Origin of the sequence: Brevundimonas sp. VNH65 (genome assembly GCF_049445955.1) — a bacterium.
Taxonomy (GTDB): Bacteria; Pseudomonadota; Alphaproteobacteria; order Caulobacterales; family Caulobacteraceae; genus Brevundimonas.
This window is the reverse complement of record NZ_JBMSDX010000008.1, coordinates 54,829-110,132: the sequence shown is the minus strand read 5'-3', so window position 1 is coordinate 110,132 and position 55,304 is coordinate 54,829. Positions and strand designations below refer to the sequence as shown.

Annotated in this window: 56 protein-coding genes (2 of these 56 only partly in view); 21 read left to right on the top strand and 35 right to left on the bottom strand. The window is 68.0% G+C overall.

Features of this window, described 5'->3' with window-relative positions; genetic code table 11:
• Together ACO2Q1_RS13070 and ACO2Q1_RS13065 are read left to right on the top strand one after the other, a co-directional pair.
• Window positions 1-568 carry the 3' end of a vWA domain-containing protein gene (locus ACO2Q1_RS13070; protein ID WP_423329911.1) on the top strand. Its footprint begins 611 nt before the window's first position, so 568 of the gene's 1,179 nt are visible here — the last part of the coding sequence; its start codon lies beyond the left edge, outside the window; the stop codon is at window positions 566-568.
• A gap of 40 nt (window positions 569-608) precedes the next feature.
• Entirely contained in the window at window positions 609-1,136 is a 528-nt protein-coding gene (locus ACO2Q1_RS13065) for a hypothetical protein (RefSeq protein ID WP_423329910.1), read from the top strand.
• Between the two features lie 75 nt (window positions 1,137-1,211).
• Here ACO2Q1_RS13065 and ACO2Q1_RS13060 read toward each other — a convergent pair whose 3' ends face one another.
• Genes ACO2Q1_RS13060 through ACO2Q1_RS13040 form a run of 5 tightly spaced genes read right to left on the bottom strand, consistent with a single transcriptional unit; the run spans window position 1,212 to window position 4,973 of the window.
• Window positions 1,212-1,400, bottom strand: coding sequence for a CsbD family protein (locus ACO2Q1_RS13060; RefSeq protein WP_423329909.1), 189 nt, complete (start codon window positions 1,398-1,400; stop codon window positions 1,212-1,214).
• A 57-nt stretch (window positions 1,401-1,457) separates the two neighbouring features.
• Window positions 1,458-1,937 carry an NUDIX domain-containing protein gene (locus tag ACO2Q1_RS13055; protein ID WP_423329908.1) on the bottom strand — a complete coding sequence of 160 codons (480 nt, stop codon included), beginning with the start codon at window positions 1,935-1,937 and terminating at the stop codon, window positions 1,458-1,460.
• Between the two features lie 14 nt (window positions 1,938-1,951).
• A complete protein-coding gene (locus ACO2Q1_RS13050; RefSeq protein ID WP_423329907.1) occupies window positions 1,952-2,971 on the bottom strand; it encodes a sensor histidine kinase in 1,020 nt (339 codons plus the stop codon).
• 29 nt (window positions 2,972-3,000) lie between these two features.
• Window positions 3,001-3,426: a response regulator gene (locus ACO2Q1_RS13045; protein ID WP_423329906.1), complete on the bottom strand. Its 426-nt coding sequence runs from the start codon at window positions 3,424-3,426 to the stop codon at window positions 3,001-3,003.
• On the bottom strand, window positions 3,423-4,973 hold the full coding sequence (locus ACO2Q1_RS13040) for a sensor histidine kinase (RefSeq protein WP_423329905.1): 1,551 nt from the start codon (window positions 4,971-4,973) through the stop codon (window positions 3,423-3,425). The genes ACO2Q1_RS13045 and ACO2Q1_RS13040 overlap by 4 nt, the downstream gene beginning before the upstream one ends.
• An 82-nt stretch (window positions 4,974-5,055) precedes the next feature.
• On the opposite strand from ACO2Q1_RS13040, the gene ACO2Q1_RS13035 reads away from it, so the two are divergent.
• Window positions 5,056-5,772, top strand: coding sequence for a hypothetical protein (locus ACO2Q1_RS13035; RefSeq protein WP_423329904.1), 717 nt, complete (start codon window positions 5,056-5,058; stop codon window positions 5,770-5,772).
• Between the two features lie 32 nt (window positions 5,773-5,804).
• On the opposite strand, the gene ACO2Q1_RS13030 is transcribed toward ACO2Q1_RS13035, so the two are convergent.
• Window positions 5,805-8,210 carry a TonB-dependent receptor plug domain-containing protein gene (locus ACO2Q1_RS13030; RefSeq protein WP_423329903.1) on the bottom strand — a complete coding sequence of 802 codons (2,406 nt, stop codon included), beginning with the start codon at window positions 8,208-8,210 and terminating at the stop codon, window positions 5,805-5,807.
• A gap of 351 nt (window positions 8,211-8,561) precedes the next feature.
• Here ACO2Q1_RS13030 and ACO2Q1_RS13025 point away from each other — a divergent pair, with 351 nt between their 5' ends.
• Complete coding sequence (locus ACO2Q1_RS13025; RefSeq protein ID WP_423329902.1) at window positions 8,562-10,181, top strand: family 43 glycosylhydrolase; 1,620 nt, start codon at window positions 8,562-8,564, stop codon at window positions 10,179-10,181.
• Window positions 10,182-10,193: 12 nt separating this feature from the next.
• Here ACO2Q1_RS13025 and ACO2Q1_RS13020 read toward each other — a convergent pair whose 3' ends face one another.
• The 10 genes from ACO2Q1_RS13020 to ACO2Q1_RS12975 form a co-directional block, all read right to left on the bottom strand.
• On the bottom strand, window positions 10,194-10,847 hold the full coding sequence (locus ACO2Q1_RS13020) for an energy transducer TonB (RefSeq protein WP_423329901.1): 654 nt from the start codon (window positions 10,845-10,847) through the stop codon (window positions 10,194-10,196).
• Between the two features lie 142 nt (window positions 10,848-10,989).
• Window positions 10,990-13,074, bottom strand: a complete 2,085-nt coding sequence (gene flhA, locus ACO2Q1_RS13015) for a flagellar biosynthesis protein FlhA (RefSeq protein WP_423329982.1) — start codon at window positions 13,072-13,074, stop codon at window positions 10,990-10,992.
• A 14-nt stretch (window positions 13,075-13,088) separates the two neighbouring features.
• Complete coding sequence (gene bla, locus ACO2Q1_RS13010; protein ID WP_423329900.1) at window positions 13,089-14,003, bottom strand: class A beta-lactamase; 915 nt, start codon at window positions 14,001-14,003, stop codon at window positions 13,089-13,091.
• Window positions 14,004-14,005: 2 nt separating this feature from the next.
• The gene (locus ACO2Q1_RS13005) at window positions 14,006-15,400 is read right to left on the bottom strand and encodes a sigma-54 interaction domain-containing protein (RefSeq protein ID WP_423329899.1); all 1,395 of its coding nucleotides are present in this window, start codon (window positions 15,398-15,400) and stop codon (window positions 14,006-14,008) included.
• A gap of 39 nt (window positions 15,401-15,439) precedes the next feature.
• Window positions 15,440-15,769 carry a flagellar motor switch protein FliN gene (fliN, locus tag ACO2Q1_RS13000; protein ID WP_423329898.1) on the bottom strand — a complete coding sequence of 110 codons (330 nt, stop codon included), beginning with the start codon at window positions 15,767-15,769 and terminating at the stop codon, window positions 15,440-15,442.
• On the bottom strand, window positions 15,769-16,455 hold the full coding sequence (locus tag ACO2Q1_RS12995) for a flagellar assembly protein FlbE (protein WP_423329897.1): 687 nt from the start codon (window positions 16,453-16,455) through the stop codon (window positions 15,769-15,771). Before ACO2Q1_RS12995 ends, fliN begins: the two co-directional genes overlap by 1 nt.
• A complete protein-coding gene (fliG, locus tag ACO2Q1_RS12990) occupies window positions 16,455-17,492 on the bottom strand; it encodes a flagellar motor switch protein FliG (protein ID WP_423329896.1) in 1,038 nt (345 codons plus the stop codon). The genes ACO2Q1_RS12995 and fliG overlap by 1 nt, the downstream gene beginning before the upstream one ends.
• Window positions 17,492-19,117, bottom strand: a complete 1,626-nt coding sequence (gene fliF / locus ACO2Q1_RS12985; protein WP_423329895.1) for a flagellar basal-body MS-ring/collar protein FliF — start codon at window positions 19,115-19,117, stop codon at window positions 17,492-17,494. The genes fliG and fliF overlap by 1 nt, the downstream gene beginning before the upstream one ends.
• Before the next feature lie 102 nt (window positions 19,118-19,219).
• On the bottom strand, window positions 19,220-20,281 hold the full coding sequence (locus tag ACO2Q1_RS12980; protein ID WP_423329894.1) for an alpha/beta fold hydrolase: 1,062 nt from the start codon (window positions 20,279-20,281) through the stop codon (window positions 19,220-19,222).
• 41 nt (window positions 20,282-20,322) lie between these two features.
• Entirely contained in the window at window positions 20,323-20,625 is a 303-nt protein-coding gene (locus ACO2Q1_RS12975) for a DUF3253 domain-containing protein (RefSeq protein WP_423329893.1), read from the bottom strand.
• Between the two features lie 86 nt (window positions 20,626-20,711).
• Here ACO2Q1_RS12975 and ACO2Q1_RS12970 point away from each other — a divergent pair, with 86 nt between their 5' ends.
• Window positions 20,712-21,146, top strand: coding sequence for a PaaI family thioesterase (locus ACO2Q1_RS12970; protein WP_423329892.1), 435 nt, complete (start codon window positions 20,712-20,714; stop codon window positions 21,144-21,146).
• Here the strand turns inward: ACO2Q1_RS12970 and ACO2Q1_RS12965 are convergent, their stop codons facing one another.
• Together ACO2Q1_RS12965 and ACO2Q1_RS12960 are read right to left on the bottom strand one after the other, a co-directional pair.
• A complete protein-coding gene (locus ACO2Q1_RS12965; RefSeq protein ID WP_423329891.1) occupies window positions 21,147-21,767 on the bottom strand; it encodes a glutathione S-transferase family protein in 621 nt (206 codons plus the stop codon).
• A gap of 25 nt (window positions 21,768-21,792) precedes the next feature.
• A complete protein-coding gene (locus tag ACO2Q1_RS12960; protein WP_423329890.1) occupies window positions 21,793-23,064 on the bottom strand; it encodes a NupC/NupG family nucleoside CNT transporter in 1,272 nt (423 codons plus the stop codon).
• Between the two features lie 242 nt (window positions 23,065-23,306).
• Between ACO2Q1_RS12960 and ACO2Q1_RS12955 the strand changes: the two genes are divergently transcribed.
• The 3 genes from ACO2Q1_RS12955 (at window position 23,307) to ACO2Q1_RS12945 (ending at window position 26,027) form a co-directional block, all read left to right on the top strand.
• A complete protein-coding gene (locus ACO2Q1_RS12955) occupies window positions 23,307-24,035 on the top strand; it encodes a response regulator (RefSeq protein ID WP_423329889.1) in 729 nt (242 codons plus the stop codon).
• A 6-nt stretch (window positions 24,036-24,041) separates the two neighbouring features.
• Window positions 24,042-25,385 (top strand): ATP-binding protein, encoded by a 1,344-nt coding sequence (locus ACO2Q1_RS12950; protein WP_423329888.1) that lies wholly within the window; start codon window positions 24,042-24,044, stop codon window positions 25,383-25,385.
• Between the two features lie 99 nt (window positions 25,386-25,484).
• Window positions 25,485-26,027 carry a hypothetical protein gene (locus ACO2Q1_RS12945; RefSeq protein WP_423329887.1) on the top strand — a complete coding sequence of 181 codons (543 nt, stop codon included), beginning with the start codon at window positions 25,485-25,487 and terminating at the stop codon, window positions 26,025-26,027.
• Window positions 26,028-26,043: 16 nt separating this feature from the next.
• Here ACO2Q1_RS12945 and ACO2Q1_RS12940 read toward each other — a convergent pair whose 3' ends face one another.
• Complete coding sequence (locus ACO2Q1_RS12940; protein WP_423329886.1) at window positions 26,044-26,844, bottom strand: pyrroline-5-carboxylate reductase family protein; 801 nt, start codon at window positions 26,842-26,844, stop codon at window positions 26,044-26,046.
• Window positions 26,845-26,900: 56 nt separating this feature from the next.
• Here ACO2Q1_RS12940 and ACO2Q1_RS12935 point away from each other — a divergent pair, with 56 nt between their 5' ends.
• Window positions 26,901-27,596: an MgtC/SapB family protein gene (locus ACO2Q1_RS12935; protein ID WP_423329885.1), complete on the top strand. Its 696-nt coding sequence runs from the start codon at window positions 26,901-26,903 to the stop codon at window positions 27,594-27,596.
• Window positions 27,597-27,609: 13 nt separating this feature from the next.
• Here the strand turns inward: ACO2Q1_RS12935 and ACO2Q1_RS12930 are convergent, their stop codons facing one another.
• Complete coding sequence (locus ACO2Q1_RS12930) at window positions 27,610-28,113, bottom strand: YbjN domain-containing protein (protein ID WP_423329884.1); 504 nt, start codon at window positions 28,111-28,113, stop codon at window positions 27,610-27,612.
• Window positions 28,114-28,208: 95 nt separating this feature from the next.
• Entirely contained in the window at window positions 28,209-28,499 is a 291-nt protein-coding gene (locus ACO2Q1_RS12925; protein WP_423329883.1) for an accessory factor UbiK family protein, read from the bottom strand.
• A 199-nt stretch (window positions 28,500-28,698) separates the two neighbouring features.
• On the opposite strand from ACO2Q1_RS12925, the gene lgt reads away from it, so the two are divergent.
• The 5 genes from lgt (at window position 28,699) to ACO2Q1_RS12900 (ending at window position 32,865) form a co-directional block, all read left to right on the top strand.
• The gene (gene lgt, locus ACO2Q1_RS12920) at window positions 28,699-29,604 is read left to right on the top strand and encodes a prolipoprotein diacylglyceryl transferase (RefSeq protein ID WP_423329882.1); all 906 of its coding nucleotides are present in this window, start codon (window positions 28,699-28,701) and stop codon (window positions 29,602-29,604) included.
• A 1-nt stretch (window position 29,605) separates the two neighbouring features.
• Window positions 29,606-30,709: a class I SAM-dependent methyltransferase gene (locus tag ACO2Q1_RS12915; RefSeq protein ID WP_423329881.1), complete on the top strand. Its 1,104-nt coding sequence runs from the start codon at window positions 29,606-29,608 to the stop codon at window positions 30,707-30,709.
• Window positions 30,706-31,479 carry a peptidoglycan editing factor PgeF gene (pgeF, locus tag ACO2Q1_RS12910; RefSeq protein WP_423329880.1) on the top strand — a complete coding sequence of 258 codons (774 nt, stop codon included), beginning with the start codon at window positions 30,706-30,708 and terminating at the stop codon, window positions 31,477-31,479. The genes ACO2Q1_RS12915 and pgeF overlap by 4 nt, the downstream gene beginning before the upstream one ends.
• A gap of 117 nt (window positions 31,480-31,596) precedes the next feature.
• Entirely contained in the window at window positions 31,597-32,286 is a 690-nt protein-coding gene (locus tag ACO2Q1_RS12905; RefSeq protein ID WP_423329879.1) for a helix-turn-helix domain-containing protein, read from the top strand.
• Between the two features lie 69 nt (window positions 32,287-32,355).
• Window positions 32,356-32,865 (top strand): SgcJ/EcaC family oxidoreductase, encoded by a 510-nt coding sequence (locus tag ACO2Q1_RS12900; protein WP_423329878.1) that lies wholly within the window; start codon window positions 32,356-32,358, stop codon window positions 32,863-32,865.
• On the opposite strand, the gene lpxC is transcribed toward ACO2Q1_RS12900, so the two are convergent.
• The 11 genes from lpxC to murC all read right to left on the bottom strand — a co-directional run bounded on the left by lpxC (window position 32,866) and on the right by murC (window position 46,265).
• The gene (gene lpxC, locus ACO2Q1_RS12895) at window positions 32,866-33,765 is read right to left on the bottom strand and encodes a UDP-3-O-acyl-N-acetylglucosamine deacetylase (protein ID WP_423329877.1); all 900 of its coding nucleotides are present in this window, start codon (window positions 33,763-33,765) and stop codon (window positions 32,866-32,868) included.
• A 184-nt stretch (window positions 33,766-33,949) separates the two neighbouring features.
• A complete protein-coding gene (ftsZ, locus tag ACO2Q1_RS12890; protein ID WP_423329876.1) occupies window positions 33,950-35,509 on the bottom strand; it encodes a cell division protein FtsZ in 1,560 nt (519 codons plus the stop codon).
• A gap of 319 nt (window positions 35,510-35,828) precedes the next feature.
• Complete coding sequence (locus tag ACO2Q1_RS12885; protein WP_423329875.1) at window positions 35,829-39,119, bottom strand: TonB-dependent receptor domain-containing protein; 3,291 nt, start codon at window positions 39,117-39,119, stop codon at window positions 35,829-35,831.
• A 354-nt stretch (window positions 39,120-39,473) separates the two neighbouring features.
• Window positions 39,474-40,793, bottom strand: coding sequence for a cell division protein FtsA (gene ftsA / locus ACO2Q1_RS12880; protein WP_423329874.1), 1,320 nt, complete (start codon window positions 40,791-40,793; stop codon window positions 39,474-39,476).
• A gap of 14 nt (window positions 40,794-40,807) precedes the next feature.
• Window positions 40,808-41,710, bottom strand: a complete 903-nt coding sequence (locus tag ACO2Q1_RS12875; protein WP_423329873.1) for a cell division protein FtsQ/DivIB — start codon at window positions 41,708-41,710, stop codon at window positions 40,808-40,810.
• The gene (locus ACO2Q1_RS12870; protein WP_423329872.1) at window positions 41,698-42,636 is read right to left on the bottom strand and encodes a D-alanine--D-alanine ligase; all 939 of its coding nucleotides are present in this window, start codon (window positions 42,634-42,636) and stop codon (window positions 41,698-41,700) included. The genes ACO2Q1_RS12875 and ACO2Q1_RS12870 overlap by 13 nt, the downstream gene beginning before the upstream one ends.
• A gap of 92 nt (window positions 42,637-42,728) precedes the next feature.
• On the bottom strand, window positions 42,729-43,637 hold the full coding sequence (murB, locus tag ACO2Q1_RS12865; RefSeq protein ID WP_423329871.1) for a UDP-N-acetylmuramate dehydrogenase: 909 nt from the start codon (window positions 43,635-43,637) through the stop codon (window positions 42,729-42,731).
• On the bottom strand, window positions 43,634-44,029 hold the full coding sequence (locus ACO2Q1_RS12860; RefSeq protein WP_423329870.1) for a type II toxin-antitoxin system VapC family toxin: 396 nt from the start codon (window positions 44,027-44,029) through the stop codon (window positions 43,634-43,636). Before ACO2Q1_RS12860 ends, murB begins: the two co-directional genes overlap by 4 nt.
• Window positions 44,029-44,274 carry a type II toxin-antitoxin system VapB family antitoxin gene (locus tag ACO2Q1_RS12855; protein ID WP_423329869.1) on the bottom strand — a complete coding sequence of 82 codons (246 nt, stop codon included), beginning with the start codon at window positions 44,272-44,274 and terminating at the stop codon, window positions 44,029-44,031. Before ACO2Q1_RS12855 ends, ACO2Q1_RS12860 begins: the two co-directional genes overlap by 1 nt.
• Before the next feature lie 117 nt (window positions 44,275-44,391).
• On the bottom strand, window positions 44,392-44,841 hold the full coding sequence (locus ACO2Q1_RS12850; protein ID WP_423329868.1) for a hypothetical protein: 450 nt from the start codon (window positions 44,839-44,841) through the stop codon (window positions 44,392-44,394).
• Window positions 44,838-46,265: a UDP-N-acetylmuramate--L-alanine ligase gene (gene murC / locus ACO2Q1_RS12845; protein WP_423329867.1), complete on the bottom strand. Its 1,428-nt coding sequence runs from the start codon at window positions 46,263-46,265 to the stop codon at window positions 44,838-44,840. The genes ACO2Q1_RS12850 and murC overlap by 4 nt, the downstream gene beginning before the upstream one ends.
• A 134-nt stretch (window positions 46,266-46,399) precedes the next feature.
• On the opposite strand from murC, the gene ACO2Q1_RS12840 reads away from it, so the two are divergent.
• From ACO2Q1_RS12840 to ACO2Q1_RS12820, 5 genes are all read left to right on the top strand, one after another.
• Window positions 46,400-46,897: a hypothetical protein gene (locus ACO2Q1_RS12840; protein ID WP_423329866.1), complete on the top strand. Its 498-nt coding sequence runs from the start codon at window positions 46,400-46,402 to the stop codon at window positions 46,895-46,897.
• Window positions 46,897-47,391: a hypothetical protein gene (locus tag ACO2Q1_RS12835; protein WP_423329865.1), complete on the top strand. Its 495-nt coding sequence runs from the start codon at window positions 46,897-46,899 to the stop codon at window positions 47,389-47,391. Before ACO2Q1_RS12840 ends, ACO2Q1_RS12835 begins: the two co-directional genes overlap by 1 nt.
• A 90-nt stretch (window positions 47,392-47,481) precedes the next feature.
• Entirely contained in the window at window positions 47,482-48,561 is a 1,080-nt protein-coding gene (locus ACO2Q1_RS12830; RefSeq protein WP_423329864.1) for a site-specific DNA-methyltransferase, read from the top strand.
• A 127-nt stretch (window positions 48,562-48,688) separates the two neighbouring features.
• The gene (locus ACO2Q1_RS12825) at window positions 48,689-49,804 is read left to right on the top strand and encodes a glycosyltransferase family 4 protein (protein WP_423329863.1); all 1,116 of its coding nucleotides are present in this window, start codon (window positions 48,689-48,691) and stop codon (window positions 49,802-49,804) included.
• A gap of 99 nt (window positions 49,805-49,903) precedes the next feature.
• On the top strand, window positions 49,904-52,051 hold the full coding sequence (locus tag ACO2Q1_RS12820) for a glycogen debranching N-terminal domain-containing protein (RefSeq protein WP_423329862.1): 2,148 nt from the start codon (window positions 49,904-49,906) through the stop codon (window positions 52,049-52,051).
• On the opposite strand, the gene mutY is transcribed toward ACO2Q1_RS12820, so the two are convergent.
• The 3 genes from mutY to ACO2Q1_RS12805 form a co-directional block, all read right to left on the bottom strand.
• Window positions 52,029-53,060 (bottom strand): A/G-specific adenine glycosylase, encoded by a 1,032-nt coding sequence (gene mutY / locus ACO2Q1_RS12815; protein ID WP_423329981.1) that lies wholly within the window; start codon window positions 53,058-53,060, stop codon window positions 52,029-52,031. The two genes, ACO2Q1_RS12820 and mutY, sit on opposite strands and share 23 nt — an antisense overlap.
• A gap of 44 nt (window positions 53,061-53,104) precedes the next feature.
• On the bottom strand, window positions 53,105-54,004 hold the full coding sequence (locus ACO2Q1_RS12810) for a hypothetical protein (protein WP_423329861.1): 900 nt from the start codon (window positions 54,002-54,004) through the stop codon (window positions 53,105-53,107).
• Between the two features lie 71 nt (window positions 54,005-54,075).
• Window positions 54,076-54,432, bottom strand: coding sequence for a hypothetical protein (locus ACO2Q1_RS12805; protein ID WP_423329860.1), 357 nt, complete (start codon window positions 54,430-54,432; stop codon window positions 54,076-54,078).
• A gap of 171 nt (window positions 54,433-54,603) precedes the next feature.
• On the opposite strand from ACO2Q1_RS12805, the gene ACO2Q1_RS12800 reads away from it, so the two are divergent.
• Complete coding sequence (locus tag ACO2Q1_RS12800; RefSeq protein WP_423329859.1) at window positions 54,604-55,167, top strand: DUF721 domain-containing protein; 564 nt, start codon at window positions 54,604-54,606, stop codon at window positions 55,165-55,167.
• Window positions 55,168-55,251: 84 nt separating this feature from the next.
• Window positions 55,252-55,304, top strand: the 5' end (the start) of a protein-coding gene (locus ACO2Q1_RS12795) for a thioredoxin domain-containing protein (RefSeq protein WP_423329858.1). The gene runs 589 nt beyond the window's last position; the window shows 53 of its 642 coding nt (coding positions 1-53); the start codon lies at window positions 55,252-55,254; its stop codon lies off the right edge, out of view.

The following is a 55,304-nucleotide window of genomic DNA, read 5'->3' as shown; positions in this document are numbered from 1 at the left end:
GCTGGACATCGACGGCACCATCGACGGCACGGCGCGCCAAGGCTGGCTGGACATCCAGATGCGACCGGAGCGGCGCAACACGATCAAGGTGATCCTGTTCCTGGATGTCGGCGGCTCGATGGACGGCCACATCAAGCTGGTGGAGGAGCTGTTTTCGGCGGCCCGCACCGAGTTCAAGAATCTGGAATTCTACTATTTCCACAACTGCCTTTACGAAGGGGTCTGGAAGGACAACCGGCGCCGGCACACCGAGAAAACCCCGACCTGGGAGGTGTTGAACAGGTTCGGCGGCGACTGGCGGGCGATCTTCGTCGGCGACGCGACCATGAGTCCCTATGAGGTCACCATGCCGGGAGGGTCGGTCGAGCACTGGAACGAGGAGGCCGGCGCGGTCTGGCTGAAACGGGCCGTCGATCACTGGGAGCGGTCGATCTGGCTGAATCCGGTGGCCGAGCGATACTGGGAATACACCGCGTCGGTGAAACTGATCGGCGAGGTCATGGAGGAGCGGATGTTCCCCCTGACCCTGGACGGTCTGGACCGGGCGATGCGGACGCTGAGCCGATAGTGGGAGCCGTCTCAGGCGGCGTGTGGAGTGGAGACTGACGATGCTGGCGACGACCTTGGCGCTTCTGTTGCTCTCCACCCAGGCGGCGGCCGGCACCATCGCCTGGACGTCACCCGCCCCGCCCACCGAGGCGAGCGAACCGGTCGCGGCCACGGAACCTGCGATCGCGACGGCCCCTGCCCTGCCCGACTGGGCCATGGCCGATCCCTATGCCTGGGAGCGATCGCAGTGCCATCCCAGCCTGCGCGGCGACGAGGCGATGGATGCGTGTCAGGCCCGCGTACGATTGCAGCTGAAGGCGGCGCTGGGCGATCGGCTGCCCGCCGGCCTGCAGCCCTCGGCCATTTCCAACTGTCGTCAGGTGTCGAACACGGCGGGCGGATATGACCTGACCTGCGCGCCGGAGGAGCGCGCCATGGTCGGCCGCGATGGCCCCGCCCCCGAGGTGTGCGATGAGCGGCCGCGGGCCGTTCCCGGCGGCGGCGTGACCTTCGAGCGCACCTGCCGCCCCGCCAACGCCCCCGCGCGCGAGGGGCTGTCGATCCGGCTGTTCGGCGGCGGCGACTGATCACGGAACACGACGCCGGACGCGACAAGGGCCGCTCCCGGCGGGAGCGGCCCTTCGACAACAATCGAAAGCGTGTCAGTGGCGACGGTCGGCGTCGCGCAGGCTGTCCTTGACGCCGCCGACGGTGTTCTGGACCTTGCCGGCGACCTGATCGGCCTTGCCTTCGGCCTTCAGTTTTTCATCGCCGGTGACCTTGCCGACGCCTTCCTTGATCTTGCCGCCGATGTTCTTGGCGGCGCCTTCGATGCGATCCTGATCGGGCATGGGAAACTCCTGAACCTCCGCCCGCCGGGATGACGGGCGGCTCGGTTCATCAACCGGTCAGCCGCCGGTTTCGTTCCCCGCCTCGACCCATCGCAGCCACGCCGTCACCGCCCAGGCGTGAGCTTGGTGGCGCAGGGAGACGAGCGCCGCCTCGGGGTCGAGCCAGACCAGTTCATGGTCGTTCTCGATCTTTACGGCCGGGTCCTGGCCGATCAGCTCCAGGGTCCAGAAGCCGCCGATATTGTTGACCGCGGCGCCGTCGGACTTGAGAAAATACTGCCCCGCCCGGGCGATGCAGGTCAGAGGTCGGACGATCAGGCCGGTCTCCTCGGCGACCTCTCTGACGACCGCCTGCGCCTCGTCCTCGCCCGGCTCGATCGCGCCGCCGGGGAGATCGAGATAGGGCGCCTCGCCGGGCCTGGTGACGCGGACGGTCCCAAGCCGCCCCTCGCTGATCAGCAGGCCGAAGGCGGCGGGGCGGTCCATGGAAGGGCGACCGGGTTCGGGACGGCCGAACTGGGGCCGAGGGTCGGACATGGCGGCGGGCCGAGTCAGAGCGCGAAGCCGATGACGGCGCGCACGCCCCGGTGCGCCGGATCATACTCCAGCGTCGAACCCAGGCCCGAGGCCATGGCGGAGATGATCTTGCCGCCCAGGCCCGTGCCCTTGACCGAGCCGTCGCCCAGGCCGGGCCCGTCGTCCTCGACCGTCAGACGGGCGCGTCCGGCGTCGTCCAGCACGAGTTGAACCCGGATTTCGCCGTCCGGCCGTTCGGGGCCGTAGGCGTATTTGACGGCGTTGGTGACCAGTTCGGTCACAACGACCCCCAGGCTGACGGCCTGATCGACGCTGGCCCGCAGGGGTTGAGCCTCGAACACGATGCGCGGCGCCGCGGCGCCGGCCGCCAGAGAGGCGCCCAGTTCGGCGAGCAGCCCCCCCAGATACTCGTCCAAGGCGACGCCGGTGACGTCATCGGAGGTGTAGAGACGCCGGTGAACCTGGGCCACGGCGTCGATGCGGGCCTGGGCTTCCTTCAGGGCGATCCGGGCGTCGTCGCCGACCTGGCGGGACTGAAGCGCGATGAAGGTCGAGACCAGCTGCAGCGAATTGCCGACGCGGTGGTTGACCTCCTTCAGCAGGGCTTCGGCGCGGTCGCGCGCACGGGCCACCTGTTCCTGCGCCGCCGCGTTCTCGCGTTCCAGACGACGCCGCAGCAGGGCGTCCTCGAGCGCCGACCGCAGCAGGGAGGTGAAGTCCTCCGACACGTCCTTGATGACATAGTCGGCCGCCCCGGCGCGCAGGGCCGCGACCGCGAGACGTCCTTCCTGAGCGCCCGTGACATAGACCACCGGCGGCGGCGCCTCGCGGGCCAGGATGTCGGGCAGGACGTCGATGCCGTCGCGGCCGGGCATGTAGTGGTCGAGGGCGATCACGTCGAACGTCTGGGCGTCGAGCGCGGAGAGACCCTCGTCGCCGTCGTGGGCGCAAACGACGTCATAGCCGTGGCGCGACAGCTCTTTCTGGACCAGGCGGGCGAGGCCGCGGTCGTCGTCGATGTAGAGCAGTCTCACACCGGCCCCCACAGCGGCTGAAACGGACGTCACTCGATCTCCGGCGCCTGCATGACCGACAGGAACAGGCCCAGTTGCCGGATGGCGCCGGCGAAGGATTCATAGTCGACCGGCTTGGTGATGTAGACGTTGCAGCCGAGGTCATAGCACCGCTGAATCTCGGTCTTGTCGTCGGTCGTGGTCAGAACCACCACCGGCGCGCGGCGCAGACGCTCGTCCTTCTTCACCTCGGCCAGGATGTCCGTGCCCTGCATGTCCGGCAGGTTGAGGTCCAAGAGGATCAGCAGCGGGCCGTTGGCCCGCACCTCGTCGGAGAACAGATGGTCCAGGGCCGGCTGGCCGGCGTCGAAGTGCAGGATATCGTTGGCGATATTGGCGCGACGGATGTTTTTTTCGATCAGTTTGGCGTGGCCATGGTCGTCCTCGACCATGACGATCTTCACCGGGTTGCTCACAGATCGTCTCCCACGTCCGACAGGACGAGTCGTTTGGGGAATTTCAGGCGGAAAGTCGAGCCCTCGCCCAGCTGTGAGTCCAGGTCAATGACGCCGTTCAGGCGCCGAACGCTGTTGCGCACAAAGGCCAGACCCAGCCCCTCGCCCGGACGGTCCTGACGCCCGGCGCGGCGGAACAGTTCGAACACCCGTTCGCGGTCGCGATCGGCGATGCCGCGCCCATTGTCCTGCACCGCATATTCGACCCAGCCTCCCGGAAGCTCCCGCCCCGAGACGACGATGCGGCCGGGTCGGCCGGGGTCGAGATATTTCACGGCGTTGTCGATCAGATTGCCCATGATCTGCTCGATCGACAGGCGATCGTTCTCGAACTCCGGCAGGGGTTCGACCACGATCTCGGCCCCGGCTTCGGCCACCTGATGACTGACGCTATCGGCGATGCGGCCGACCATGGCGTCCATATCGAGGGCTTCGGGAACGAGGTTGCGCCGCCCTTCGCGCGAGAGCTTGAGGATGGCGTTGATCAGACGATCCATCTTCTCGGTCGAGGCCCGGATGAAACCGACGGCCTCCGGGATATCCTCGCGCACCGCCTGGCGCGCGTCCTCCGACACCAGCTCCGGCGCCTGGGCCTCGACCACATCGACCTGTGCGGTCAGGGCCTTTCCGGCCTGCTCCAGCTCGGAAGTGTAGCCCATGACATTGACCAGGGGCGAACGCAGGTCGTGACTGACGATATAGGCGAAGCGCTGGACCTCCTCATTGGCGCGGGACAGCGCCGCCGTGCGGGCGCGGACCGTCTCTTCCAGTCCGGCGTTGGCGCGGTCCAGTGCATCACGGGCCGAACGCACGTCGATCAGATAGCGCCGGACCAGGACGGCAATCACACCGCCCAGCAGGAGGATCAGCAGGCCGGCGGCCGCATTGACCGCGACGGTCCAGCCGGCGGAGGCCCGCGCCTGGGTGGTCAGGTCCGCCACCCGGTCGCCCTGTCGCCTGTCAATGCGATCGACGGCGTCGCGGAGGCTCTGCATCATCTGCTGGCCCTGTCCGGTGCGGACGATGCTGACCGCCTCGCCGATCCGGCCCTGGCGGACGGCGACGAAGGTCCGGGCCATCTCCTCGAACTTGGCCTCGGTGATCGCCGTCAGACGCTTCACGGCGTCCTGTGTGGGGCGGTCCGTTACCGTCGTTGCGTGGAGCTCGACCAGGGCCTGACGCGCCTCGGCGCGTGCATCGTCATGCTGGGCGGCGAGATCCGGCTGACCGGTGAGCAGAAAGCCGCGCTGGGCGGTCTCCGCCTCCTCGACCTTGAGCAGCACCGAGCGGTTCAGTCGACGGATTTGCCAGGTCTGATCGACCTCGGCGTTGATGGCGGCCGTGTGCCGGATCAACATCAGGCCGCTGGCGTTCACGACCAGAAGGAGAAGGAACACCCCCGTCAGCAGGATTCCCAGCGATCGACCGAACGAGGAACCGCGCACGGACTCTAGAGTCGCTCTCAGGCGCCCCAATATGGGGAAGCGGCTGGCGTCGGTGTCGATCATGGTTCAAGCAATAACGTCGCATGGCGACCTGTCCAGCGCCGTGGGGGCCGCCGGACCGCAGCGATGCGACGAGGAGTTGTGAATGGTCAACTGGTGGTGGATTCCGCCCGCGATCGTCGGGTTCCTGGGCGTCGTGCTGGCGCTCAACGGACTGGCGTCATTTTTCGCCGGGCGCTGGGTCTCCGGGCCGCTGAAACTGATCGGCGGGGCGACGGCCGCCTGGGCGGCGACGGCGGCGGCCCTGCTGGGTCTGAACGCCCAGACCTATGCGCGCCTGACGCATGAACGACCCGTGGCGGAGATCAGCCTGAGGCAGCTGGGGCCGCAATATTTCGAAGCCACTGTGACCAAGCCCGGTCGGGGCGGCGGCGAGCCGGACGTGCGGGTCTATCCGGTCAACGGCGATGACTGGCGGATCGAGGCGCGCGTGCTGAAGTGGAAGCCCTGGGCCAATGTCCTGGGCCTGGATTCCCAGTACCGGCTGGAGCGGCTGGCCGGCCGTTATGAGGACATCGAACAGGAGCGCCACGGCGCCCGCAGCGTCCACGACATTTCGGGCGACGACCAGCCGGTTCAGGTGCTGGGTCAGGACGTGCCCTGGAAGCCGAGCGTGTGGGAGACCGGACGCCGCATCCGTCCGCACTGGGACGCCGTGGACACCCTGTACGGCGGCGCGGCCTATATGCCCATGGCCGACGGGGCGAAATACGAGGTCTGGATCACCCAGTCCGGCCTGATCGCCCGCGCCGTCAATCCGGAGGCCATGGCCGCCTCGTCCGGCGGATGGGCCCGGCGCTGAACCGGGCCCGCTCGTCGGAATTCAGGACGCCCTCACCATTTCACGCTGAGACGCGCATAGCCGTAGCGGCCGTTGAAGCCGAAGGGCGAGTAGAAGGGGAAGGCCACCACCCCGTTCGAGTTCAGGTTGGCCGGGACGAAGTCCGGGTATTCGTCGAACACATTGTCCACCCCCACAGCCAGCCCGATGCGATCGGTGACCTGAAAGCGGCCTTCGAGGTCGATCACCGTCTTGTCGCCGGTCGAGAAGTCGCTGGCCGCCGTCGAGCCCGGCTGGACCACGCTGGCGTAATAGGTGGCGCGGGCGGTGGCGCCGAACCGGCCATAGGACCAGTCTGCGGCCCCGGAGACCTTGGTGTCGGGCGTGCCCTGCTGGAGGGTCTCGATGCGGCTGCGGGCGAACAGGGTCGGGACCGGGTTCAGCACGGAGGACGAAGTCGGGGTCTTGAGCACCTCGACCTCATTGACGTTGCCCGCAACGGTGAAGTCGAAGTCGCCGACCGTCTCGGTGTTCAGGCGATAGCGCCCGACCACATCGACGCCCCGGGTGCGCGTCTCGACGCCGTTCAGGAAGAAACGCGCGGCCTGGATGCCGAGTGGATCGAGCAGGCCGGCGACCTGGGGCGAGAAGCTGCGGTTGATCAGCTCCGACAGGACGATCTGGTTCTCAATGTCGATGCTGTAGGCGTCGACGGTCAGGTCGAAGCCGCCGAAGCGGATCACCGTCCCGAGGGAATAGTTGGTCGAGGTCTCCGGCTTGAGCGGCCGGGCGCCGAGCGTCGAGGCGATCAGGCTGGTGGCCGGGAAGGTGCCGGTCTCCACCACCGCCCCGTTCTGGATCACGGACGAGGTCGAGGTGAAGAAGCTCTGCTGCAGCGACGGCGCCCGGAAGCCCGTCGAGACCGAGCCGCGCAGGGCGAAGTTGGGCGTGAAATCATAGCGTGCCGAAAGCTTGCCCGTCTGGGCGTCGCCGAAGTCGGAATAGTCTTCGAACCGCACGGCCCCGGCGACGGTGAAGCTGTCCGTCAGCGGGATTTCGATGTCGGCGTAGACGCCGACGGCGTCGCGGCTTTCATCGACGACGTTGGACGGCTGGAAGCCGGGAAAGCCTTGAGCGCCGCCGGCCAGTGAGGTGTTTCCGCCCAGCGGGCCGCGATTGTAGCTGGCGGGCTCGCCGGCCTCGATCTCATAGCCCTCGCGACGCGCCTCCACGCCCAGGGCCAGATTGACTGGCGCGGAGAGGCCCCAATCCAGTTGGCGCGTGAAGTCGGCGCCGAAGACCAACTGGTCATAGATCAGGCCGCCGGAATCGAAGCTGGTCGGGGATTGCGCGCCATAGGTGGCGTTCAGGCTGTTCTCGGTGCGGAACTCCAGGGCGTTGCGGCCCCAGGACAGGTTGAAGTCCGCGTCCCAGCCGGCGATCTGGCCGCGCAGGCCGCCCGCCGCCGAGGCGTCCTTGGAGGTGATGGCGATCAGAGGCAGGAAGCCGTTCGGATAGATCGAGGCGACATTGTTGACGTTGTCCGACAGGCGCGGGAAGGCGGCGCTTTCGCTGTCGCGGTTCTGATAGCCGCCCCAGCCGTACAGGTCCCAGCCGCCCGCCAGCGGCTTGCCGGCGTTGGCGAAGACGGTCCACTGATCCACCTCGGGGTCGCCCAGCCGCGCCGTGACCCGGCCGCCCGCCGCCGCGCGCGGATCGACGCCCGAGCGGTTGGTCGGATCGCGCTGGAGGTATTCGGCCGACAGGGTCAGATAGCCGTCCGAACCAAGGCCGAAGCCCTGCCAGGCGGAGACGGTGACGGTCTGGCCGTCGGTCTCGTCGCGTTCGCCGCGCGCCTCTTCCACGGTGGTGAGATACTGGCCGTAGGTGACGCCCGCGCCGCCGCCCGAGGCGGCCTGCTTCAGACGCAGATTGACCACGCCGGCGATGGCGTCCGAGCCGTACTGGGCCGAGGCGCCGTCGCGCAGCACCTCCACGCGGTCCAGAGCCCCGGTCGGGATGGCGTTCAGATCGACGGCCGCCGAGCCGCGCCCGACGGAGCCGTTGACATTGACCAGGGCCGAGGCGTGGCGGCGCGTGCTGTTGACCAGAACCAGGGTCTGGTCCGGCGACAGGCCGCGCAGGGTGGCGGGACGGATCGAGTCCGTGCCGTCCGTCACCGACGGGCGCTGGAAGGTCAGGGACGGCACGGACTGGGCGAGCGCGGCCGCGAACTCGGTCGTGCCCCGGTTCTGGAGCGTCTCGGCGGTGACGACATCGACGGGCGCCAGGGTGTCGAGGCGCGAGCGGCTGGGCGTGCGGGTGCCGGTGACGACGACATCGTCGACGGCGGCGGGCTCGTCCTGGGCCGCCGACTGGGCGGAGGCGGGCAAGGCGGCGAACAGGGCGATCGAGGAAGCGGCCAGAGACAGGCCGAAGCGGAAGGAGGCGGTGCGCATACGTGGGTATCCAGGGAACGAGAAGGACATGAGCCGTCGTCCGGCGGCGCGAGGCGCCGTCCGTCGAGAGCTTCGGTGTTGAGAGACGTGGAAGACGGGCCGGAGCCCGTCAGGCGGACCAGCGGCGACAGAGTCGCATTCGGATCGGGCGTCGAACAGCGGCGCTCATGCGGAAGGTCCCCGTCGGCGGGCGGGAGAGAGGACGGCCCGACGACCGTCCCGATATCGCGATCGAAGGTCGGGCGGTCAACGCGAGGCGCGTCGAGGATTTCTGCAGGTCCCGACAGGAAAACTGACGGCGCGGAGATTTGTTTGCGCTAACATCGACCCTTCCTTTCCCGGAGAGCCCGAATGAGCCTGCCGCGTCGCGCCTTCGTGTCGTCCCTGCTGGGAGGCGCCGCCGTCGCCGCCACGCCGGGGCTCGCCGCCCGCGCCCAGACCTGGGCGGAGGCCGCGCCGTTCGGACGGGAATGGGCGGACATGAAATGGCGGCGCGGTGTCGAGAACCAGCGCATCGCCGATCTGGGCGACGGGACGTTCCTCAATCCCATCGTCTCGGGCGATCGGCCCGATCCGTCGATCCTCAAGGACGGCGACGATTACTATATGACGTTCTCGTCCTTCGAGTCCGTGCCCGGACTGCACATCTGGCGCTCGCGCGACCTGGTGAACTGGCGGCCGCTGACCGCCGCCCTGACGAAGAACATCGGCTCGGTCTGGGCGCCGGAGCTGTGCAAGCACGACGGCCGCTACTTCATCTACATCCCGGCGCGGTTCCCGGAGTATCGCTCCAACTACGTCATCTGGGCCGACCGGATCGAAGGGCCGTGGAGCGAGCCGATCGATCTGAAGCTGCCGGTCCATATCGACCCCGGCCACATCGTCGGCGAGGACGGCAAGCGGTATCTGTTCCTGCACCGCGGCGACCGGGTGCGGCTGTCGGATGACGGCCTGTCGACCGATGGCGATGTCGAGCACGTCTATACGCCCAGGCGTTTCCCCTCCGAATGGGTGGTCGAGGGGTTCGGTCAGGAAGGGCCGAAGCTGCTGCGGCGGGGCGAGTATTTCTACATGATCACCGCTTTGGGCGGCACGGCCGGACCGCCCACCGGCCATATGGTGATCGCGGCGCGGTCAAGGTCGATCCATGGTCCGTGGGAGGACTGTCCGCACAATCCCATCGTGCGAACCACCTCGGCGGCCGAGAAATGGTGGTCGCGCGGCCATGCGACCCTGGTCGAAGGTCCGGACGGATCCTGGTGGATGGTCTACCACGGCTATGAGAACGCCTACTGGACCCTGGGCCGCCAGACTTTGCTGGACCCGATCGAATGGACGGACGACGGCTGGTTCCGCGCCAGGGGCGGCGACCTGAGCAAGCCGATCGCCAAGCCGTCGGGCGGAGAGGCGTTGACGCCGGGCATGGCCCTGTCCGACGACTTCTCGACCGACAAATACGGCATCCAGTGGAGCTTCTACAGCGCCGGGCCGGACGAGGCGGCGCGGCTGGAGCGGCGTGAAGGCGCCCTGATCATGCAGGGCAAGGGCGCGGCGCCGTCGGACTGTTCGCCCCTGACCTTCGTCTGCGGCGACCTGGCCTATGAGATGGAGGTGGAGATCGAGATCGATCCGGGCGTCACGGCCGGACTGATCCTGTTCTACGACAAGGCGCTGTACGCCGGGCTGGGCTTCGACGCCGCGCGGTTCGTGACCCACCAGTACGGCATAGAGCGCGGCCGTCCCGGTCATTCGCACGGCCGCAAAGTCCATCTGCGCCTGACCAACGCCTACAACATCGTCACCCTGCACACGAGCGGCGACGGCCGGACCTGGACCAAGTTCGACCGCCAGATGGAGGTGTCGGGCTACAACAACAACGTCCGGGGCGGCTTCATGATGCTGAGGCCCGGCCTCTACGCCGCCGGACAGGGCGCGGCGCGGTTCCGGAACTTCCGGTATCGGGCGTTGTAAGTGTGGCCTCGGTCATCCGCAGTCGTATTGGCGACAGTACGCCTTCCTGAGCAGGGAGCCGATATCGACATCCCACAGTATGTAATCACCGAGCGATAAAATCTCTTCGGTCACCACTGGCATGGAGTCCAACTGCCCGCCCGCCAGTAGGGTACGCATCTGTCGGTCGCTAAACATCGCAGCGGTCATTTGAACGGCCGCGTCCTTCAGCTCCGCTGACCCGTCGATTTCGCCTCGGTCGATCCACCGGTTTATCACGGCGCGTCGTTCCAGCGGCAGTCCTCCCATCTCGAGAGGAAAGGCGGACGTAACGCCATATCGTTCGACTAGCTGCTTCGCCAGAGCCAGCGACGAAGGAGTTGCCTGAGCGACATTTGGCCGGGGCGGTCGGGGCCCTGATACAAACGGCTCGTCATCCAAACTGAAGGGTATGCGGAAGCGGAAGCGGCTGAGCACCGGCTCGCCTCGGACACCATGGGCTGGTTCAATGACGCCTCTCAAAGCAATCTCAAGTGCCGCCTGTTCGAATCCCAGCGACTCAGGACGGGCCGATACGATCTGACAGTCGCGCACACGGCCGTCGATGGAAGCCAGGCAATCTAGGACGACCCTGCCATCAACGCCGATCGTCGCTGCGAATTCCGGGAAGTCTTCCTCTGTGGCCACGGGTGGTGTCCGCCACCTGGCGGCGGCCTCCTGGGACCATGCAGGCGCAGACAGACCGACTAAGGCGAATGTCCAGACAAGAAATCTCAGAGCGGCCATCGCGGTATTATTGCAGATGAGCACCCAAGGCGGGAGCCGCTTGCTACACCGCCCCGACCGTTCTCAGCTTCGCGCGGGGATGGACCTCGTTCTGGCTCATCACCACGGTCTGGCCGCGGAAGCGTTCGATAATGGACCGGACATAGGGCCGGGTCTGGGGCCCGGTCAGAAGGACGGCGTTCTCCCCGGTCATGGCCGTGCGCTCGAAGGCGTCGCGGACGGCGCGGATGAAGTCCTGCAGGCGGCTGGGCGCCATGGCGAGCTGCTTCTCTTCGCCCGGCCCGACCAGGCTCTCCGCGAAGGCGTTCTCCCATTCCGGCGACAGGGTGACGATCGGCAGGGCGCCGTCGTGGCCGCGATACTGCCAGCACAGCTGACGCGCCAGGCGGCTGCGGACATGTTCGACCAGGGTGGTGACGGAGGACGAGTGCGGCGCCGCCTCCGCCAGTCCTTCCAGAATGGCGCCCAGGTCGCGGATCGAGACCTTCTCGCGCAGCAGGGCCTGGAGCACCCGTTGCAGGGTGGTGACGGTGACCACCGAGGGGATCAGGTCGTCGACCAGCTTCTTCTCCTCGGCCGGAAGCTCTTTCAGCAGCTTCTGCACCTCGGCGTAGGAGAGCAGGTCGGCCATGTTCTCCTTGAGGATCTCGGTCAGATGGGTGGTCAGCACCGTCGAGGGGTCGACGATGGTGTAGCCGCGGAAGGTGGCCTCCTCCTTCAGCCCGTCCTCGATCCAGGTGGCGGGCAGGCCGAAGGCGGGCTCCTTGGTGTGTTCGCCGGGAAGTTCGACCTGACGGCCGGCCGGGTCCATGGCCATCAGGTGGCCGAGCCGGACCTCGCCTGACCCCGCCTCCATCTCCTTGATCCGGATGGCGTAGCCCTGGGCCGGGAGGCGCATGTTGTCGAGGATGCGCACCGACGGCATGACGAAGCCGAACTCCTGGGCCAGCGCCCGGCGCAGGGCGCGGATCTGGTCGGTCAGGCGGCGGCCCTCCAGTTCGTTGATCAGGGTCAGCAGCGAATAGCCGAGCTCGATCTTGACTTCGTCGATGGTCAGGGCGGTGGAGATGGGCTCCTCGACGTCCTCGGCCGGTTTTGCGGCGGCGGGATCGACCTCGGGCGCCTTCGGCCGCAGCCGGTCCCGGCCCAGCCGCCAGGCCATGAAGCCGGCGCCGAGCGCCAGGGCGGCAAAGGGCAGGATCGGCATGCCGGGCACCAGGCCGATCAGGCCGGCCGCGCCGGAGACGACGCCGAGGCTGACGGGGTTGGTGGCCAGTTGCTGGACCAGAGCCTTGTCGGCCGAACCCTCGACGCCCGCCTTGGACACCAGGAAGCCGGCGGCGATCGAGATGATGATGGCGGGCACCTGGGTGACCAGACCGTCGCCGATCGTCAGCTGGATATAGGTGGTCGCCGCCTCGCCGGCCGGAAGACCGTGCTGGACCACCCCGATCAGCAGGCCGCCGATGACGTTGATGAAGACGATGACCAGACCGGCGACGGCGTCGCCGCGCACGAATTTGGAGGCGCCGTCCATGGCGCCGAAGAAGGTCGATTCCTGCTCCAGCTCCTTGCGACGACGCTTGGCCTCGTCCTCGGAGATCAGGCCCGCCGACAGGTCGGCGTCGATCGCCATCTGCTTGCCCGGCATGGAGTCCAGGGTGAAACGGGCCGAGACCTCGGCGATGCGGGTCGCGCCCTTGGTGATGACCACGAAGTTCACCACCAGAATGATGGCGAAGATGATCATGCCGATGATGAAGCTGCCGCCCATCATCAGCTGGCCGAAGGCGTTGATCACCTGGCCGGCGGCATCGTGACCCTCGTGCCCGTGGGACAGGATCAGGCGCGTCGAGGCGAGGTTCAGGCCCAGACGGAACAGGGTCGAGACCAGCAGCACCGTCGGGAAGATGGCGAAGTCCAGCGGCTTCTTCATCATCAGGGCGGTCATCAGTATCAGGACCGACGACACCAGCGAGATCGCCAGCAGCAGATCCATCAGGAAGGCCGGCACCGGCAGGATCAGCAGCAGGATGACCCCGATCACCCCGGTGGCCATCCCGACCTCGCCGCGCATCAGCCAGCCGCGCACGTCCGCGCCGGTCGGCCGCGCCAGCCCGTCCTTCATCAGCGGCTGGTCGGTCATGCGGCGGCGGGCTCCTGGGGCGCATGACCGAGGGCGGCGACGGCGCGCCGGGTCGCCTCGGCCACGACGGCGTCGCGGCGTTCGGCCGACAGGCTTTCGGGCGCCTCATAATAGACGGCGATGCGAAGGGGCTCGCCCGAGGCTGGATAGGCGTAGCCGATGTCGTTGGCGTGGCCCACGCCGCTGGTTCCGGTCTTGTGGGCCACTGTCCAGCCGGCGGGAACGCCCGCGCGGATCCGGCCCGGACCGGTCGGAGACGCGATCAGCCAGTCGAACAGGGGGCGATGGGCCGCGAAAAGCCCGAACGGCTGATAGGTCTTGATGATCCAGTCGAGATTGGCCGTGGTCTGGATCGGCTGGGACGTGTCCTTGTCGCCGTCCGGGATGTTGAGTTCGGTCTCCATCCGGTCGAGGCGGGTGGTGTGGTCGCCGGCGCTGGCGTACCAGGCGTTGAGGACGGCGAGACCGCCCATTTCGCGGATCAGGATGTTGGTCGCGGCGTTGTCGCTGACCTCGACGGCGGCCTGGGCGAGCCGCTTCAGCGACAGCTTCGCCCCGACGGCGGGGGCGACCACAGGCGCGTGCGGCACGAGGTCGGCGGCGGTGATCGCCACCTCGCGGTCCAGCACTTCGATCCGCCTCTGGACCCGCTCCAGCAGGCAGGCGGCTACGAATAACTTGAACGTGGAACAGTGCAGGAAACGCTCGCGACCGCGCCAGGACACGCGTTCGTGCAACTGGGCCGACAGGCCGATGCGGCCGCCATGGTCTCTCTCGAGGTCGGACAGATCGAGCGTGCGCTCCGGCATGGCCGGCGCCTTGGCCGCGACCGAGGTCTTGTCGTTGGACGCGCGGCGGCACCCGGACAGGGCCAGGGCGCCGACGCCGACGATCAGACCGCGACGATCCATGTTCAGGCCGCGTGACCCGTGGCGACGCCGGACTGGGGCGCCGGGATGGCCGTGCCCTCGTCGGCGTATTCGTTCAGCTTGTTGCGCAGGGTGCGGATCGAGATGCCGAGGATATTGGCCGCATGGGTGCGGTTGCCGAGACAGTGGCTGAGGGTGTCGAGGATCAGGGTCTTCTCCATCGCCGCGACCGTCTGGCCGACGAAGGCGCGGCTGACGGCGTCGGCGGCCTGGGCGGCGCGGGCGGCGGGACCGGCGTCGCCCACAGCCGCGCCGGCGCTCGCCGAGGCGTCGAGCGGCTGGCCGTCCGGCAGACGGATGGCGTCGACGTCGATCTCCGACCCGACCGCCAGCAGCACGGCGCGGTGCATGGCGTTTTCCAGCTCGCGCACATTGCCGGCCCAGCGATGCGAGACCAGGGCGCGGCGCGCCTCGGTCGAGATCGGCCGCACGGGCACGCCGTTGGCGGCGGCGTATTTCTTGACGAAGTGATCGGCCAGAACGGCGATATCGCCCGGCCGCTCGCGCAGGGACGGCAGGCGCAGGTTCACGACGTTGAGGCGATACAGCAGGTCCTCGCGGAACGCCCCCTCCGCCACCGACTTGGCCAGGTCGCGGTTCGAGGTGGCGATGATGCGGATGTTGACCGGCACCGGCCTGGAGCCGCCGACGCGGTCGATGACCCGCTCCTGGATCGCGCGCAGCAGCTTGGCCTGGAGCCGGACGTCCATCTCGGAGATTTCGTCCAGCAGCAGGGTGCCGCCGTCGGCCTCCTCAAATTTGCCGATGCGGCGGGCCAGGGCGCCGGTGAAGGCCCCCTTCTCGTGGCCGAACAGTTCGGATTCCAGAAGGTTGTCGGGAATGGCGGCGCAGTTGACGCTGATGAACGGCTTGTCCGCGCGGCGCGAATGGCCGTGCAGATAGCGGGCCATCACCTCCTTGCCGACGCCGCTTTCGCCGGTGATCAGGATGGAGGCTTCCGACCGCGCCACCTGATCGGCCAGCTGGATCACGCCCTTCATCGACGGGTCGGCCGAGATCATCGGCCGTTCGTCGTCCGAGACCGCCGACAGGACGGCGGCGATCAGGTCGGCCTCGGGCGGCAGGGGGATGAATTCCTTGGCCCCGGCGCGGATGGCCGCGGCGGCCTTGTCGGCGTCGTTGTCCACACCGCAGGCGACCACCGGCACGAAGATCCGCTCGGCCTCGTTCGCCGCGATCAGTCCCGCGATGTCGAGGTTGTAGTCGACCATCAGCAGGTCGGCCCCCTGACCCCGCCGCAGCTGTTCGGTCGCCTGGTCGGCGCGCTCGACGTGCTGGACCTTGGCGCCGTGGGCCATGGCCATCTTCACGGCCGAGGCCAGTTGCCCGTTGATCTTTCCAACCACCAGAAGCCGCATGGGTCTTCTCCTTTAAATCTCTACGCGCGCGGCGGCCGATCAGGCGCCGCTGTCCTCGGTCTTGATGATTTCCGTCATCGTCACGCCCAGCCGGTCCTCGACGACGACGACCTCGCCGCGCGCCACCAGGCGATTGTTGACGAAGATGTCGATGGCCTCGCCGACCTTGCGGTCCAGCTCCAGCACGCTGCCGCGATTGAGCTTGAGCAGCTGGGCCACCGTCATGTGCGCCTTGCCCAGCACCGCCGAGATGTTGACCGGCACGTCGAACACCGGCGCCAGATCCACGGCGTTCTTGTCGCCGGCCTCATCGGCGGGGACCAGAGCGTTGGCGGAGTTGAACTCTTCCAGGGCGAAGTCATCGGCCATCAGAACGATCTCCTGTCAGCGTGGGCGACGGCCGCTGCCTCGCCATGACCGGCCTCTGCGGCGAGAGCGGCCTCAAGGGCGGCGCGGATGCGCGTCGCCGCGTTTTCGGGGTCGAAGTCTGCGCGGCCGTCCGCCCATTCCAGCTGGAAGGCGGCGACGGCCATTCCGGGGTCCGGGCGAAAGGCGATCAGACCGGTGAAGCCGGCGTCCGCCGCCGCCGACTGCAGCCGCGCCTGGGTCTCCTCGTCCAGTCCGCCGGCGCGAACCACCAGACGCGGGCTGGCGTCAATCTCGGCGCCGAGACTTTCCAGGGCTTCCTGCAGGGGGCCGGTCGGCAGACGGTCCAGCGCCGCTCCGGCGATGACCCGTCCTGCGGCCAGGGCGAGCTGGGCCGACTGTTCGCGGTGGGCCTGGATCGCCGACGCGATGGCCGGCGCCGTCGCGGCCAGCGCCTGGGCGATCTCCACCTTGGCCATGGCGCGCAGGGACTCCACCTCGGCCAGGGCGGCCTCGCGGCCTTCCAGCCGGGCCTGGGCGGTCAGGGCCTCGACCTCGGCGGGAAGGTAGGCGCGCTTGACCGGGCGGAAGGGCGTGGCGGCGCGCACGCCGCCGGCGTCGTCGAACTCGGTGTCGAATCCGAAGGGGCGGCTGGCGGCCGACTGGCCGATGTCGGGACGGACGCTCATCAGTAGATCAACTCGTCATCGGCGCCGCCGGCGCCCGCCAGCATGATCTCGCCCTTGGCCGCCAGATCCTTGGCGGCCTGAACCATCGCCATCTGTGCGGCGTCGACGTCCTTCAGACGCACCGGCCCCATGGCCTCCATGTCTTCGCGCATGATCTTGGAGGCGCGCTCGGACATGTTGGAGAAGAACATCTCCCGCAGAGCCTCCGAGGCGCCTTTCAGCGCCAGACCCAGCTGATCCTTCTCGACCGCCCGCAGCAGGGTCTGGACCCCGCCGGGATCCAGTTTCGACAGGTCCTCGAACACGAACATCAGGGCGCGGATGCGTTCGGCCGACTCGCGGTTGCGTTCCTCCAGCGCGCCGATGAAGCGGGCCTCGGTCTGGCGATCGAAGCTGTTGAAGATGTCCGCCATCATCTCGTGGCTGTCGCGTTTTGAGGTGCGCGCCAGGTTGGACATGAATTCGGTGCGCAGGGTCTGCTCGATCTTGTCGAGAATTTCGCGCTGCACTGGCTCCATGCGCAGCATCCGCTGGACGCATTCCAGGGCGAAGTCCTCCGGCAGGGCCGTCATCACCCGCGCGGCGTGCTCGGGCTTCACCTTGGACAGGATCACCGCGACGGTCTGGGGGTATTCGTTCTTCAGATAGTTGGCGAGCACGGCCTCGTTCACATTGCCGAGCTTGTCCCACATGGTGCGGCCGGCCGGACCGCGGATCTCCTCCATCAGGCCCTCGACGCGGTCGGCGGGCATGAAGGCGGCGAGCAGCTTCTGGGTCTGTTCGAACGAGCCCATGACCGAGCCGGAGCCGCTCATCCCGGCCACGAACTCGACCAGCACATCCTCGACGACCTGGGCGGTGACCGTGCCCAGCCCGGCCATGGCCTGGGAGATCTCCTTGATCTCGTCCTCGTCGAGCTGTTTCCAGAGGCCGGAGTGATCCTCGCCCAGCGCGAGCAGAAGCACGGCGGCCTTTTCAGGTCCGGTGAGCTTCTTGACGTCCTCGACCTGGGTCTTTTTTCCGATCAGCCGGGCCATCAGCCTTCATGCACCCAGTTGCGGACGATGGAGGCCGATTCGTCGGGATGAGAGCCGACGAAGTCGGCGACCTTCTTGATCGAGGAGGCCTTCACCTGACCCTGGACCCGGGCGATGTCGAGACGCTCGTCGATGGCGCCCGGCCCCGCCAGATGACCGGCGACGCCGCCGACCTCGGTGGTCTGGAGCATGGTCACCGGGACGCCGCCCGGCCCGACCGCAGCCGCGCCGCCGCCCTGGCCCTGAGCGGCCTTCAACAGAGGCCTCAGGACAAAGAAGATCAGCAGCAGGCCGGTGACCAGCAGGACCAGCAGTTCGACCCCGCGCATGATGTCGTTCTTGCCGAAGTCGAACATCGAGGCCTTGGCCTCCGTCCCGCCCATGGCGGAGGCGTCACGGCTGAAGCGCGCCTGCTCGACCGTGACCAGATCACCGCGTTCGGCGTTGAAGCCTATGGCCGCCTTGACCAGAGCGTCGATCTTCTGGATGTCGGCCGCCGGACGCGCCGCATAGGTGGGCTCGCCCTCGCCGTTGGCGGGCGGGGTCCAGACGCCGTCGACCGCCACCGCGACGGCCAGCTTCCTGACGTCGCCCGCCTCCTTCACCGTGGTGGTGGTGGTGTTGGAGATTTCATAGTTGGTGGTTTCGGTGTTGGCCTTTTCCGACGCGCCGGCCGGGGCCGCGACCGGCGGAACGCCGCCGGGGATGTTGTTCGTGGCCGTCGCCCCGCCCGCTGGATCGCCGGTGGTGTCGCTGGATTCCGAACCATTGCTCGACGTCGAGCGGACGACCTGACCGTCGGGATCGAACCGTTGCTCCTGGGTGGTCGAGCGCGCGCGGTCGATCTCGGCGGTGACTTGGACACGGGCGTTGCCGGCGCCGACGACGCCCTCGACGATGTCCTTGATGCGGGCCTGAAGCTGGCTTTCGGTCTGGGCCTGGGCGTCACGGGCGGTGGCGGCCGAGAAACCCGTCTCGTCCGACCCGGAGGCCAGGGTGCGGTTGGAGGTGTCGGAAACGGTCACCCGCGTCGGCTTCAGTCCCGGCACGGCGGAAGCGACGACGCTGCGGATGGCCTCGACCTGGTCGCCGGTCAAGCCGCGCGCGCCCACACCCACGACGACGGCGGCGGTCGGTTCGCCGGCGGCCGTCGCGAACATCTCGCGGCGCGGCAGGGCGATCAGCACCTTGGCGGTCGAAATGCCCTGATAACCCAGGATGGTGCGAGCCAGCTCGCCCTCGAGGGCGCGTTTTTCGTTGAGGTTCTGCTGGAACTCGGTCTGGCCCAGCACCGACTGGTTATCGAACAGCTCGTAGCCGACCGACCCCGAGGTCACGAGACCCTTGGAGGCGAGGCTCATCCTCGCCGTGCCGACGTCGTCGCGATTGACCATGATGGTCGAACCGTCGCCGCGCGTGGCGTATTTGATGCCGGCCTGATCCAGGGCGGCCGTGACCTCGCCGGCCTCTTTCAGATCGAGGCCCGAATAGAGGAGCGCGTCCGGCGACTGGCCGACACGCAGCATCAGGGCGACCAGAACGGCCGTAACGCCGGCGGCCACGCCGAGGACCGCGGCCAGACGACCGATCCCGAACCTTTGCAACGCCGCCGTAAAGCCGCCCACCCGACCCGCCTGGAATACCGACGGGAGACCGAACGCGCCCGCTAGGCAGAAACTGCCGCCCGCATGGTAAACGTGGCGTTAAAGGTCAGGCAGGAAAGAGGGTTAGCGGGACGTTCGGGACGCCTCAGGGCTGCGAAGTCCCAGGTGCGGCCCTACCGACCCGGCCCCGGAGGGCAAGGGCGCCGACGGGTCCAGAACGAAGCTCAGCACGTCGCGATAGACGACCTCGGCGCCCAGATCGCGGTTCAGCAGGTGGCGACCTTCGGGGTACCAGGCGGTGGTCAGATCAGGCGGGTCGCCCGCCTTCGCCAGGGCGCGGCGCATCGGCCCCTTCTCGACCACCTGGTCGTGCGCGCCGTACATCAGCAGGGTCGGCCGGTTCAGCCTTCCAAGGGACTCTGACGCGGTCTGCATGAGGCTGACCAAGCCGTACAGGGTGTCGAAGCGGGTGGACAGGATGCTGTCGGGGTCGCGGCCGTTGCGGACCAGCTCCACGATATTGTCCGACGCCAGGATGTGGCGGACGACGAACTCCGGCGGCTCCACCGACACGTCGCCCAGGGCATGGGCCGCGACCCACAGGCTGGTGCGGTTGAAGAGGTTCTGACTGGACCAGCCCCAGACCCCCGGCGCCAGCAGCACCACGCGATCGGCGTCAGGCGGGGTTTCGGAGGCGAAGGCGGCCGCGGCGACCGATCCGCCCATGCTTTCACCCACCACCACGATCGGCACGCCCGGCCGCCGCGCGCGAATCAGGGCCGCCGTCTCACGCAGGTCCTGAACCATGCGTTCGGTCCCCGCCCACTCCCCCCGCCCCGGGGCCCGGCCGAACCCGCGCTGATCATAGGCCCAGGTCTCGACCCCGTGCGCGGCCCACCAGGGACCGGCCAGGCGGAAGGAGGCGTCGTGATCGTTCATGCCGTGCAGGGCGACGATCACGGCCTCGGGCGCACGGCCTTGCGGGGTCCAACGCAGAAACGGCAGACGCGCGCCGTCCGCCATCACCAGGACACCCGGCGCGCCCGGCCGGGTCTGCTCGACCACCTCCGGACCGGTAAAGCCGGCCGACGGCGTCATTGGCGGCTGGACATGGGGCGTGGCGCAGGCCGCCAGAGACAGGCCAGCGATGAGACCGAGAAAGTGGACGGGACGCACCGGCGACATGGCGTCAACCTGCTCCCGTCAGTCCGGCGAAATCGAGGCGATCAGCCGTCATCCTCGTCGTCCGCCGGCGGACGCGCGGCCAGGGCCGCCGCCGTTTCCTCCGGCGTCGGCAGCCGCAACCGGGTGACGCCCTTGAAGGCCGAGGGGTCGACCGGCTTGCCCTTCTTGGTGATGGTCAGGCGGCCCTGACGCATCATGCCCAGGGCGGCGGCGCGCACCTTGGGCAGCATGCGCTGCCACTGTTCGGGCTGCAGCGCCTTGGCCACTTCGGCGGGCTCGATGCTCTTGCCGGGGCCGAGGGCGGAAAGTTTTTGCAGGATCGCGTCTTCGATGGGGTCGCTCATCGGCGCATTATGCTGCATTGCGAGAGCAATAAGAAGGCGGTCTCCGCCTCATGCAGCGCAAAGCGCGTCAGGCAAGGAAAAATGCGATGGTCGCAAAGATCACGGTGACCGAGGGCGAGTTCGCCGGCTGGCAGACCTATGACCTGCACGGCACCTTCGACCAGACGGTCGGCCCGTTCTACTTCAAGCCCGACCCCGACGGCCGCATGCGCTGCGCCTTCCGCGCCGAGCCCAAACACATGAACGCCGGCGACCGCATGCACGGCGGCTGCCTGATGACCTTCGCCGACATCTCCCTGTTCCAGACCGCCTATCAGGAGATGGAGGGCAAGAACGGGGTGACGGTCCAGCTCGATTCGACCTTTATCGACGGGGCGCGGGTCGGCGAGCTGGTGGAATCGACCGGCGAGGTGGTGCGTGCCGGCGGCAGCCTGATCTTCGTGCGCGGCCAGATCACGACCGGCGGCCGTTCGCTGATGACCTATTCCGGCATCATCAAGAAGTTCACGCCGAGGGGCTGATCACGCCCCCGCGCTCGCCGCCGGACGGGCGCGGCAGTCGGCCAGCCAGCGCGCGAGGTGGGCGTATTCCTCGGGCGGGCGGTATTTGACCAGGCGCGCGAAATCGAGGCCCACGGTGGCGACGATGTCGGCGATGGTGAAGCGGTCGCCCGCGATGAACGGATGGTCGGCCAGGCGGCGATCCAGCGTCCGCATGAACCGCTCGGCCCCGACGCGGTTGTAGTCCGCCACCTGGGGCACCTGGGTGGCTTCCAGCGCCGCCAGGGCCGGATGGGAATGGCGCACGTTCAGCATCAGCGGATTGGCCAGATAGAATTCGCAGCGCCGGGTCCACATCTCGACGATCGCCTGTTCGCGCGGATCGCGGCCGAACAGGTTGGGCTCGGGATAGAGGGCCTCCAGATAGCGGCAGATGGCGACCGATTCCGAGATGGTCTCGCCGTCGTCCAGCTCCAGGGCGGGAACATGGGCGACCCCGACCCTGGCGCGGTAGTCGGCGGTGCGATGTTCACCGGTCATGATGTCAATCTCGACCAGTTCGACGTCGGTCACGCCCTTCTCGGCCAGGGCCCAGCGGACGCGGCGGGGATTGGGCGCGCGGTTCGAGGTGTAGAGTTTCATCGGACGGCCTCTGTCGTGCGGAACGTCAGCTGAATATGGCGGCCGGCATGGCGCCGACAACCGCCGCCGTCATCAGAGTGGTGACGAAGCCGCCGAACAGGGCCTTCCAGATCATCCCCAGCACCTCGTCGCGCCGTTCCGGCATCAGCACCGACAGGCCGGTGACGGTGATGCCGACCGAGCCGATGTTGGCGAATCCGCACAGGGCATAGGTCATCAGCATGCGGGTGCGCTCGTTCATCGCCTCCAGCGGCACCTTACCCAGTTCGATGAAGGCGACGAATTCGGTCAGGGTCAGCTTCGTGCCCAGCAGCCAGCCGGCCTTGCCCGCCTGGGACCATTCCACCCCCGTCAGCCAGGCGACCGGCATGAACAGCCAGCCCAAGAACCGCTCAAGGGTCAGGGGCGCGTCGGCGATCACGATTCCTCCGATCATCAGGTTCACCAGGGCGACCAGGGCGACGAAGACGATCAGCACGGCCGAGATGTTCATCACCACCATCAGACCGTCCGACGTGCCCTTGACGATGGCGTCGATGGCGGAGTCGTACTTCAGCGCCGAGCCGTAGTCGGCGACCGCGCCGCCCTGGCCCGGCTGCTCAGGGATCATGATCCGCGCCACCAGGATGCCGGCCGGGGCGGACACGATCGAGGCGACCAAGACGTGCCCGGCGGCGTTGGACAGGACCGGGGCGAGGATGGCGGCGTAGGCGACCATGGTGGAGCCCGCGACCGTGCCGAGGCCGACCACCATCATCAGGAAGACCTCGGACCGGGTCAGCTTGTCCAGATAGGCGCGGATAACGATCGGGCTCTCGATCATGCCCAGGAAGATGTTGGCCGCCACCGCCAGGGCCGAGGCGCCGCCGAGGCCCATGGTCCGCTGGAACAGAAAGCCGAAGCCGAGGGTGATCCACTTCAGGATCTTCCAGTGCCACAGCAGCGCCGACAGGGCCGAAATGACCAGGATCAGCGGCAGGACATTGAAGGCGAAGGTGAACAGGGCGCCCTGGTTGCCCACCACATAGGGCTGATCTCCGCCCGCCAGATAGCCGAACACGAACTGGGTGCCCTTCGCCGTGGCCGCCGCCACGCCGTCCACCGCCCCGGTGATGGCCGACAACACCACCTGCGAGCCGGGAATGGCGAACAGGGCCAGCACCAGCAGGGCCTGGACCCCGATGGCCCCGGCCGCCAGCCGCCACGGAAAGCTGCGCCGGTTTTCCGACAGGCCCCAGCAAAGGGCCACGATCACCGCCAGGCCGAACAGGCTCTGAAGATTGAGCAGGCTGAACATCAATTCGATCCCCGACCCGGCGCCGCCGGTCTCCCCTCCCCTTGAACGCCGTTGCAGGGCTGGCCGCAAGGGGACGAGCCGACAGAATGTCGCGGCAGGATCGCGCGGCTCGAAACGCCGGCGAGGGCTGCTGGTCACCGGTTACGCTTTCCGCTGCAATTTCGCGCAAATGCCCCTATTCTGCAAAGACATCGCGAGACGACGGGTGAGGGAATGCGCCGCAACGCGCAAACAAGAACAAGATGACGGACGCCCGAGGGAGCCGATCCGGGCCTGTCGCGGGGCCGGGCGTCGGACGACACCTGCTGATCGTCGATGACGACGACCGGATCCGCGAACTGCTGAAAGAGTATCTGGCGCGCGAGGGCTATCGCACGACCGGCGCCGCCCATGCGCCCGCCGCCCGGCGGTTGATGGAGCTGATCGAGTTCGATCTGGTCGTCATGGACGTGATGATGCCGGGCGAGAGCGGGCTGGAGCTGGTGTCCTGGGTGCGCAACAAGGCTGCCCTGTCCAGGACGCCGGTCTTGCTGCTGACCGCGCGCGGCGAGGCGTCCGACCGGATCGAGGGTCTGTCGCGCGGCGCGGACGACTATATGTCCAAGCCGTTCGAGCCGAAGGAGCTGGCGCTGCGCATCGACGCCATCCTGCGACGGACCGGGGTGAAGCCGATCATGCCGCGCGAGATCCGCCTGGGGCCGGCGACCTTCGATCTGGAACGGCTGGAGCTGACGCGCGACGGCAAGCCGCAACGCCTGACCGAGGCCGAGGCGCAACTGCTGAAGACCCTGGCCCTGCACGCCCACGCCCCGGTCGAGCGCATGGACCTGTCGCCGGACACCGCCGACATCACCGGTCGCGCCGTGGACGTCCAGGTGACCCGCCTGCGCCGCAAGCTGGAGCTGGACCCAAAGAACCCTCGCTACCTGCAGACCGTGCGGGGCGTCGGCTACATGCTGGCGCCGGACTAGGCGCTCGTGAGATTCGTGCCCTTCCCGGTGCTGGGCCGTTTCCTGAAGCGGAGACTGCCGACGACCCTTTGGGGTCGGTCGCTGCTGATCATCGTTCTGCCGGTGCTGATCATGCAGGGGGCGGTGACCTGGGCCTTTTTCGACGCCCACTGGCAGCGCGTGACCGCGCGCCTGTCGGAAGGCCTGGCCGGCGACATCGCCTGGGCCGCCGAAAGCTATCGCGAGGAGCCAACCCCGGAGAACCTGGAGAAGATCATCGCCCGCGCCCAACGCTCGATGCAGCTGTCGATCGCGCTGGATGAAGGCGAGGTCCTGCCGAAGGACACCCGGCGGGGCGCGGTCGGCATCGTCGATCGCACGCTGGAGAAGGCGCTGGCCTCGCGGCTGGACCAACCGTTCTGGTTCGACACCACCCGCTATCCCGCCGTCATCGACATTCAAGTGCAGGAGGCGGACGGCGTCCTGCGCATCATCGCGCCGCGCGAGCGGGCGGTGGCCACCCAGGCCCATATCTTCGTCATCTGGCTGATGCTGGCGACCGTCCTTCTGATGTCGGTGGCGATCCTGTTCATCCGCAATCAGGTGCGGGCGATCGAACGCCTGGCCGACGCCGCCGAGGCGTTCGGGCGTGGCGAGATCCTGCCCCGGTTCAAGCCTCACGGCGCGCGGGAAGTGCGCCAGGCGGCGACGGCCTTTCTGGGCATGCGCGACCGCATACAGAGACATATCGACCAGCGGACCGCGCTGCTGGCGTCGGTCAGCCATGACCTGCGAACGCCCCTGACACGCCTGCGGCTCGAGCTCGCCCTCGCCCCTCCCTTCAAGCGCCAGACCGCCATGAAGGCCGATCTGGACGAGATGGAGCATATGATCGACGAATATCTGGCCTTCGCGCGCGGCGAGGCCGGCGAGGCCGCGCAGACGGTCAGCCTTCATGATCTGCTCAGCCAGGCCGCCGAGGACGCCCGGCGCATCGGGGCCGAGGTCGAGGTCGAGGCGGCGAGCGATCTCAAGGCGCTGTTGCGGCCGATCGCCTTTCGGCGGGCCCTGAACAACCTTGCGGGCAACGCCGCAGCCCACGGCGAGCATGTGCGTCTGAGCGCCAGACCCCTGGAAGCCGGCGGGCTCGAGATCACGGTCGAGGACGACGGCCCCGGCATTCCGGAAGAGATGCACGAAGAGGCCTTCACACCCTTCTCCCGCCTAGACGCGTCTCGCAATCAGAACGTGAAGGGCGTCGGCCTGGGGCTTGCGATCGCGCGCGACGTGGCGCGCGGGCATGGTGGAGACATCACCCTGGGGCGCAGCGACCTGGGGGGGCTGAAGGCCCTGATCCGGCTTCCGGGATAGGCGGCCCGCCGATCACATTGCGGAGCGCGCCACTGGCGCGACGACGGATCGGACCCCATCATCACGTTCAAGTGTCAGCGTTCAGATGTGGAGACCGTCATGCGTATGAAGCCGTCCCTTTTCGCCGCCCCGGCGCTCGCCGCGATGATGCTGGCGGGCGCCGCCGCAGCCGATCAGCCCGCCTCCTCCGGGGCGCCGCTGGTGTCGACCCAGAACGTCAGCGTCAGCATCGGCGGCGATCTGGCCAAGGCGTTCGATGAATTGGGCGAGCGCGACGTGCGCCAGCAGGCCGAAGACCTGGCCCAGGTGATCGAGCGTGAACTGGCGCGCGACGCCGACACCGACGGCCGCTGGGCGGGTGCGCGGGTGAACCTCGTCCTGACCGACCTCAAGCCGAACCGCCCGACGATGCAGCAGACGATCGACCGCCCCGGCCTGTCGATGTTCCACTCCAAGTCCGTAGGCGGAGCGACCATCGAGGGCGAGGTGGTGACGTCGGACGGCCAGCGCCTGCCGGTCCGGTACGAACGCTATTCGACCAGCCTGGCCGATGTGTTCGGCTATACGACCTGGAGCGACGCGGATCGGGCCTTCGACGGCCTGGCCGCCAATCTGCGCCGGGGCCGTCTGACCAACCGCTGATCTCGACCGGCGCCCCTTACTGACCTGACAGCTCGCGCGCCCGTCGCAGGGCCGCCGACACGGCGGCCTTCGCGGCAGCGCCGAGCCCCGCCTCCTCGGCCGCCTTGAGGCCCGCCTGCGTCGTGCCGCCGGGAGAGGCGATTCGCGCGATCAATTTCTCCAGATCATCGTCCATCGGCGCTGCGGCGGCCGAGCGGACAGCGCCGCGCGCCAGCCGGACGGCGTCGTCGGGCGAAAGGCCGGCCTCGACGCCCGCCTCCGCCATGGCGCGAGCGAAGGCGTGGATATAGGCGGGTCCCGAACCGGCGACGGCGGTGGCGACGTCGATCTGGTCCTCTGTCGCCAGGGACACGATGTCGGCGAGGGGCCCGAACAGCTGCGCGGCGGCTTCCACAGCGCCCCTGTCTTCAGACCAGACGGCGGCCACGCCCCTGCCCTGGGCCACAGCGGTGGTCGGCATCAGCCGGACGACGGATCGCCCTGTCGCCTCACGGATATCATCGGCCCGCACCCCGGCCATCAGGGAGATGATGACGGCGTCCCAATCCAGAGCGCCCGGCAGGTCGGCGACCGCCGCTCGCCACACAGCGGGTTTGACGGCCAGCACCACCGCCTGAACCGACGCCAGCTGTTCAGATCCCGGATTGATCCTTGCGCCCGCCCTTTCAGCGCGATCCGCCACCGCCTTGGGCGAGGGAGTGACGATCATGAGCCGGCGAGGATCGACGGGGCCGTGATCCAGCCAGCCCTCAACGACGGCTGATCCCAGCCGACCACAGCCGACGATCAGAACGGGTCCGGAGGCGAAATCCTGCATCGATCGGCTCCTACACCCTGCCGGAACGATCGGCTATCCGCAGCCGTTGCGGCGAGATGGAAACGGAGCTTCTGGAAGCCGTCGGCCTGCCCATTCTGGGTTCAATCGTCGCCGGCGGCGTGATCGGACTGGAGCGGGAGTGGCGCGGTCGGGCGGCGGGCTTCCGCACCCACATCCTGGTGTGCCTGGCCTCGACCCTGCTGATGCTGGCGGCCATGTCCCAGGCGGACTGGGCGTTCGAGGCCCTGCCGGACGAAAACATCGTCACCGACCCGACGCGGATGGCGCATGGCGTGCTGACGGGCATCGGCTTCCTGTGCGCCGGCGTGATTTTCCGCACCGGATTTTCGATTCATGGCCTGACGACAGCCGCGTCGCTCTGGATCACCTCGGCGATCGGCATCCTGTTCGGCGCGGGCCTGTATGGCGTCGGCGCCCTGGGCACGGCCGTGACGGCGCTGATCCTGATCGGTCTGCGCCTGGTCAGTCGACGGCTGCCGGCGCTACAGGTGGTGGACGTCGAGGTGGCCTGGCGGCGGGACGCCTCGGAAGCCGAGCGCGGCGTGGAGGCCCTGCTGAACGGCGACGATGTTCGCGGCTCCCTGTCCCAGGCGTTCGAGATGACCGATGACGTCGTGCGACGCACGTGGCGGCTGAAGGCGCGCAGCGACCTGGAGCTCAAAGCCCTGTCGCACGGCCTGGCCGCGCGGACGGACGTCGTCGCCTATCGCCTGACGCCCCGTGAACGCTGATCAGGAACGCTGATCAGGCGTTGCCGACGGTCTCGAACAGGCAGGCGTCGATGGCGTCCTGGGGACGTTTGGCGCCGCGCACCATGAAGTCGAACGCCGGATAGTAGCGGTCCGCCGTCTCGACGGCCGCATCGATCATCGAGGCGGCCTGGGCCAGGGTCGGGCGCTCGCCATGCGGCAGGGCCAGGGCGTGACGGAAGACGATCTCGCCGTCCTCGGGCCAGACCTCGAAATGGCCGATCCAGGTCCGCTGATTGACCAGCGACACCAGTTCGAAGGCGGCGTTTCGGCGCGACTTGGCCGTGCGGAGGTCCAGGGCGCAGCACAGCTGCAGGCAGTCGCCCTCGGGCCGCCAGGCGAACCACATCTCGTAGTCCTTCCAGTCCCCCGCCAGGGCGAAGGCCAGGTCGCCGTCGTCGGTGCGGTCGAACGGCAGATTTTCGGCGTTCAGCACGTGTTCGACCACGTCGAGCGGGTCGAAGGGAACGTCCGTTTCCTCTGGCCGTGCGGCGTCCATTCAGATGTTCCCAATTATTGCCGACGCGGTCCGAACTGACCGGCGTCGCGAATCCCCCACCGTGGGAGATTGGTAAACGTGTTCGGGGATTCGGCTCAACCGCCTGCGTCCGCAGCGGGATTTCCGTCTGTGGACGTTCCCTTCGCAGGCTTCTTCGCCGCCGGTTTGGCGGCCCCTTTCAGCGTGGCGATCTCGGCGCGCAGGGCGGCGATCTCGGCCTTCAGCGCATCGAATTCGTCACGGCGGACCAGGTCCATTTCGGCCACGAACCGGTCGCCCTGGGCGCGGAAGGCGGCCTTGGCCTCCTCCCCCGCCGCCTGGGCCAGACCCATGGCGCCGGTGGTGATCTTGGCGAACTCGTCCAGAAGGGGATTGCGGGTCTGCATGTCGGTCTCCGATCCCGGCGCGCCGGGAGAGTTAAGGAAAGCTCACCCGATATGGTGAACGAAACCTTTCCAGGGGAGGGTTACACAGGTTCGGATGCGAAGACGAGGCGCATGGCGTCACACCCTTGCAGTTGCTAAACGGCACAGACGGACCCGGAAACCGGGCCGCCCGTATGGGCCGACGAGTGGAGCGCCGCGCGTGATCTTTCCCGAATTCGACCCGATCATCTTCCAGATCGGGCCACTGGCGATCCGCTGGTACGCCATGGCCTATGTCGCCGGCATCGTCCTGGGCTGGTGGTATGCGGGGCGGCTGATCCGCCGGCCGGCCCTCTGGGCGCCCGGAAAGCCGCCACTGTCGCCGATTCAGCTCGATGACCTGGTCATGTGGATCACCGTCGGCATCATCCTGGGCGGACGATTCGGCTACGCCCTGTTCTACAAGCCGGAGATGTACGGCCAGCTGTTCACCGGCGACAGCTGGGGCGAGCGGCTGGAACTGTTCCAGCTGTGGACCGGCGGCATGTCCTTCCACGGCGGCCTGATCGGCACGACCCTGGCGGTGGTGTTCTATACGAAGGCCAAGAAGCTGAACACGCTCAGCGTCGGCGACATGGCCCTGGCGACGGCGCCGATCGGCCTGTTCTTCGGGCGTCTAGCCAACTTCATCAACGGCGAGCTTTGGGGGCGTCCGACCGACGCGCCCTGGGGCGTCAACTTCTGCAACGAGACGGCCAAACGCCTCTACGAGACAGAGACCTGCCAGGTGCTGCTGACCAGCGGCCTGATCGCGGGGCCGGGCGACGTCGCCCGCCACCCCAGTCAGCTCTACGAGGCCGGGCTGGAAGGCCTGCTGCTTTTCGCCCTTCTGGCGGCGGCGGTCTGGGCCTGGAAGCTGCTGGCCAAGCCCGGCTATGTCACCGGCCTGTTTCTGGTGGGTTACGGCCTGTCGCGCGCCGCGCTGGAGACGGTGCGCCAGCCCGATCTGGGCATGGAGAACCTGCCGTTCGGCCTGACCATGGGCATGGGCCTGTCGATTCCGATGATCCTGATCGGCGCCTGGCTGATCTGGCGGGCGTGGAGCCGTCCGCCGGCCTCGGCCTGAGATGGCGACTGCGCCGGCCCTGCCGCTGAAACTCCGGCTGGCGCGCGAAATCGCCCTGACGGGGCCGATGACGATCGCCGACTATGTCCTGCGTTGCCTGCATGACCCCCAGGGGGGCTACTACGCCACCCGCCCCGCGCTGGGCGAAGGCGGGGATTTCATCACCGCCCCCCTCGTCAGCCAGATGTTCGGCGAACTTCTGGGTCTGTGGGTCGCCGAGACCTGGAGCCGGCTGGGCGCGCCGGAGCGGTTCCGCCTGATCGAGGTCGGTCCCGGCGACGGGACGCTGATGGAGGATGCGCTGCGGGCCATGGCCCAGGCCCAGCGCGCCCTGCCCGGCCTGCTGGAGGCGTGCGATCTGGTTCTGATCGAGCCCAGCGCGCCTTTGCGTGACATGCAGGCGCGACGACTGGCCGGGGCGGACCTGTCGCCCCGCTGGGTGTCGTCCCTGGCGGCGATCGAGACCGACGCGCCGGTCATCCTGATCGCCAATGAGGTGCTGGACTGCATGCCTGCGCGCCAGTTCGTCCGCACCGGGGACGGATGGGCCGAGCGGCGCGTCGGCGTGACCGAGGACAGCGAGCTGATGTTCGGCCTGGTCGCCGCAACCGGTGATGTCGGAACACCCGATTTCGAGATCGAGGCCGGCCAGACCTGGGAGGTGTCCGAGCAGCAGGCCGCCTTCGGTCGCGATCTGGGCCGCCTGATCGCCGAGGCCTCGGGCGCCGCCCTGCTGATCGACTATGGCCGCGACCGAGCCGAGGCCGGCGACACCCTTCAGGCGCTGAAGCGGCACCAGAAGGTGGATCCCCTGGCGACGCCGGGCGAGGCCGATCTGACGCAGTGGGCGGATTTCCCCATGGTGCTGGAGGCGGCCGTCCGCTCAGGCGCCGACGTCACCGGATGCCGGGGTCAGGGCGAGTTCCTGAACGCCCTCGGCATAGGGGCCCGCGCCGGGCGCCTGGCCGCCGCCCGGCCTGCGTCCGCCGACACGATCCGGCGTCAGCTCGAGCGGTTGACGGCCCCGGAGCAGATGGGAACCCTGTTCAAGGCCGCGGCCGTGTTTTCTCCCCGCACCCTCTCCGTTCCGGGATTCGAGGCATGACCGAGCTGTCGCCCATCACCCACCCTCTTCTGGCCGAGACGGGCGTCCGCCATGGCTTCTTCACACGGCAAGGAGGGGTGTCGACCGGCCTCTATCAGGGACTGAACACGGGGCTGGGCTCTCGGGATGACGCAGAAGCCGTGGTCGAGAACCGCCGCCGCATCGCCGCCTGGTTCGGACGCGGGCTCGACGACCTGGCCAACGCCTATCAGGTTCATTCGGCCGTCACCCACGTCGCGGACGGACCCTGGAACGGCGCCCGGCCCGAAGGCGATGCGGTCGCCAGCGCGACCCCTGGCGTGGTGTGCGCCGTTCTGACCGCCGACTGTGCGCCGATCCTGCTGGCCGACGCCGAAGCCCGGGTCGCCGCCGCCGTTCACGCAGGCTGGAAGGGGGCGTTGGGCGGAGTGATCGAAAGCGCCGTCACCGCCATGCAGGGCCTCGGCGCCCGCCCGGAACGCACGGTCGCCGTCGTCGGCCCCTGCATCGCCCAGTCCAGCTATGAGGTCGGCGACGACTTCGAGGCCCGATTCACGGCCGAGGACGCGACCGCAGCGCGCTTCTTCGCCCCCGGCGCGACGCCGGACCGCCGGATGTTCGACCTGCCCGCCTATGTGCTGTGGCGGCTGGAGCGGGGCGGTATCGAACACACGGCCTGGACTGGCGACGACACCTGCACCGATGAGAGTCGCTTCTATTCCAACCGGCGCGCCTTCCAGCGCGGCGAGCCGGACTTCGGTCGGCTGATGAGTGCGATCATGCTAGGATAAGGCCCTCACGGAGGCGTCATGATCGTCCAGCGCAATCAGCCTGCGTCGCTTCACCTTCGATCTGTGGTGAGAGGCTTTCGGGAACGCAAGGGGCGCAGCGACGGCCCGGAAGTCATCGTGCCCCTGCCCGGCCGGCCCGCCCAGTTCCTGGAGGTCTATCTCGAAGACCCCTACCGGGTCAGTGTGGACGCGGGCGCCGTTTCGCGCGCGCCGGAGGCCGTCGTGGTCGGCGTCGCCTCTCGCCAAAGCACGCGCCTTCTCGTCGGGGGCGTCATCCACACCTTCCATATCGCCTTCCAGCCCGCCGGCTTTCACAGGTTGTTCGGTCTCAACATGAGCGGGGTCGCAGACGCGGGAGCACCGGTCAGGGATCTGGGCCTGCCCGCCGTGGAGGCTCTGGTTGACGTGATCCGACGCGCGCCGGATTTCGAAACGCGCGTCCGCCATTGCGAGGCCTGGCTGAGACTCCGGCTGGCCTCTGCGCCGCCGGAGGACGCCACCGCCCGGCTGGCGCGCGCGATACGTCGAGGCGCGGTGAACGCTTCGGTCGCCAACCTCGCGGCCAGGAGCCGGCTTTCGCCGCGGCAGCTGCAGCGCCGGTTTCGTGAGCAGGTCGGAGTGACGCCCAGGCTCTATGCCCGCACTGTGCGCTTCGAAGCCCTGATCAACGCCCGAATGGCCTCGCCCGCCGCCAGTTGGACCGAGCTCGCGCATCGGTTCGGCTATTTCGACCAGGCGCATCTGTCGCGGGACGCCCATGATTTCATGGGGGCGGCGCCGGGAGAATGGGACCTGACGCTGGTCTGATGTCCGATTTTTACAAGCCCGACTGAATGTTCGGCCGTTAGTCGAAGGCTCCACACAGGAGCCATGACCATGATCCGCCCCCTGGCCGCCGTCGCTATCGGAGTTCTTCTCATGACCGCCTCGCCCGCCATCGGCCAGAACGCAGCGGACACCGCCGCCGTCAGGGCGTTCGCCGCCGAATATGAGGCCGCCTGGGCCGCAAAGGATGGCGGACGCATGTATGAATCGTCCCGGGACGACGTGGAATGGGTCAATATCGTCGGCATGCACTGGCGTGGCCGTGGAGAGGTCGTCGCCGCGCATGACGCCTTCCTGGGCGCCATGTTCCGCAACACGCCGATCACGTTTCAAGACATCGAGAGCGTGCGGCCGATAGGAGAGGATGGCCTGGTCGCGGTGCTGCGCTGGTCGGTAGGCAGTTTCACGACCCCGGGCGGGAACGTGGTGCCGCCGTCCCTCGACCGCATGACCCTGGTGTTCGAGCGGACGTCACAGGGCCTGCGACTGGTGCACGGCGCCAATGTCCAGATCGATCAGGTCGCGACGGCCAATGATCCGGTCCGACGGACCGGGGACTGATCAGACCGCCTGGGCCAGCTCGGGCGTGCGCGTGACCTCGCGCCAGGCGTGAGGGGCGGCCAAGAGGGCGCGGACCAGCAGGTTGTTGACCGCGTGTCCCGCCTTGTAGCCTTCATAACGGCCCAGCAAAGGCGCGCCGAGGACGTAGAGATCGCCGATGGCGTCCAGCGCCTTGTGCCGCACGAACTCGCGCTCCATGCGCAGGCCGCCGGGGTTCAGGATGGCGCCCTGGTCGATGACCACGGCGTTCTCCAGGCTGCCGCCGCGGGCCAGGCCCGCCTGGCGCAAAGCCTGGACCTCATGGGCGAAACCGAAGGTGCGGGCGGCCATGATCTCGTTGCGGAAGGTGTCCTCGTCGACAACGAAGTCGATGACCTGATTGCCGATCACGGCGGCGTCAAAGTCGATCTCGAACCGCATCTCATAGCGATCGCACGGCAACAGGGCCGCGTGTTTGTCGCCGTCCGTCACCCGGATCGGCTCCAGGATCTCGATGTAGCGGATCGGATTGGGCTGACGGCGGAAACCGGCCCGGTCGAGCAGTTGCACGAACGGCAGGGCCGATCCGTCCAGGATCGGCAGTTCCGGCCCGTCCACCTCGACCACGGCGTTCGACACGCCGAGGGCGCAGAAGGCCGCCATCAGGTGCTCGATGGTCGACAGCCGCACCCCGGCGTCGTTCTCGATCATGGTGTTCAGCCGCGCATCCACCACGGCTTCGCCCGACACACGGATGCGGTTGTCGCGATCGGAGATGTCGGTGCGGACGAACACAATGCCGGTTCCCGCCGCAGCCGGTCGGATGGCCAGGCGGACGCGCTGGCCCGTGTGCACGCCCACGCCGGCGCAGATCGCCGGTGCGATGATCGTCTGCTCGCGATGATCGTGGCGTGGGAACAAGGACGGAACTCGCTGCGGGGTCGCCAGCGGGAGCGGCGGACGATGGCAAGTTAGGACCCGACCCGTCTCGCGCAAACGAAACTCGGGTTTCGGATTGTTTCGATCCGATGACGCCGCGATGCAGGCCAAACGAAAGACGCCCCGGCGAACCGGGGCGTCCTGTCAGTCGTCCCTGCGGCGACGATCAGTTGGCGAGCCGCCTAAGAAACGAGGGGATTTCGAGTTCGTCCTCCACCTCCGGCTCCGGAGCGAGACGCGCGCTGGAGGTCTGGCGCATCTCGGGCTGGGCGCGGGCCGGTGACGGATCGACGGCCGGGGCCGAATAGTTGGACGCCGGGCGCTTCTTGCCGAACAGGCTCCACCCGCTGCGACGGTGATCGCGGTCGTGGTGGCCCTGATCCGCAGCCGGCGGCTCGCGATCCATGTACAGATCGGCCTGAACCTCCGGCGCACGCGCCGCAGGCCTTTCGCTGAGCTCGAACTCCTCGACCCAGGGATCGACGATCGGCTGAAGCGTGCGCTCTTCGGCGACGTGGATGATCGGCTCGGGCGCCGGCTCCGGCGTGCGCTCGACCGGAGGTGCGACCGGCGCGGCGGCGTAGGTCGGGGTGGCGGCCGCACGCGCGGGTTCCGGCGTACGAACGGGCTCGGCGGCGCGGATCGGCTCGGACCGCGCGGGCTCGACACGGGGCTCAGCGCGCGGAGTTCCATAGGTCGGCGTCGACGGGCGGCGCGTCTCGAGCGTCGAGCCCAGGGTCGGCTCGATGCGCAGGCCCGCGGACTCGTCCATGCCCGTGGCCACGACCGACACGCGGATCTTGCCTTCCAGCGCAGGATCGAAGGCGGCGCCGAAGATGATGTTGGCGTCGGCGTCCACCTCGGCCGAGATGGCGTTGGCCGCCTCGTCGACTTCCAGCAGGGTCATGTCCAGACCGCCGGTGATGTTGACCAGAACCGCCTTGGCGCCCTTCAGAGAGGTCTCGTCCAGCAGCGGGTTGGCGATGGCGTTCTGGGCCGCCAGCAGAGCGCGGTCCTCGCCCGAGGCCTCGCCCGTGCCCATCATCGCCTTGCCCATCTCGGACATGACGGCGCGAACGTCGGCGAAGTCGAGGTTGATCAGGCCCGGCAGGATCATCAGGTCGGTGATCGAGCGCACGCCCGAGTGCAGCACCTGGTCCGCCATACCGAAGGCGTCGGCGAAGGTCGTCCGTTCGTTGGCGACGCGGAACAGGTTCTGGTTCGGAATGACGATCAGGGTGTCGACGTAGCGCTGCAACTCGGCGATGCCCGCATCGGCCAGACGCATGCGGTGGCGGCCCTCGAAGGTGAAGGGCTTGGTCACCACGCCGACAGTCAGGATGTTCCGGTCCCGCGCGCATTTGGCGATGATCGGCGCCGCGCCGGTGCCGGTGCCGCCGCCCATGCCGGCGGTGATGAAGACCATGTGCGCGCCTTCCAGGTGCGCGTGGATCTCGTCGGCCGATTCCTCGGCGGCGTTCATGCCGACCTCGGGATGGGCGCCGGCGCCCAGACCCTGAGTGATGGTCTCGCCGAGCTGAATGCGGCGATCCGTCTTGGCGAAGCTGAGATGCTGGGCGTCGGTGTTGGCGACGACGAATTCGACGCCCTCAAGACCCGCATCGATCATGTTGTTGACGGCGTTGCCGCCCGCCCCGCCGACGCCGAAGACGACGATCCGAGGCTTCAGTTCCGTGGTTTGCGGACGCACCAGCGAGAGTGACATATGTTTCGACCTTCCGACCCTTTGCCCCCTTTGACCGATGCGAACGTCCCCGCTGATTCGCATTGGTTATGAGCGCGTTAAGGAAACGCTCAAGAGGTTAACGCGTCGTTACCCGATAGCTTGAGTCGCCGCGCTCCCAAGGGACAACCTGCGGCAAAGGTCGATTTTTCAGCGAGCGGACGTTCGCTGAACGCCATCTCCACGCCGCCCCCATGGCGCCGGGCCTCACGGACACAGAAAGGGGCAGCCCTCGCGAGCCGCCCCTGAAGTCTGCGCAGACTGGAAAGGAGGACGCCGAAGCGTCCTCCAGACCCGTGTCTTAGTAACGGTAGTTCAGGCCGATGTTGAACCGGCGACCATAGGGGTCGAAGGTCGAAGCAAAGCCCAGGTAGTTCTGCGGCGTGGCGTCGAAGGCGTTGGTCACACCGACGTTGACGCGCACATTGTCGTTGACGTTGTAGCGCATGCTGAAGTCGTTGCGGTACCAGTTGCCCGTGGTCCACCACTCGACCGGATCGACGTCCAGGTTTCCGGTCGCCACGACGTCGCGATACTTGCGCAGGTCCTGCGAAGCCATCCAGTCGAGGGTCCAGGAGAACGAGAAGGTCTCGTTCGGCACCCAGTTGAAGGTCGAGGTGCCTTCCAGACGCGGGAAGTAGACGCCGGTGGTCGAGTCGGTGAAGAAGTTCGGGTTCGAGATGTCCGAGAAGTTCTTCTGATCGATCAGCCACAGGCCCTGCAGCGCGTAGCTCAGGCTGCCCAGTTCCATGCCGAACAGGGTCAGGTCGTTCCAGCGGTAGCGGACCGAGAAGTCCAGACCGCGGGTTTCCAGAGCGGCGTAGTTGAACGAACCGGTGATGAAGCCACCGATCGGATCACCGCTCGGGGCGCCGACCTTGAAGTCATTGTACGGATCGGCCGACTGGTTCGGGTTGTTCCGGAAGATGACCGCGCAGGCGGCCGCATCCAGGCCCGGACCGGAGACGCAGCGGTTCGACGCAACCTGGGCCGAGACCGAGTTGATGACGTCGTCGATGCGGATCTCATAGTAGTCGAGGATGATCGTCAGATCCGGCACGAACCGCGGCTGGAACACCGTCGAGAAGGTGAAGGATTCCGACGTTTCCGGCAGCAGGAACGGGTTGCCGCCCGTCACGCCGGCGATACCCGACGAATAGGTCGGCAGGTAGGCGTTGGCCGCGAACTGATCCGAGAAGTTGTAGTTCACGCCCTTGGCCGCCGCGAGCGCCGAGCAGTTGGCGATGCGGTTGGCGCGGACCGTGGCCGCATCTTCGCCGGCGAAGTTGGCGATGACACGCGCGTCGCAGGGGTCGACGAAGCCGTTGGCGAACGTCTGCGAATACGGACGGAAGTTCTCGGTCAGGTTCGGCGCACGGAACGAGGTGTTGAAGCTCGTCTTGAACGTGATGTCGCGGATCGGACGGTAGATCAGGTTGACGCCGTAGACGTCGCCCTTGCCGGCCGTGGTGTAGTCGAACTCGCGATACGAACCCGAGATTTCCGCATACTCGCCCAGCCAGCTGTCGCGCAGCAGCGGGATCGACAGTTCGGCGAAGTATTCGTTGGTCTCATAGCCCGCGCCGATGAAGTCGGCGCCGGTGTTGGCCTGCAGGTAGCGGCCGGCGGTCTCGAAGCTGCGGCCGATGCCTTCGGTGTATTCACGACGCCATTCGGCGCCCAGCGACACGCCGATCGCGCCCGCGCCCCAGAAGTCCCACAGGTTGCCGGCGAAGTAGGCGACGGCCTGTTCCTGCTCGTTCTTCTCGAACACGCGGATGTTGGCGCTGACATACTCGAGCGCCTCGGCGCTCTGGTTGCCCATGCCGAACACGTTCAGCGGCACGCAGCCTCCGACTTCCGGATCCGTCATCGGGTTCGGATAGAAGGCGTCGGGGCTGTTCGGGTTCTGGTTGGCGATCGGACGACCCTGGGCCGCCAGCAGCTTGACGCGGCAGACGACTTCGCCCGGACGACCATTGACCACGCCGGCGGTGTCGACGACGGCGTCCATGGCGTGCTGGAAGCGGATGACGTCGTGGCCCGCTTCGCGGTTCACGTTGTTCATCTCGCCGCGCACATAGGACAGGCCCCAGTTCACCGAGTCGATGAACAGGAAGCGGTCGGCCGAACCTTCGATCGCGGCGACATAGCGCTCGATCTCACGGTTGTTCAGCTGGTCGCGCAGGACGTCGAAACCGCGGTGGTTGGCGATCGGGGCCGCAACGGTGCCGCGCACAGTGCCCGGGGCATCCGCCGTAGGCGCATTGTAAGACGTGAACGTGTTGGCGCGGATCGCGGCCGCCACGTTCGCCGGCAGGAAGGCGTTGTCGGTGCGGGTCGTGAAGTTGCCGGTGCCGCCGATCGAACCCGGGGTCAGGCCGGTGTTCAGGCCGCCCAGCGAGGCGTCGACGATCAGGATGTCGAAGAACGAGTGCTGACCGCGGTCATAGGCGTCTTCGGTGGTGAACTTGGCTTCCAGGCTGGCCTTGATGTTGTCGGTCAGGCGGAAGTTCAGGCCGGCCTGATAACGCTGGGCTTCCTGCTCCGGGAACACCGTCTTGTAGTCGAAGGTGGTGTTGTTGGCGTCCTCGCCGTCGCCGCCGATGTTCCACGGACGGTTGGCGCCGGTGTTGCCGATGCGCTGGCCGAAGTTGGCCAGGCGGCCGACCGTGCCGTCATACCAGTAGGTATAGGCCGGATCGACGTTGAAGCAGGCGGAGGCCGTGGAGAAGCTGGTGCAGGACGCCAGCGGCACGTGCGGATTGTTCAGCGCGCTGGGGCGCTGCATGTTGGCCAGGGTGGTCGAACCCCAGAGCGGACGATCCAGACGGCGAGCGTTGAAGAACAGCGCCGTATCATAGGTGCCGTCGGCGGCCGGGCCGATGGCCGAGCTGGACGGATCGGCGTCGACGCCCAGGATGACCGAGCCGTTGCCCAGCCACTCCAGGTCCTGACGCAGGACTTCGTCGGCCTTTTCGTACTCGGCGTGGGCGTACAGGTTCAGACGGTCGTCGAACAGGTTGATGCCGGCCAGGGCCGAGACGCGGCGGGTGACGCGGTCCGAGTTGCCGACCAGCTGGCCGTAGTTGGCGTTGACTTCGAGACCTTCGAAGTCCTTGCGCAGGACGTAGTTGACCACGCCCGAGACGGCGTCGGCGCCGTAAACCGACGACGCGCCGCCGGTGATGATTTCAACGCTTTCCAGCAGCAGACGCGGGATGGTCGAGACGTCGACAGCCAGGCTGCCCGCGGCCGAACCGACGTGACGGCGACCGTCAACCAGGGTCAGGGTGCGGCCCGAACCCAGCGAGCGCAGGTTGGCGAACTCCAGGCCGCCGTCGTTCAGGTTGTTGCCGGTGGTGTCCGACGGAACCAGCGAGTTCGACAGGGCCGGGATGGTGGCCAGGTAGTCGATCACGGTCGGCAGACCGGTTTCGAGCAGCTGCTGGCGCTGGACCTGGATCAGCGGGGTCGGAGCGTTGGTCGGGTCACGACGGATACGCGAACCGGTGACGACGATTTCTTCGACCTGGGTCGCGTCTTCATCCTGCGACGAGGTCGTCTGGGCGAAGGCCGGAGCCGAGGTCATGGCGAGGACGCCGGCGAGTACCGTCGTCCCGAGGAGAGTGGTGCGCTTCAGATGCATTGTGGAGTGGCCCCAACCGTTGAACTGCGAACACGCTCCGAAGGGAGTCGGGGCGCTTCTTGGATGTCGGATTAGAGGATTGTGCGCGACCGGCAACCTTTGCGGCCGGTTTTGGGCCGTTTCCCGACGGTTATGTTACCGCCAAGTCACAGGCGCCCGACGGAAGAGCGACAAATGGGCGCATTTGCCCAACCCGGGAGCCAGAATCCGCCTTTCCGGCCGCGGCGCGCCGGTAATCAAGGCGGTTTCGGGGCGGAAGCACGGCGCGGCGACACAGGGCCGCCGCAATGCGTCAGGTCAGAAGTTCTCGCGGATCCACAGGGCGGCGCGGGCCGCCAGATTGCCGCGGTGGACCTTCGGCGCGTCAGCGGCCGTGATCGGTCGGGACATCAGCTTGCGGGCCGACACCGCCTCGCGCGGGCCATAGGCGGCGCGCAGCAGGACGCCGGCCGGAGCGCAGAAGGCCGGGCCTGCGGCGGCCTCGGCGAGGTGGGGCGCGCGCTGGGGCCGGCCCAGACGCACAGGGCGGTCGAACACCCGCTGGGCCAGCTCGCGCACGCCGTTCAGCTGGCTGGCCCCGCCGGTCAGCACGACGCCGGCGCCGGGGTTAAGCGGCGCGCCCGACGCCTTCAGCCGGTCGCGCAACAGCTCAAGCGTCTCTTCCACGCGCGGCGCGATGACGGTCTTGAGCATGGCGCGCGGCACCACGACCGGATTGGCCGAGGGATCCTCGCCCCGCGCCGGAGCCTCGACCATCTCGCGGTCCTCATTGGGTCCGGCCATAGCCGAGCCGTGCAGGGTCTTCAGCCGCTCCGCCCCGACCTTGGACGTCGATAGCCCGCGCGCGATGTCGGAGGTGACATGGTCCCCGCCCACGGACAGGGATTCGACGTGGACCAGGGAGCCGTCGCTCCACACGGCCGCGCTGGTGACGCCGCCGCCCATTTCGATGCAGAGGCAGCCCAGCTCCATCTCGTCGTCTTCCAGCGCCGCCAGGGACGACACGACGGGCGCTGCGGCCACGCCCTGGAGATCCAGATGGGCCAGCTCGAGGCAATGGCTGAGGGCCGTGAACGCCCCCTCGCTCATGGAGACGATCAACAGGTCCAGACCCAGCGACCGGCCCCGCATGGCGCGCGGGTCGCGCACGCCGCGCGCGCCGTCCACGGACCAGGAAATGGGCAGGACATGGATCGGACGGCGATCCGGCGCCCGCAACTGGGCAAGCGCCATGCCGATGGCGCGGGCCAGGTCGGCGTCGCCGATCGGATTGGCGCCCAGCGACACCGAGGCCTGCACCCGATGGCTCTTCATCTGGCCGATGGCCGTCGTGACGATGACCCCGGAGACCGGGCTGCCGGCCGAGCGTTCGGCCCGCTCCACGGCACGGCCGATGACCTGGGCGGCCTCGTCCATGTTGATGATTGAGCCGCCGCGCACGCCCTGGGACTGCACATGGCCGGCGCCGGCGACCCGGATCGTCCGGTCGGCGTGGCGCACGCCCTCGGGCTTCATGATGAAGCAGGCGACCTTGGACTGGCCGAGGTCCAGGGCCGCAGCCACCGGCGCCCGCGCCACGCGGTTCGGATCGGCCGGAATATCGCCCTTGCGCAGCATGCCACAGTCCTCGTTCAGCCGGCCGGGCGGACGGCGATGGTGTCGACGGCGCGCAGATCGACGCGCGCAAAACCCAGGTCCAGCAGCCGCTCGCGCTGGTCCAGGGCGTCCAGCCGGATCAGGGCCGATTCCTGAGCGACGGCCGGCAGCTGGATCAGGCTGCCGTCCCTGAGCCGCAGATCCCAGCGGCGCTCATCCACCCGCACCAGGGCGTCCACGCGCCCCATCAGGGAAGGACGCTGCGCCAGAAGCGGCAGGATGGCGGCGGCGGCCTCGGCGGCGCCCTTGCCGACGATCAGCGGCAGTTTGGGATAGCGACCGGGATCAGCGCCCTCGATGATCTGGCCCTGGCTGTCGATGACGTGCGCCTGTCCGCCCACCTGCCAGACGGCAAGGCGATCATGCTCGGTCACCTCGACGATCAGGGTGTCGGGCAACAGGCGGACGACGCGGGCCTCCTTGACCCAGCTGACCCCGGAGACCTGAGCCTGAAGAGCGTTCAGGTCCAGGCTGGTGATCGGCTGACCGGCGTAAAGGTCCATGGCGGCGCGGATCGCGGGCGTCGCCTCGGGCGAGGCGCCGGTAATGTGCACCCGCTTCAGGGTCAGACCCATGCCCCCGGCCATCGCGCCCATGCCGCCGCTGATCGAGGCGCCGATGCGCTCCGCCCGCGCGCCGGTGGCCAGCACCACCCCGAGCACGCCCAGGCCGGCGATCATGCAGATGACCACCCCCCGGGGCGACAGATCCATCTTGCCCAGCGCGGCGAACTTGCCCGGAACGCCGCCGGCCGAGCCGCCGCGTCCGCCCTGGCGTCCGCCGCCCTGCGCTCGGCCGCCCTGGCCCTTGCCGCCGCGCGCGGGCGCGCGAGGGGCCGGCGTCGACTGTCGCCGACCGCCGCGAACTACCGCGGGCATGTGGCGTCCTCCACCATCCAACGAACCAGTTCCGGATAACTCAGACCGACATAGGCGGCCTGCTCGGGAACGAGCGAGGTCGGGGTCATGCCGGGCTGGGTGTTGACCTCCAGCAGAACCAGATCGTCCTTAACATCGTCATAACGGAAGTCGGTCCTGGAAACCCCTCGGCAACCCATGGCGACATGCGCCGCCTCGGCCTGGCGCAGCGCGGCCTCGAACACCTCGGGCGGCAGGACGGCCGGCAGCACATGCACCGAACCGCCCGGCGCATATTTGGCCTCATAGTCATAGAAGCCCTTCACCGGCGTGATGTCGGTCACCGTCAGGGCGCGCGGACCCGACGCCTCGCCCAGCACGGTCACGGCAAGCTCCTTGCCGGGTATGAAGGGCTCGACCATCACCAGATCGCCATAGGTCCAGCCGTCGGCCCCCACCTCCGTCGCGAAATCGTTCGACCCCTCGCGCACCAGATAGACCCCGACCGAAGACCCCTCGGCGTTCGGCTTGACCACATAGGGCGGGTCGATGACGTGGCGGCGCGCGACCTCATGCCGGTCGAACAGGCCGCCGCCCGGCACCTTCAGGCCCGCGGCCTTCAGCACCGCCTTGGACTTGTCCTTGTCCATCGCCAGGGCCGAGGCCAGGACGCCCGAGTGGGTGTAGGGGATGGCCAGGGTCTCCAGCACGCCCTGGACGCAGCCGTCCTCGCCCCAGTCGCCGTGCAGGGCGTTGAAGACGACGTCCGGCTTCAGTCCCGCCAGCACCTGGGCCAGGTCGCGGCCGGCGTCCACGCGCGTGACCCTGAACCCGGCCGTCTCCAGCGCCTCGGCGCAGCCCTTTCCGGAGCTGAGGGAAACCTCCCGCTCCGAGGACAGTCCGCCCATCAGGACGGCGACATGGGTTTCTGAGGGCGCGCGGGACATGGGGATCTCGAAGAGAGACGACGGCTTCGAGATGCGGTGCCCATGCTTAACAGGCCGTCAACCTTCGCCCGTCCCGCGAGGGATAATTTGGGTCAGGCCGGGCGCCCGATCCGCTTGATCTCCCAGTCCAGCTGAACGCCGGTCTTCTTCAGGACGTCGGCGCGCACCGCCTCGCCCAGCCCCTCGATGTCGGCGGCCGTGGCCTCGCCCGGATTGATCATGAAGTTGGAATGCAGCTCGCTGAACATCGCCCCGCCCCCGGTCACCGCGTGCAGCCTGCCGCGCCAGCCGGCCTCATCGACCAGCTTCCACGACGAATGGCCAGGCGGATTCTTGAAGGTCGACCCCCCGGTCTTCTCGCGGATCGGCTGGGTGGTTTCGCGACGGCTGGTGATCTCGTCCATCCGCGCCTGCACGGCCGCCGGATCGTCGGGCGTGCCGCGATAGATCGCCTCGACCCAGATGATGTCCGCCGGCGCCTCGGAATGACGGTAGGTGTAGCCGAAGTCGGACAGGGCGTAGTCGACCCTCTCGCCTCGCCGGTTCAGGCCCCACGCCGAAACCAGCACATCCCTGGTCTCGGAGCCGTAGCAGCCCGCATTCATGGTCAGGGCGCCGCCGACGGCGCCCGGAATGCCCGCATAGAACTCCAGCCCGGCGATGCCCGCCCTGGCCGCCGCCCGCGCCACCATGCTGTCCAGCGCGCCCGCTCCGGCCGTGACCGTGACGCCGTCGGTCGTCACTTGCCCCCAGGCCCGACCCGCAAGTCGAATGACCACGCCCTCGACCCCGCCGTCGCGCACGATGACGTTGGAGCCGACACCCAGCACCGTCACGGGGACGGAGGGGTCCAGCGCCTTCAGGAAGTCGGCCAGATCATCGGGGTCGGCCGGAATGAACAGCACCTCGGCGTACCCGCCCACGCGAAACCAGGTGAAGGGCGCCAGAGGCTCATCCCGCAGCAGCTTGCCGCGGACGTGGGGAAGTTCGGTGTGGGTCATGCGGCTTCGATATCGGTTTGGGCGAAGTCTTCGCCCTTGTAGAGCAGGGGCGCGTTGGCGTGACGCGCACAGGCATAGGCGAAACAGTCGCCGAAGTTGAGCGCGGCCGGGTGGAGCCCCTTGCCGAAGCGCGCGTGGGCGGCGATGGCGTCGTGGCGGATTTCCGGTGGGATGGCTTGAACTTCTATACTGAAAGCCTTGAGGAAAGTCTCGACGGCGGCCTCGGTTTCGAGGACGTCCAACCCCAGCCGACGCGCCACGGCGCAGACGGTTTCCCACACCGCCATCGGCGAAGTGGTTCTATGCGGATAGACTTCCATGCGCGCGTAAAGGGAGTGCGCGTCGTTTTCGTCGCTCAGCATCGCCGTGAGCGCCGAAGCGTCCAGGAACATCAGTCGTCCTCATAGAGGCTGTCGATCCATGCCTTGTCCACCGGTCTGGCTTCCGCCGGATTTCCCCGCGCGATCAAGGCGCGGGTGAAGGCGAGACCGCGTTCGACAAATTCTGACGGCGTCTCGACCTGATCCAGTTCACGACGAAGCGCGCGCCGAACCGCCTCGGTCTTGCTGACCCCATTGAGGCGGCTCAGTTGTTCGGCCATCCGGTCGACTTCAGGGTCTTTTACGTACAGAGGCATCACGCCCTCGCAGGGATATACCGACACAGTAAAGTATATACCTGTCCAAAGGCAGGCAAGCGGGCTGGCGCCGAAAGGAGCAGCGGAACCCGCAGAAGCGGCCTGCGGACCCCAGGATCACCCCGCGCCAGCCGACCGGAAGGTCACCCAGGAGTCTTCGTCGCCGATATGGGCCACCACCTCGATTTCAACGTCGTAGGTCTCCTTGATCCATCGCTTCCAGACCCAACCGATGGCTTCCGCCGAAGCCTGTGCAGCAGCGAGATCGCCGGCCTCGACGGCTTCAGCGCAGAGCCCAATGGAGTTGATCTGCGCTTCTGCGTCGGCGACAGCCGAGGCCCCACCTCCAAACCGGGCCATATCGAACATCTCATCGACGGTGGTCTTGTCGAAATTCGCTTCGACGAACAGACCGCCACGATAGCTGATCAGCTCCGGAAACATGTGTCGGTAGTTGATGAAGGCGTCGTTGATCCCTGTGCTCAGATAGGGGCCGTCCTCCAGATCCTGAGGTCCCTGAGCGTAAAGGGCCTTCATCAGGCCCACGCTGTCGGGATGTTGGGTCACCCCAGCGCCTCCAGCTGGGCCGGCAGGGCGTAGGCCCAGCTGGTGATGTCGCCGGCGCCGAGCAGGACGACCAGATCCCCTGCCCTGGCCTCATCCTTGATCAGGCGCGGCAGGACGGCGGCGTTTTCCAGCGCCTGAACCTGTCGGTGGCCGTAGCGGCGCACGCCTTCGACCAGAGCATGTTTGTCGACGCCTTCGATCGGCTGTTCGCCCGCCGGATAGACGTCCGCCACCACTACCGAATCCGCATCGGAAAAGGCGGTCGAAAACTCGTCTATCAGGTCGCGCAGCCGGGTGTAGCGGTGCGGCTGGACCACGGCGATGACCCGGCCCGAACCCTCGGCGGTCTGGACCACCTGGCGCGCGGCCTTCAGCACGGCGGCGATCTCGACCGGATGGTGGCCGTAGTCGTCGATGATGCGGACCCCGCCGACCACGCCCGTGGTGGTGAAGCGCCGCTTGACCCCGCCGAAACCGGCCAGGCCCGTCTTGATCGCCTCGTCAGCGACGTCCAACTCGCGGGCCACGGCGATGGCGGCCAGGGCGTTGGCGACATTGTGCCCCCCGGCCATGGGCAGATGCAGGCCCTCGATCCGCGTGGTCTCTCCATTCTGGATCACCACGTCGAACCGACAGCCGTCCGGCCCCATGACCACATTGTCCGCCCGCACCATGGCCTGCGGGTTCAGCCCATAGGTCACCAGACGCCGGTTATCGACGCCGGCCACCAGCCGCTGCACCTCCGGGTGATCCAGACAGACGGCGGCGAAGCCGTAGAAGGGGATGTTCTCGACGAAATCCACGAACGCCTGACGCACCCGGTCGAAATCGCCGTAGTGGTCCAGGTGCTCCGGATCAATGTTGGTGACGATGGCGACAGTCGACTTCAGGCGCAGGAAGCTGCCGTCCGATTCATCCGCCTCGACGACGATCCAGTCGCCGTCGCCGACTTTCGCATTGGTGCCGTAGGCGTTGATGATGCCGCCGTTGACCACCGTCGGGTCCAGCCCCGCCGCGTCCAGCAGACAGGCGACCATCGAGGTCGTCGTCGTCTTCCCGTGGGTGCCGCCAACGGCGATCGAAAACTGAAGCCGCATCAGTTCGGCCAGCATCTCGGCCCGCCGGACCAGGGGGATGCGCCGCTCGCGCGCGGCTTTCATCTCCGGGTTCTCGGCCTTGACCGCCGTGGAATAGACGACGGCCGAGACGCCCTCGCTCACGTGGGCGGCGTCATGGCCGACGAAGATGCGGGCGCCCAGCTTCTCCAGCCGTTCGGTGTTGGCGCTGGCCTTGGCGTCGGACCCCTGCACCGAATAGCCGATCTTGAGCATGATCTCGGCGATGCCGCTCATGCCGATGCCGCCGATGCCGACGAAATGAACGGGACCGAGGTCGAACGGAACGGGGCGAAGGCGTGCGATCATCGAGGCGTCATAGCGGGGCTTTCGGACGATTGCACCCGTTCCCCTGGCCGGCGGTGGGGACATCGTCAGAAACCGTGGGTTCTATCGAGGCCTCTGAAGCCGGAGGCTGCGCCGACAAGTCTCGGAGGAAGCCCATGACCCATTCCAAGCCGCGCCTGCTGTCCGCGATCGCCGTGGCCGCCGCCCTCGCTTCGCCCGTCCTGGCCCAGTCGTCCGCCGCCGAGCGCAACCTCGTCTATATGGGCAAGAGCTCGACCATGGTCGTGATGGTCTCCGATCTTCCGGCGACCCCGGCCACGGGTCAGCACACCATCTGGGTCTGGCATTTCGGCGGGGCCGACCATGCACGCTCCAACGCCACCGGTCCGTTCGGTCGCGCGGTGCGCATGACCGTCGATTGCGCCGACCGCACCACAATCAATCGGGCCTCGGAACAGTTCAACGGCACGGCCTTCGTCAACCGCACGCCGCTGACCGAGGTGGCCACCTGGTCGACCCATGCGGCGGACACCCTGGGTGTGTTGCCGGTCAAGGCGGTGTGTGATCCTGCGCCCGCCACGCCTCGCCCGACCTATGCCGACCTGGCCGCCGCCCGCGCCTATGCCGACCTGCGCCTGAAGCCCGCGCCGTGATGCTCGGATCGATCATTCTATCGGCGGCGATCATCGCCGGCGCCGCCGACAGCCCATCCGCAACGTCAGAAGCAGACGAGCAACTGAGGCTAGTGCACGCCGACGAATTCTCCATCGTCTTCATGCCGGAACAGCACGCCTTTCCACGCATGCAAGCCTCGCCCGTCGATGTCCGCACGGTCACGATCTTCGAAACCCCCGCCCTGCTGGGCCAGGTGTCTGAATGGGACGTCCGCATCAGCGAGACCCGGATCGATTGCCAGGCCGGGCTGATCGGCGATCGCGCTCACCGGATCTTCCTGGGCGAGACGCCGGTGGACGAAACGACCCCGCCCTTCAGGATGCAGCGCCCGAATGGGCCCGAGAAAGCCGCCATACTGGCCTATGCCTGCCACCCCACGCCGGCGTCGGCCGACATCCTGGTCGACGACATCCCTGCGGCGCGGGCCTGGGCCGCGGACGCCTATCTGAGGATACGCGCGTCGCAGCGCTGACGACGAAACCTCGTCGCAGGCTCGCCCATAAACGACGCCTTAACCACAAGGATTCAGGATTCGGTCTCCAGTTTCCGCGGGGCCGTTTCCATGTCCGAACTCCTGACCGACGTCGTTCTCCGCGGCGACTGCATCGAGCGCCTGCGCGGACTGCCGGACGCCTCGGTGGACATGGTTTTCGCCGACCCGCCCTATAATCTTCAGCTGGGCGGCGACTTGTTGCGGCCGGACAATTCCAAGGTCGACGCCGTCGACGACGACTGGGACAAGTTCGGCAGTTTCTCCGAATACGACGCCTTCACCCGCGCCTGGTTGAGGGAATGCCGCCGGGTGCTGAAGCCCGAAGGTTCGATCTGGGTGATCGGCAGCTACCACAACGTCTTCCGCCTGGGATCGGCGATCCAGGATCTGGGCTTCTGGGTGCTGAACGACATCATCTGGCGCAAGTCCAACCCGATGCCGAACTTCAAGGGCACGCGCTTCACCAACGCCCATGAGACCCTGATCTGGGCCGCCCGCTCGCGCGACCAGAAGCGCTACACCTTCAACTACGACGCGCTGAAGGCCTTCAACGAAGACACCCAGATGCGCTCCGACTGGACCTTCGCCCTGTGCACCGGCGATGAACGGCTCAAGGACGCCGAAGGCAAGAAGGCCCATCCGACCCAGAAGCCCGAGGCCCTGCTGCACAGGGTGCTGATGGCGGCGACCAAGCCGGGCGACGTCGTTCTGGATCCCTTCTTCGGCACCGGGACCACCGGAGCCGCCGCACGGCGCCTGGGCCGCAAGTTCATCGGCATCGAGCGCGACGAGACCTATGCCGACCTTGCCGAGGCCCGCATCGCCGCCGTGATCCCGGCCGATCCCGAAGACCTGAAGGTCATGGGCTCCAGGAAGCAGGAACCCAAGGTGCCCTTCGGCGCCCTGGTCGAGGCCGGCCTGCTGCGGCCCGGCGACAGCCTTTATACGCCCGACGGCGAGCGCGAGGCCCGCGTCCGCGCCGACGGCAGCCTGATCCACGGCGCCCTGACCGGCTCGATCCACAAGCTGGGCGCCCTGATGGACAACGCCCCGGCCTGCAACGGCTGGACCTATTGGCGGTTCAAGACCGACCAGGGCATGAAGCCCATCGACGCCCTGCGCGCCGAAATCCGCGCGGGGATGCAGTAGACGCGCGCAGCGACGCCAGCTTTGCCTTAAGCAACCGAAAAATATAGAAAACTGCCGAATTCCGGCGGAACCTTCGCACCTGCGAAATCATTGCGACTCTGGCTCGATGAGGGGCCGGAGCAACGCCATGAAAATCGCCCAGGTCACCCCGCTGTACGAGGCCGTTCCGCCGAAGCTGTATGGGGGCACCGAGCGGGTCGTGGCCCATCTGACCGACGCTCTGGTCGATCTGGGGCATGAGGTCACTCTTTTCGCCAGCGCCGACGCACGGACCCGCGCGCGCCTGATCCCCGTTCGCGACCAGGCGATCCGGCTGGATCCCGCGCCGCTGAAGTCCGATCTGGCCGCTCACATGTCCATGCTGGACCGGGTGATGGAGCGGATCGACGACTTCGACATCGTCCACTTCCACACCGACATGATCCACTTCCCGATCTTCCGGCCCTGGGCCGACAAGACGGTGACGACGCTGCATGGGCGGCTGGACATGAAGGACCTGCCCGAAGTCTATCGCCGTTGGCCGGACTTCGGCCTGGTGTCGATATCGGACGATCAGCGACGCCCCCTGCCCTTCGCCAACTGGAAGGCGACGGTGCATCACGGCATGCCGTCCGACCTCTATCGTTTCTCGCCCCGGTCGGAGGGCTACCTGGCCTTCCTCGGCCGCATCTCGCCGGAGAAGCGTCCGGACCGGGCCATCGAGATCGCCACCCGTCTGGGGCGCAGGCTGAAGATCGCGGCCAAGGTCGACGCCGCCGACAAGCTCTACTGGGAGGACGTCATCCGACCGATGGTCGAAGGCAATCCCCTGATCGAGTTCGTCGGCGAAATCGGCGACGCCCGGAAGTCGGATTTCCTGGGCGGGGCCGACGCCCTGCTGTTCCCCATCGACTGGCCCGAGCCCTTCGGTCTGGTGATGATCGAGGCCATGGCCTGCGGCACGCCCGTGGTCGCCTTCCGCTGCGGCTCGACGGCCGAGATCATCGAGGACGGCGCGACCGGTTTCCTGGTCGATGACATGGAGGCGGCGATTGCGGCGACCGCCCGCATCGGCGACCTGGACCGCGAGGCGATCCGCGCGCGGTTCGAACTGCGCTTCTCGTCCACAGCGATGGCGCGACGCTATCTCGACGTCTACGGCGACCTGCTGGCGCGGCGGCCCTATGCGGAAACGCCCCTGGCCGATGTCGTGCGCCGGCTGTCTCCGCCGGAGGAAGACCGCAGCTTCGCCGTCGCCCTCTGAAACCCATCGCACCGTCGGCCATTTGTCATGAAGGCGACCGAGGGTCGCCGCATTCGGGTGGAACGCTCGCCCTGAACCTGAACCAAGCGGGGCTAGGCCATGGACGACAGCTATTCGGTCCAGACGACCGCCGCAGAGGCCACGGAGACCGGCGGCCTGGACATGCTGCAGGCGCTGAAGGACAGCGACCTGTTTCTGGTCGCCGACGGCTGGGGCGACCTGAAGAACGGGCCGGACGGCTTGTTCGCATCGGACACCCGGCTGCTGTCGCGCCTGGTGATGACCGTCGGAGGAGTGCGGCCGTCCCGGCTGAGTTCCGCCGTGTCGCGCGACAACGTCTTCTTCACCGCCCATCTGACCAACCGCCCGCTGCCGCCGATGGGCGGGCGCTCCGCGCCGGCCGGCGTCATCCATATCGAGCGCCGGCGCTTTCTGTGGCAGGGACGGATGTTCGAGCGCGTCCTGTCGGCCAACCACGGCGTCGAGGACGTGCTGCTGCCCCTGGCGTTCGAGTTCGGGGCCGATTTCGCCGACATCTTCGAGGTGCGCGGCACGCGGCGCGAGCGGCGGGGCGAACTGCGCGCGCCGGTGTGCGACGGCCGCCGTGTCGCCTTCAGCTATCTCGGGCTCGACGGCGTGGAACGCGCCAGCTGCCTGTCGTTTTCCGAGCCGCCCGCACGGCTCAACGGACGCCGGGCGGAGTTCATGCTCAGCCTGCCGGCCGGACGCAGGGTCGAACTGTTCCTGGAATGCGGCGCCGACGCCTGCGAGGCGCCCGACCCGGGGAGATGGCGCAGGATGATGCTGGAGGCCCGACTGGCCATGCGCCGCAAGCGGCGGGCCGGCGCCTCCCTGCGCTCGCCGCACAATCCACTGTTCAACCAGTGGCTGGACCAGTCGCGCGCCGACATGGCCCTGCTGACGACCGATCTGCCGACGGGCCCCTATCCCTACGCCGGCACGCCCTGGTTCTCGACGCCGTTCGGACGGGACGGGATCATCGCCGCCTGGCAGATGCTGTGGCTGGATCCGTCGCTGGCGCGCGGGGTCCTGACCTATCTGGCCGGCCGTCAGGCGACCGACAGCGAGCCGTTCCGCGACAGTCGCCCCGGCAAGATCATGCACGAGACCCGCGGCGGCGAGATGAGCGCGTTGGGCGAAGTGCCGTTCGGCCTCTACTACGGCGGCGTCGACACCACCTGTCTGTTCGTGGCCCTGGCGGGCGCCTATGCGAGACGCACCGGAGACCACGCCCTGATCCGCCGCCTGTGGCCTCAGCTGGTCGCGGCGGCGGACTGGATGATCGACTATGGCGACTCCAACGGCGACGGACTGATCGACTATCAGCGCGCCGCCGAAACGGGTCTGTCCAACCAGGGCTGGAAGGATTCGGAGGACTCGATCTTTCACGCGGACGGCCGCTTCCCGAAAGGCCCTGTCGCCCTGCTGGAGGTTCAGGGCTACGCCTACGCCGCCTGGATGGCGATGTGCGAAATGGGCGCCGCCATCGGCGACGCGCGCGCCCAGGCGTGGGAGGAACGCGCCCACGAGCTCCGTTTCCTGGTCGAGGACCGGTTCTGGATGGAAGACGAGGGCTTCTACGCCGTCGCGCTGGACGGCGATGGCAGGCCGTGCGAGGCCGTGGCGTCCAACGCCGGCCACCTGCTGTTTTCGGGTCTGCCGACCGCGGCGCGTGCGGATGCGGTGACCCGGCGGTTGCTGACGGCCGAGTTCCGCAGCGGCTGGGGACTGCGCACCCTCGCCGTCGGCCAGGCCCGCTACAACCCCATGAGCTACCACAATGGCTCGGTCTGGCCGCACGACACGGCCATGGCCGTCGCCGGCATGGCGCGGTACGGCCGCCGGGACGCCGCTGCTCTGATCCTGGGCGAAATCCATTCGGCCGCCAGTCACTTCCACATGCGCCTGCCCGAGCTTTTCTGCGGCTTTGAGCGGCGATCGGGCGAGCCGCCGATCGCCTATCCGGTGGCCTGTCTGCCTCAGGCCTGGGCGGCGGGGTCGGTATTCATGATGCTGCAGGCGGCCCTGGGGGTGTCGATCGACGCGGCGGCGCGCACCGTGTCGGTGGACAGCCCGGTCCTGCCCGCCGGGGTTGAGCGACTGTCGCTCTCGCGTCTGTCGGTCGGCGACGCGTCCGTGACCCTCGACTTCGTGAGGCTGGGCGACCAGGTCGCCGTGACGCCTCGCGAGCGACGCGGCGACCTCAGGATCGTGACGACGCGATAAGGGCCTTGGCGAAGACGGTGGGCAGGGCGTCGATCGCCGCCGCCTGATCCGTCCAGACCCAGTCGCCGCCTTCGGCCCGGCCCACGCGCACCGACAGGGTCAGGGCGAAATGGGTGAAGACGTGGTCGACCGTCCCGGCGTCCGACCACCGGGCGGCGACGGGAGGGGTCTCATCCGGCGCATCGGACCAGTCCGAGGTGGGAAGGCCCAGCATGCCGCCCAGCAACCCCTTCTCCGGCCGCCGCTCCAGCGCCACCCGCCCCTCGCCGTCGATCATGACCCAGACGACGCCGCGCCGCCGGGGGCGCTCGGCCTTGGCGACCTTGAAGGGAAAACGGGCGGGATCCCCGGAGGCCAGCGCCGCGCAGGCGAAGGCGACGGGACACCGATCACACGACGGCGACCGGGGCCGGCAGATCGTCGCGCCGAGGTCCATCAGGGCCTGGGCCCAGTCGCCGGGCCGGTCGTCGCTCACGAACCGGGCGGCCAGACGACGCAGCTCCGGCCGCGCCGCCGGCAGCGGCGTTTCGACCGCGAAAAGACGCGCCATGACCCGCTCGACATTGCCGTCCACCACGTTCGCGGCCTGGCAGAAGGCGATGGCGGCGACGGCCGCCGCCGTATAGGGCCCGATCCCCGGCAGGGCGCGCAGACCGTCCTCGGTGTCGGGAAAAACGCCGCCGTGGTCGTCCGCCACGGCCCGCGCGCCCTTCAGCATGTTGCGCGCCCGGGCGTAGTAGCCCAGCCCCGCCCATGCGGCCATGACGTCCGCATCCTCGGCGGCGGCGAGGTCAGAGACCTTTGGCCAGCGCGCCGTGAACGCCGCATAGTAGGGCGCTGCGTGGACCGTCGTGGTCTGCTGCAGCATCACTTCCGACAGCCAGACACGATAGGGATCGGGCCTGCCTGCCTCGCCTGGGCCGCTCCGCCAGGGCAGGACGCGCGCGTGGACGTCATACCAGGCCAGCAGCGCCTGGCGGACGCGGTTGACGGGGAAGGCGGGATCCATGTTTCCCAGATAGTCGGCCGGCCTCGGCCGAGCCAGCGCCACCTTCAGCCGTCCAGCACCCCGACGGCCTTTAGTTTCCTGATCAGCTGACGTGTGTTGGCCAGGGCGTGGGCCTGCCGCTGGCGCCACAGTTCGCGCCACTCTCCATCGAACCGCATGGAATAGCCGGCGCTGTCCAGAACAAGTCGGCCGCTTCCGACCAGCTTCTTGAGATGTCGACGGACCGTTTCCTGCGGCATGCCCAGGTGCTCCGCGACCGCCGCTCCGCGAACCGACCCGATCGGGACCTCGAACAGGTCCTTCGGCGGCTCGATGTCGTCCAACTGATAGTGGGCCCCGGTCAGATGACCGACGGTCGTGAGGATGTAGAAGCTGATGAGATTCAGGTCCGGCGCTATGTCGAGGACGTTGCTCAGACTGCGCAGGAAGTGCGCCCCCACCAGTCGCAGAGCGCCGCCGCCGACCGCCTCGCATGGCGTTGCGACCTTGGCGTCGGCTTGCAGATCGCAGGCGCCGACCGCCGCCAATCCCGCAACGAACTCATCGATCGCGCCCATGTGCCCGATCATCGCCGTCGCAAGCGGGCCGACGCGCATGGCGCGCGCCGGAAGAATATAGCCGCCCGAAACGGGCTTCAGCAGGCCGGCGGCCTGCAACTCCAGGGCCTTTCCGCGCGCCGTTTCGCGTGGGACACCGATCGAACGCGCCAGGGCGCTGACGGAGGCAGGTCGGCGCATGGCGTCATCGACGCTGGCGACTCCCATGTATTCGGCGGCGATCTCCGGTCGCGAGTCGAGGTAACTGGTGTTGGCGTTGTTGATCGCGGCCAGCAAGGTCACGCTGACCACATCGTCCACCACGAGAGCACGTGTCACTCGATAGATTTCGAGGACCAGCCGGCTGTTCAGCCAGGCCACGGTGGCGGCGCTGTCGGTAGAAGTCATGAAGGGAAAATTTGGACCGGCTTAATCAGGAGCTTTCGACCAACGGCGAGGCCGTCGAGTTCCACCAAAGGTCAGTGGAGCTTGCGAGCTGCGGCTGGGGGAGGCGCAAACAGTCGGCGTCCGGCCTCCGTCAGACCCCACCGGTAACTTCCTGGCCCGAGCGGCAGATGCAGTAGCGGCGCCGCGCGGCGCGTGTAACCGGTATCAATATAGCGCTGGAAGCCGGCGTAGACCTCGGCGCGCAGATCGGAGTCCACCGCACACCGATGTCCCGCCCGACCCGCGGCGATCGCCGCCACCACAGTGTCGCGGTGCGCCGAGCCGCCCAGCGTCAGCAGAGCATGCACGATCTCGCCGACAATCGGTTCAACCGCACGGCGGCTCGCGCGAACGCGCTGCCCCGTCTTGAAAGCGGAATAACTGATCACTGCGCCCACAACGCAAGCCCCACAACCCAACCGTATACAGAATGTAAAGGACCTATTTACGATTGCGTCCACGCCGACATTCCCGAAAATGGGCCGAGCCAACAGTTTTTTACATTTCGTTCCTTGCTCCGAGCGGCCTGACCAAAGCTGACAAAGGTGCTAGATCGGGCCATGCACCGCCCCCTGCCGACAGACGCCGAAGCGCGGGACATCCTGTCCCGAAAGCGGACACGGCCGGTGCCGCGACCGGCGCCGCCCGCAGGCCGCGCCCTGGCCAGGATGATCCGGGAGCTCGACGACCGTTTCGGCAAGGGCGCGGGCGCCCTGGAGCCTCGCTGGCGCGAGATCGTCGGCGACCGCCTGGCGCGGGTCACCCGGCCCCAGAAGCTTACGCGCGGCAAGGCCGGCCCGGACGGCGCCCGGAGCGGCGTGCTGGAACTGCGGGTCGCGGGTCCGGCCGCCCTGCTGGTGCAACATCAGTCGGCCGAGATTCTGGAGCGGGTGAATCTGTTCCTCGGACCGGGATCGGTCGATCGGCTGCGCATCGCCCAGGGGCCGATTCCGCCCCAGGCTTCCAGAACCGCACAGCCGGCGCGCACGGACCGCCGCCCGCCCCCCCTCGACGCCGCCGCCGAGGCCGAGCTGGCGCAGTCGCTTGAACCGGCCTCCGACCGGCTCAAAGCCGCCCTGGCGAAGCTGGGACGCGAAGTTCTCTCGCGCAGCCCAAGACGCTGAGGCGCGCCGCGCCGCATTGACAAATCTTCGCCGCAACGGTTGCGGACAAGCTGAACCGACCTTCGCCGCAACCAGGATTCGCCGATGCGTGACGCCGACCTTTCAGAACGCCGCTACGCCCGGATGAGCCGCCGGGC

Coding starts and splice junctions, on each gene's coding strand:
- ACO2Q1_RS13025 (WP_423329902.1), top strand. CDS start 8,562: ATGAGCCTGCCGCGTCGCGCCTTCGTGTCGTCCCTGCTGGGAGGCGCC.
- ACO2Q1_RS12855 (WP_423329869.1), bottom strand. CDS start 44,274: ATGCCTCTGTACGTAAAAGACCCTGAAGTCGACCGGATGGCCGAACAA.
- ACO2Q1_RS12825 (WP_423329863.1), top strand. CDS start 48,689: ATGAAAATCGCCCAGGTCACCCCGCTGTACGAGGCCGTTCCGCCGAAG.
- ACO2Q1_RS12840 (WP_423329866.1), top strand. CDS start 46,400: ATGACCCATTCCAAGCCGCGCCTGCTGTCCGCGATCGCCGTGGCCGCC.
- pgeF (WP_423329880.1), top strand. CDS start 30,706: ATGACCGAGCTGTCGCCCATCACCCACCCTCTTCTGGCCGAGACGGGC.
- ACO2Q1_RS13005 (WP_423329899.1), bottom strand. CDS start 15,400: ATGCGGCTTCTGGTGGTTGGAAAGATCAACGGGCAACTGGCCTCGGCC.
- ACO2Q1_RS12830 (WP_423329864.1), top strand. CDS start 47,482: ATGTCCGAACTCCTGACCGACGTCGTTCTCCGCGGCGACTGCATCGAG.
- ACO2Q1_RS12930 (WP_423329884.1), bottom strand. CDS start 28,113: ATGGACGCCGCACGGCCAGAGGAAACGGACGTTCCCTTCGACCCGCTC.
- ftsA (WP_423329874.1), bottom strand. CDS start 40,793: ATGCTGCGCAAGGGCGATATTCCGGCCGATCCGAACCGCGTGGCGCGG.
- ACO2Q1_RS12810 (WP_423329861.1), bottom strand. CDS start 54,004: ATGACTTCTACCGACAGCGCCGCCACCGTGGCCTGGCTGAACAGCCGG.
- ACO2Q1_RS13040 (WP_423329905.1), bottom strand. CDS start 4,973: ATGATCGACACCGACGCCAGCCGCTTCCCCATATTGGGGCGCCTGAGA.
- ACO2Q1_RS12955 (WP_423329889.1), top strand. CDS start 23,307: ATGACGGACGCCCGAGGGAGCCGATCCGGGCCTGTCGCGGGGCCGGGC.
- ACO2Q1_RS13060 (WP_423329909.1), bottom strand. CDS start 1,400: ATGCCCGATCAGGATCGCATCGAAGGCGCCGCCAAGAACATCGGCGGC.
- ACO2Q1_RS12875 (WP_423329873.1), bottom strand. CDS start 41,710: ATGCCCGCGGTAGTTCGCGGCGGTCGGCGACAGTCGACGCCGGCCCCT.
- ACO2Q1_RS13055 (WP_423329908.1), bottom strand. CDS start 1,937: ATGTCCGACCCTCGGCCCCAGTTCGGCCGTCCCGAACCCGGTCGCCCT.
- ACO2Q1_RS12860 (WP_423329870.1), bottom strand. CDS start 44,029: ATGTTCCTGGACGCTTCGGCGCTCACGGCGATGCTGAGCGACGAAAAC.
- bla (WP_423329900.1), bottom strand. CDS start 14,003: ATGGATCGTCGCGGTCTGATCGTCGGCGTCGGCGCCCTGGCCCTGTCC.
- ACO2Q1_RS12940 (WP_423329886.1), bottom strand. CDS start 26,844: ATGCAGGATTTCGCCTCCGGACCCGTTCTGATCGTCGGCTGTGGTCGG.
- ACO2Q1_RS12945 (WP_423329887.1), top strand. CDS start 25,485: ATGCGTATGAAGCCGTCCCTTTTCGCCGCCCCGGCGCTCGCCGCGATG.
- ACO2Q1_RS12900 (WP_423329878.1), top strand. CDS start 32,356: ATGATCCGCCCCCTGGCCGCCGTCGCTATCGGAGTTCTTCTCATGACC.
- ACO2Q1_RS12915 (WP_423329881.1), top strand. CDS start 29,606: ATGGCGACTGCGCCGGCCCTGCCGCTGAAACTCCGGCTGGCGCGCGAA.
- ACO2Q1_RS13065 (WP_423329910.1), top strand. CDS start 609: ATGCTGGCGACGACCTTGGCGCTTCTGTTGCTCTCCACCCAGGCGGCG.
- ACO2Q1_RS13030 (WP_423329903.1), bottom strand. CDS start 8,210: ATGCGCACCGCCTCCTTCCGCTTCGGCCTGTCTCTGGCCGCTTCCTCG.
- ACO2Q1_RS12975 (WP_423329893.1), bottom strand. CDS start 20,625: ATGAGCGACCCCATCGAAGACGCGATCCTGCAAAAACTTTCCGCCCTC.
- fliN (WP_423329898.1), bottom strand. CDS start 15,769: ATGGCCGATGACTTCGCCCTGGAAGAGTTCAACTCCGCCAACGCTCTG.
- ACO2Q1_RS12970 (WP_423329892.1), top strand. CDS start 20,712: ATGGTCGCAAAGATCACGGTGACCGAGGGCGAGTTCGCCGGCTGGCAG.
- ACO2Q1_RS13035 (WP_423329904.1), top strand. CDS start 5,056: ATGGTCAACTGGTGGTGGATTCCGCCCGCGATCGTCGGGTTCCTGGGC.
- ACO2Q1_RS12980 (WP_423329894.1), bottom strand. CDS start 20,281: ATGTCGCCGGTGCGTCCCGTCCACTTTCTCGGTCTCATCGCTGGCCTG.
- flhA (WP_423329982.1), bottom strand. CDS start 13,074: ATGAAGGACGGGCTGGCGCGGCCGACCGGCGCGGACGTGCGCGGCTGG.
- ACO2Q1_RS12935 (WP_423329885.1), top strand. CDS start 26,901: ATGGAAACGGAGCTTCTGGAAGCCGTCGGCCTGCCCATTCTGGGTTCA.
- ACO2Q1_RS12995 (WP_423329897.1), bottom strand. CDS start 16,455: ATGAGCGTCCGTCCCGACATCGGCCAGTCGGCCGCCAGCCGCCCCTTC.
- ACO2Q1_RS12965 (WP_423329891.1), bottom strand. CDS start 21,767: ATGAAACTCTACACCTCGAACCGCGCGCCCAATCCCCGCCGCGTCCGC.
- ftsZ (WP_423329876.1), bottom strand. CDS start 35,509: ATGTCACTCTCGCTGGTGCGTCCGCAAACCACGGAACTGAAGCCTCGG.
- ACO2Q1_RS12885 (WP_423329875.1), bottom strand. CDS start 39,119: ATGACCTCGGCTCCGGCCTTCGCCCAGACGACCTCGTCGCAGGATGAA.
- ACO2Q1_RS12960 (WP_423329890.1), bottom strand. CDS start 23,064: ATGTTCAGCCTGCTCAATCTTCAGAGCCTGTTCGGCCTGGCGGTGATC.
- fliG (WP_423329896.1), bottom strand. CDS start 17,492: ATGGCCCGGCTGATCGGAAAAAAGACCCAGGTCGAGGACGTCAAGAAG.
- murB (WP_423329871.1), bottom strand. CDS start 43,637: ATGACCCACACCGAACTTCCCCACGTCCGCGGCAAGCTGCTGCGGGAT.
- ACO2Q1_RS12870 (WP_423329872.1), bottom strand. CDS start 42,636: ATGTCCCGCGCGCCCTCAGAAACCCATGTCGCCGTCCTGATGGGCGGA.
- ACO2Q1_RS12925 (WP_423329883.1), bottom strand. CDS start 28,499: ATGCAGACCCGCAATCCCCTTCTGGACGAGTTCGCCAAGATCACCACC.
- ACO2Q1_RS12800 (WP_423329859.1), top strand. CDS start 54,604: ATGCACCGCCCCCTGCCGACAGACGCCGAAGCGCGGGACATCCTGTCC.
- murC (WP_423329867.1), bottom strand. CDS start 46,265: ATGATCGCACGCCTTCGCCCCGTTCCGTTCGACCTCGGTCCCGTTCAT.
- mutY (WP_423329981.1), bottom strand. CDS start 53,060: ATGGATCCCGCCTTCCCCGTCAACCGCGTCCGCCAGGCGCTGCTGGCC.
- ACO2Q1_RS12835 (WP_423329865.1), top strand. CDS start 46,897: ATGCTCGGATCGATCATTCTATCGGCGGCGATCATCGCCGGCGCCGCC.
- ACO2Q1_RS12820 (WP_423329862.1), top strand. CDS start 49,904: ATGGACGACAGCTATTCGGTCCAGACGACCGCCGCAGAGGCCACGGAG.